This window comes from Citrobacter sp. Cu096 (genome assembly GCF_030332285.1).
GTDB lineage: Bacteria > Pseudomonadota > Gammaproteobacteria > Enterobacterales > Enterobacteriaceae > Citrobacter > Citrobacter meridianamericanus.
The window spans coordinates 230686-287361 of record NZ_JAOWID010000023.1 but is presented as its reverse complement, the minus strand read 5'-3'; the positions used below and the strand labels follow the sequence as shown (position 1 = coordinate 287361).

At 51.2% G+C, this 56676-nt stretch carries 56 protein-coding genes, 1 tRNA gene, 3 pseudogenes and 1 riboswitch (2 of these 61 cut by a window edge); of the genes and pseudogenes, 34 read left to right on the top strand and 26 right to left on the bottom strand.

Annotation, left to right across the window (positions count from 1 at the left end; genetic code table 11):
* The 3 genes in view from cpdA to nudF are tightly spaced (at most 24 nt apart) and all read right to left on the bottom strand, a layout consistent with a single transcriptional unit that may run on beyond the window.
* Window positions 1-621, bottom strand: the 5' portion of a protein-coding gene (gene cpdA / locus OGX99_RS10295; protein WP_286543440.1) for a 3',5'-cyclic-AMP phosphodiesterase. Its footprint begins 207 nt before the window's first position; 621 of the gene's 828 nt are visible here — the first part of the coding sequence; its start codon is at window positions 619-621; its stop codon lies beyond the left edge, outside the window.
* A 24-nt stretch (window positions 622-645) separates the two neighbouring features.
* Window positions 646-1068, bottom strand: a complete 423-nt coding sequence (locus tag OGX99_RS10290) for a DUF1249 family protein (RefSeq protein ID WP_151217734.1) — start codon at window positions 1066-1068, stop codon at window positions 646-648.
* Window positions 1065-1697, bottom strand: a complete 633-nt coding sequence (gene nudF, locus OGX99_RS10285) for an ADP-ribose diphosphatase (protein ID WP_151217735.1) — start codon at window positions 1695-1697, stop codon at window positions 1065-1067. Before nudF ends, OGX99_RS10290 begins: the two co-directional genes overlap by 4 nt.
* Before the next feature lie 205 nt (window positions 1698-1902).
* Between nudF and tolC the strand changes: the two genes are divergently transcribed.
* From tolC to OGX99_RS10270, 3 genes are all read left to right on the top strand, one after another.
* Entirely contained in the window at window positions 1903-3384 is a 1482-nt protein-coding gene (gene tolC / locus OGX99_RS10280) for an outer membrane channel protein TolC (RefSeq protein WP_151217736.1), read from the top strand.
* Window positions 3385-3541: 157 nt separating this feature from the next.
* Entirely contained in the window at window positions 3542-4219 is a 678-nt protein-coding gene (locus OGX99_RS10275; protein ID WP_003024591.1) for a DUF1190 family protein, read from the top strand.
* A gap of 5 nt (window positions 4220-4224) precedes the next feature.
* The gene (locus OGX99_RS10270; RefSeq protein WP_151217737.1) at window positions 4225-5385 is read left to right on the top strand and encodes a glutathionylspermidine synthase family protein; all 1161 of its coding nucleotides are present in this window, start codon (window positions 4225-4227) and stop codon (window positions 5383-5385) included.
* A 43-nt stretch (window positions 5386-5428) separates the two neighbouring features.
* Here OGX99_RS10270 and ygiD read toward each other — a convergent pair whose 3' ends face one another.
* Window positions 5429-6217, bottom strand: a complete 789-nt coding sequence (ygiD, locus tag OGX99_RS10265; RefSeq protein ID WP_151224358.1) for a 4,5-DOPA-extradiol-dioxygenase — start codon at window positions 6215-6217, stop codon at window positions 5429-5431.
* Window positions 6218-6364: 147 nt separating this feature from the next.
* Between ygiD and zupT the strand changes: the two genes are divergently transcribed.
* From zupT to OGX99_RS10225, 7 genes and pseudogenes are all read left to right on the top strand, one after another.
* Window positions 6365-7138, top strand: a complete 774-nt coding sequence (gene zupT / locus OGX99_RS10260) for a zinc transporter ZupT (protein ID WP_151217739.1) — start codon at window positions 6365-6367, stop codon at window positions 7136-7138.
* 639 nt (window positions 7139-7777) lie between these two features.
* A pseudogene (assT, locus tag OGX99_RS10250) lies at window positions 7778-9393 on the top strand (arylsulfate sulfotransferase AssT); the annotation flags it as partial.
* A 14-nt stretch (window positions 9394-9407) separates the two neighbouring features.
* Window positions 9408-9566 (top strand): annotated as a pseudogene (locus OGX99_RS10245) (protein-disulfide oxidoreductase DsbI); the annotation flags it as partial.
* Window positions 9567-10001: 435 nt separating this feature from the next.
* Window positions 10002-10565, top strand: a complete 564-nt coding sequence (locus tag OGX99_RS10240) for a fimbrial protein (protein ID WP_151217740.1) — start codon at window positions 10002-10004, stop codon at window positions 10563-10565.
* 67 nt (window positions 10566-10632) lie between these two features.
* A complete protein-coding gene (locus tag OGX99_RS10235; protein WP_151217741.1) occupies window positions 10633-13080 on the top strand; it encodes a fimbria/pilus outer membrane usher protein in 2448 nt (815 codons plus the stop codon).
* Window positions 13081-13093: 13 nt separating this feature from the next.
* Entirely contained in the window at window positions 13094-13825 is a 732-nt protein-coding gene (locus OGX99_RS10230) for a fimbrial biogenesis chaperone (RefSeq protein WP_278238324.1), read from the top strand.
* Window positions 13822-14895 (top strand): fimbrial protein, encoded by a 1074-nt coding sequence (locus tag OGX99_RS10225; protein WP_187259018.1) that lies wholly within the window; start codon window positions 13822-13824, stop codon window positions 14893-14895. Before OGX99_RS10230 ends, OGX99_RS10225 begins: the two co-directional genes overlap by 4 nt.
* A gap of 60 nt (window positions 14896-14955) precedes the next feature.
* On the opposite strand, the gene ribB is transcribed toward OGX99_RS10225, so the two are convergent.
* Entirely contained in the window at window positions 14956-15609 is a 654-nt protein-coding gene (ribB, locus tag OGX99_RS10220) for a 3,4-dihydroxy-2-butanone-4-phosphate synthase (protein WP_151224361.1), read from the bottom strand.
* Window positions 15610-15714: 105 nt separating this feature from the next.
* Window positions 15715-15864: riboswitch (FMN riboswitch) on the bottom strand.
* A gap of 132 nt (window positions 15865-15996) precedes the next feature.
* Between ribB and ubiK the strand changes: the two genes are divergently transcribed.
* Complete coding sequence (ubiK, locus tag OGX99_RS10215) at window positions 15997-16293, top strand: ubiquinone biosynthesis accessory factor UbiK (protein WP_151217743.1); 297 nt, start codon at window positions 15997-15999, stop codon at window positions 16291-16293.
* A gap of 33 nt (window positions 16294-16326) precedes the next feature.
* On the opposite strand, the gene glgS is transcribed toward ubiK, so the two are convergent.
* Window positions 16327-16533: a cell surface composition regulator GlgS gene (gene glgS / locus OGX99_RS10210; protein ID WP_086523459.1), complete on the bottom strand. Its 207-nt coding sequence runs from the start codon at window positions 16531-16533 to the stop codon at window positions 16327-16329.
* 261 nt (window positions 16534-16794) lie between these two features.
* On the opposite strand from glgS, the gene OGX99_RS10205 reads away from it, so the two are divergent.
* Both OGX99_RS10205 and OGX99_RS10200 read left to right on the top strand, forming a co-directional pair.
* Window positions 16795-17424: an OB-fold-containig protein gene (locus tag OGX99_RS10205; protein WP_151217744.1), complete on the top strand. Its 630-nt coding sequence runs from the start codon at window positions 16795-16797 to the stop codon at window positions 17422-17424.
* 24 nt (window positions 17425-17448) lie between these two features.
* On the top strand, window positions 17449-19110 hold the full coding sequence (locus OGX99_RS10200; RefSeq protein ID WP_151217745.1) for a flotillin family protein: 1662 nt from the start codon (window positions 17449-17451) through the stop codon (window positions 19108-19110).
* 48 nt (window positions 19111-19158) lie between these two features.
* On the opposite strand, the gene hldE is transcribed toward OGX99_RS10200, so the two are convergent.
* The 3 genes from hldE to OGX99_RS10185 are packed head-to-tail and all read right to left on the bottom strand — an operon-like array spanning window position 19159 to window position 24833.
* A complete protein-coding gene (gene hldE, locus OGX99_RS10195; protein ID WP_187259021.1) occupies window positions 19159-20592 on the bottom strand; it encodes a bifunctional D-glycero-beta-D-manno-heptose-7-phosphate kinase/D-glycero-beta-D-manno-heptose 1-phosphate adenylyltransferase HldE in 1434 nt (477 codons plus the stop codon).
* A 59-nt stretch (window positions 20593-20651) separates the two neighbouring features.
* On the bottom strand, window positions 20652-23492 hold the full coding sequence (gene glnE, locus OGX99_RS10190) for a bifunctional [glutamate--ammonia ligase]-adenylyl-L-tyrosine phosphorylase/[glutamate--ammonia-ligase] adenylyltransferase (protein WP_286538554.1): 2841 nt from the start codon (window positions 23490-23492) through the stop codon (window positions 20652-20654).
* 39 nt (window positions 23493-23531) lie between these two features.
* Entirely contained in the window at window positions 23532-24833 is a 1302-nt protein-coding gene (locus OGX99_RS10185; protein WP_151217748.1) for a CYTH domain-containing protein, read from the bottom strand.
* A 241-nt stretch (window positions 24834-25074) separates the two neighbouring features.
* On the opposite strand from OGX99_RS10185, the gene OGX99_RS10180 reads away from it, so the two are divergent.
* Complete coding sequence (locus OGX99_RS10180) at window positions 25075-25695, top strand: TIGR04211 family SH3 domain-containing protein (RefSeq protein WP_048232822.1); 621 nt, start codon at window positions 25075-25077, stop codon at window positions 25693-25695.
* 61 nt (window positions 25696-25756) lie between these two features.
* Window positions 25757-26998: a multifunctional CCA addition/repair protein gene (locus OGX99_RS10175; protein ID WP_252838744.1), complete on the top strand. Its 1242-nt coding sequence runs from the start codon at window positions 25757-25759 to the stop codon at window positions 26996-26998.
* 60 nt (window positions 26999-27058) lie between these two features.
* Here OGX99_RS10175 and bacA read toward each other — a convergent pair whose 3' ends face one another.
* Window positions 27059-27877 (bottom strand): undecaprenyl-diphosphate phosphatase, encoded by an 819-nt coding sequence (gene bacA, locus OGX99_RS10170; RefSeq protein WP_151224367.1) that lies wholly within the window; start codon window positions 27875-27877, stop codon window positions 27059-27061.
* Between the two features lie 86 nt (window positions 27878-27963).
* Window positions 27964-28332 (bottom strand): bifunctional dihydroneopterin aldolase/7,8-dihydroneopterin epimerase, encoded by a 369-nt coding sequence (folB, locus tag OGX99_RS10165; protein ID WP_151217750.1) that lies wholly within the window; start codon window positions 28330-28332, stop codon window positions 27964-27966.
* Window positions 28333-28438: 106 nt separating this feature from the next.
* Here folB and plsY point away from each other — a divergent pair, with 106 nt between their 5' ends.
* Entirely contained in the window at window positions 28439-29056 is a 618-nt protein-coding gene (gene plsY / locus OGX99_RS10160; RefSeq protein WP_151217751.1) for a glycerol-3-phosphate 1-O-acyltransferase PlsY, read from the top strand.
* 31 nt (window positions 29057-29087) lie between these two features.
* Here the strand turns inward: plsY and ttdR are convergent, their stop codons facing one another.
* Window positions 29088-30029: an L-tartrate utilization transcriptional activator TtdR gene (ttdR, locus tag OGX99_RS10155; protein ID WP_210905387.1), complete on the bottom strand. Its 942-nt coding sequence runs from the start codon at window positions 30027-30029 to the stop codon at window positions 29088-29090.
* A 212-nt stretch (window positions 30030-30241) separates the two neighbouring features.
* Here ttdR and ttdA point away from each other — a divergent pair, with 212 nt between their 5' ends.
* The 10 genes from ttdA to ureG all read left to right on the top strand — a co-directional run bounded on the left by ttdA (window position 30242) and on the right by ureG (window position 38317).
* Complete coding sequence (ttdA, locus tag OGX99_RS10150) at window positions 30242-31150, top strand: L(+)-tartrate dehydratase subunit alpha (RefSeq protein WP_016150995.1); 909 nt, start codon at window positions 30242-30244, stop codon at window positions 31148-31150.
* A complete protein-coding gene (gene ttdB / locus OGX99_RS10145; RefSeq protein ID WP_210905388.1) occupies window positions 31147-31752 on the top strand; it encodes a L(+)-tartrate dehydratase subunit beta in 606 nt (201 codons plus the stop codon). The genes ttdA and ttdB overlap by 4 nt, the downstream gene beginning before the upstream one ends.
* Before the next feature lie 48 nt (window positions 31753-31800).
* Window positions 31801-33264 (top strand): anion permease, encoded by a 1464-nt coding sequence (locus OGX99_RS10140; RefSeq protein WP_151217755.1) that lies wholly within the window; start codon window positions 31801-31803, stop codon window positions 33262-33264.
* 123 nt (window positions 33265-33387) lie between these two features.
* Entirely contained in the window at window positions 33388-34212 is an 825-nt protein-coding gene (locus OGX99_RS10135; protein WP_210905456.1) for an urease accessory protein UreD, read from the top strand.
* Window positions 34213-34222: 10 nt separating this feature from the next.
* The gene (locus tag OGX99_RS10130) at window positions 34223-34525 is read left to right on the top strand and encodes an urease subunit gamma (protein ID WP_003024678.1); all 303 of its coding nucleotides are present in this window, start codon (window positions 34223-34225) and stop codon (window positions 34523-34525) included.
* Between the two features lie 9 nt (window positions 34526-34534).
* Window positions 34535-34855: an urease subunit beta gene (locus tag OGX99_RS10125; RefSeq protein WP_187259027.1), complete on the top strand. Its 321-nt coding sequence runs from the start codon at window positions 34535-34537 to the stop codon at window positions 34853-34855.
* Window positions 34848-36551 (top strand): urease subunit alpha, encoded by a 1704-nt coding sequence (ureC, locus tag OGX99_RS10120; RefSeq protein ID WP_210905390.1) that lies wholly within the window; start codon window positions 34848-34850, stop codon window positions 36549-36551. The genes OGX99_RS10125 and ureC overlap by 8 nt, the downstream gene beginning before the upstream one ends.
* Window positions 36552-36560: 9 nt before the next feature.
* A complete protein-coding gene (gene ureE, locus OGX99_RS10115; RefSeq protein ID WP_187259029.1) occupies window positions 36561-37019 on the top strand; it encodes an urease accessory protein UreE in 459 nt (152 codons plus the stop codon).
* The gene (locus tag OGX99_RS10110) at window positions 37019-37690 is read left to right on the top strand and encodes an urease accessory protein UreF (protein ID WP_187253275.1); all 672 of its coding nucleotides are present in this window, start codon (window positions 37019-37021) and stop codon (window positions 37688-37690) included. The genes ureE and OGX99_RS10110 overlap by 1 nt, the downstream gene beginning before the upstream one ends.
* A 9-nt stretch (window positions 37691-37699) precedes the next feature.
* Entirely contained in the window at window positions 37700-38317 is a 618-nt protein-coding gene (gene ureG / locus OGX99_RS10105; RefSeq protein ID WP_151217758.1) for an urease accessory protein UreG, read from the top strand.
* A gap of 71 nt (window positions 38318-38388) precedes the next feature.
* Here ureG and tsaD read toward each other — a convergent pair whose 3' ends face one another.
* Window positions 38389-39402 carry a tRNA (adenosine(37)-N6)-threonylcarbamoyltransferase complex transferase subunit TsaD gene (gene tsaD, locus OGX99_RS10100; RefSeq protein ID WP_003024694.1) on the bottom strand — a complete coding sequence of 338 codons (1014 nt, stop codon included), beginning with the start codon at window positions 39400-39402 and terminating at the stop codon, window positions 38389-38391.
* Window positions 39403-39638: 236 nt separating this feature from the next.
* On the opposite strand from tsaD, the gene rpsU reads away from it, so the two are divergent.
* The 3 genes from rpsU (at window position 39639) to rpoD (ending at window position 43825) form a co-directional block, all read left to right on the top strand.
* Window positions 39639-39854, top strand: coding sequence for a 30S ribosomal protein S21 (gene rpsU / locus OGX99_RS10095; RefSeq protein ID WP_001144069.1), 216 nt, complete (start codon window positions 39639-39641; stop codon window positions 39852-39854).
* Window positions 39855-40088: 234 nt separating this feature from the next.
* A complete protein-coding gene (dnaG, locus tag OGX99_RS10090) occupies window positions 40089-41831 on the top strand; it encodes a DNA primase (protein ID WP_286543422.1) in 1743 nt (580 codons plus the stop codon).
* Between the two features lie 149 nt (window positions 41832-41980).
* Window positions 41981-43825 carry an RNA polymerase sigma factor RpoD gene (gene rpoD / locus OGX99_RS10085; RefSeq protein WP_151217760.1) on the top strand — a complete coding sequence of 615 codons (1845 nt, stop codon included), beginning with the start codon at window positions 41981-41983 and terminating at the stop codon, window positions 43823-43825.
* 45 nt (window positions 43826-43870) lie between these two features.
* Here rpoD and mug read toward each other — a convergent pair whose 3' ends face one another.
* Complete coding sequence (mug, locus tag OGX99_RS10080) at window positions 43871-44377, bottom strand: G/U mismatch-specific DNA glycosylase (RefSeq protein ID WP_187259032.1); 507 nt, start codon at window positions 44375-44377, stop codon at window positions 43871-43873.
* A 125-nt stretch (window positions 44378-44502) separates the two neighbouring features.
* Here mug and OGX99_RS10075 point away from each other — a divergent pair.
* The 3 genes from OGX99_RS10075 to OGX99_RS10065 all read left to right on the top strand — a co-directional run bounded on the left by OGX99_RS10075 (window position 44503) and on the right by OGX99_RS10065 (window position 45792).
* Window positions 44503-44578 (top strand) — tRNA-Ile (locus OGX99_RS10075).
* A gap of 188 nt (window positions 44579-44766) precedes the next feature.
* Window positions 44767-44913, top strand: coding sequence for a hypothetical protein (locus OGX99_RS10070; RefSeq protein ID WP_286543419.1), 147 nt, complete (start codon window positions 44767-44769; stop codon window positions 44911-44913).
* A gap of 90 nt (window positions 44914-45003) precedes the next feature.
* Complete coding sequence (locus OGX99_RS10065; RefSeq protein WP_286543416.1) at window positions 45004-45792, top strand: hypothetical protein; 789 nt, start codon at window positions 45004-45006, stop codon at window positions 45790-45792.
* 68 nt (window positions 45793-45860) lie between these two features.
* On the opposite strand, the gene OGX99_RS10060 is transcribed toward OGX99_RS10065, so the two are convergent.
* The 4 genes from OGX99_RS10060 to OGX99_RS10050 form a co-directional block, all read right to left on the bottom strand.
* Window positions 45861-46454: a tail assembly protein gene (locus tag OGX99_RS10060; protein ID WP_286543414.1), complete on the bottom strand. Its 594-nt coding sequence runs from the start codon at window positions 46452-46454 to the stop codon at window positions 45861-45863.
* Window positions 46441-46629 carry a DUF1441 family protein gene (locus tag OGX99_RS23790; RefSeq protein WP_353655337.1) on the bottom strand — a complete coding sequence of 63 codons (189 nt, stop codon included), beginning with the start codon at window positions 46627-46629 and terminating at the stop codon, window positions 46441-46443. The genes OGX99_RS10060 and OGX99_RS23790 overlap by 14 nt, the downstream gene beginning before the upstream one ends.
* A 215-nt stretch (window positions 46630-46844) precedes the next feature.
* Entirely contained in the window at window positions 46845-48758 is a 1914-nt protein-coding gene (locus OGX99_RS10055; RefSeq protein WP_286543491.1) for a ClpP-like prohead protease/major capsid protein fusion protein, read from the bottom strand.
* Window positions 48755-48949 carry a hypothetical protein gene (locus OGX99_RS10050; protein ID WP_044067013.1) on the bottom strand — a complete coding sequence of 65 codons (195 nt, stop codon included), beginning with the start codon at window positions 48947-48949 and terminating at the stop codon, window positions 48755-48757. The genes OGX99_RS10055 and OGX99_RS10050 overlap by 4 nt, the downstream gene beginning before the upstream one ends.
* A gap of 174 nt (window positions 48950-49123) precedes the next feature.
* Between OGX99_RS10050 and OGX99_RS10045 the strand changes: the two genes are divergently transcribed.
* Complete coding sequence (locus OGX99_RS10045) at window positions 49124-49720, top strand: hypothetical protein (protein WP_286543409.1); 597 nt, start codon at window positions 49124-49126, stop codon at window positions 49718-49720.
* A 209-nt stretch (window positions 49721-49929) separates the two neighbouring features.
* Here OGX99_RS10045 and OGX99_RS10040 read toward each other — a convergent pair whose 3' ends face one another.
* The 8 genes and pseudogenes from OGX99_RS10040 to OGX99_RS10005 form a co-directional block, all read right to left on the bottom strand.
* Complete coding sequence (locus OGX99_RS10040) at window positions 49930-51312, bottom strand: helicase RepA family protein (protein WP_286543403.1); 1383 nt, start codon at window positions 51310-51312, stop codon at window positions 49930-49932.
* Window positions 51309-51677: a hypothetical protein gene (locus OGX99_RS10035; RefSeq protein WP_087776627.1), complete on the bottom strand. Its 369-nt coding sequence runs from the start codon at window positions 51675-51677 to the stop codon at window positions 51309-51311. Before OGX99_RS10035 ends, OGX99_RS10040 begins: the two co-directional genes overlap by 4 nt.
* Window positions 51674-51898: a hypothetical protein gene (locus tag OGX99_RS10030; protein WP_024153894.1), complete on the bottom strand. Its 225-nt coding sequence runs from the start codon at window positions 51896-51898 to the stop codon at window positions 51674-51676. Before OGX99_RS10030 ends, OGX99_RS10035 begins: the two co-directional genes overlap by 4 nt.
* The gene (locus OGX99_RS10025) at window positions 51891-52163 is read right to left on the bottom strand and encodes a host cell division inhibitor Icd-like protein (protein WP_286543397.1); all 273 of its coding nucleotides are present in this window, start codon (window positions 52161-52163) and stop codon (window positions 51891-51893) included. Before OGX99_RS10025 ends, OGX99_RS10030 begins: the two co-directional genes overlap by 8 nt.
* Before the next feature lie 691 nt (window positions 52164-52854).
* On the bottom strand, window positions 52855-53061 hold the full coding sequence (locus tag OGX99_RS10020) for a helix-turn-helix domain-containing protein (RefSeq protein ID WP_001685168.1): 207 nt from the start codon (window positions 53059-53061) through the stop codon (window positions 52855-52857).
* A 141-nt stretch (window positions 53062-53202) separates the two neighbouring features.
* Window positions 53203-53886, bottom strand: coding sequence for a hypothetical protein (locus OGX99_RS10015; RefSeq protein ID WP_286543394.1), 684 nt, complete (start codon window positions 53884-53886; stop codon window positions 53203-53205).
* A complete protein-coding gene (locus tag OGX99_RS10010; protein WP_286543391.1) occupies window positions 53873-55306 on the bottom strand; it encodes a tyrosine-type recombinase/integrase in 1434 nt (477 codons plus the stop codon). Before OGX99_RS10010 ends, OGX99_RS10015 begins: the two co-directional genes overlap by 14 nt.
* 340 nt (window positions 55307-55646) lie before the next feature.
* Window positions 55647-55853, bottom strand: a pseudogene (locus tag OGX99_RS10005) (hypothetical protein); the annotation flags it as partial.
* Window positions 55854-56611: 758 nt separating this feature from the next.
* Here OGX99_RS10005 and OGX99_RS10000 point away from each other — a divergent pair.
* Window positions 56612-56676: the start of a metal-dependent hydrolase family protein gene (locus OGX99_RS10000; protein WP_151217782.1), read on the top strand. It continues 1387 nt past the right edge of the window; 65 of the gene's 1452 nt are visible here — the first part of the coding sequence; its start codon is at window positions 56612-56614; its stop codon lies off the right edge, out of view.

The window sequence follows — 56676 nt, the reverse complement described above, 5'->3', positions numbered from 1 at the left end:
TTCCTGATGAATATGCCCGCACAGCAGATATTTCACGCGCGGATAGTTCACCAGTACGTTATCCAGCTCCGCGGCATTGCGCAGGCTATGCTGATCGAGCCAGCTGCAGCCCGCGGGCAGAGGATGGTGATGCAGAAGCAGCAAGGTATTGCGCTCAGGCGCATCGGCAAGTTTACGTTCCAACCATTCGAGCTGAAATTCGCTTAATTCACCGTGGGGAACGCCGAACACCTGGCTGTCGAGCAATAATATTTGCCACTGTTCGCCGATGAAAACGCGCTTGGCCGGAGAAATGCCCGCGTCCTGAAGCGCGCTGTACATTGCCGGCTGAAAATCATGATTACCCGGTAACCAAACGCAGGGCGCACAAAAGCTTGCGATGCCCTCAGCAAAATGCTGATAAGCCGCAGCGGATTGATCCTGCGCCAAATCCCCCGTCGCGACGATCAGATCGTACTCAGGCGACTCTGCATGTATGGCATCCAGTACGGATTGATAGCTGTCCCAGGTGTTCACACCCAGCAGCGTTTCATGCTTTTCGGCAAACAGGTGAGTGTCTGTAATTTGTAAGATCCTGACTCTGGCCTCACCAGCCAAAGGAAGGGTTAACAGGCTTTCCAAATGGTGTCCTTAGGTTTCACGACGCTAATAAACCGGAATCGCCATCGCTCCATGTGCTAAACAGTACCGTAACCAGTCGGCCAGAAACTGATTAATTTGATGCTTTTCGTCGCGTTGATGCAACTTTTTATTTGGATAATCATACCGCGCTTTGAAGCGAAAGATCTGCTGACTTGAACACACTTCAGCCACCCTCGCGTCATGATACAGGCGCACGGTTAATGACGGCAGGCTCCAGTAAGTGACAGCCGGTGCCGTTTGTTCGATCGTGACAAGCGTAGTGTATCGGGTCGATTCCACGATCGTTAACCGATATTGTGCGTTTGCTACCTGATAGCTCACTGTTTCACCGGCTGCGTCATTACGCGGCAGCAGGCGGCGCAATTGCGAATAATTGGTTTCGCACAGGCGCATCATTTCAGGGAAGTCAGGTGTGTAACGCTTCATTTTTTCCACTCAGTTTTTAACTCTTGATAGTGCAGCTGTAACCATTGCAAGGCGATGACAGAAGCCGCGTTGTCGATTCTCCCCTCTTCTACCCATTGATAAGCCTGCTCCCGGCTCACCACATGAACACGAATATCTTCGTTTTCATCAGCCAGACCATGAATTCCGCTCGCGGTCGTGGCGTCCACTTCGCCAACTAAAATAGACAGGCGCTCACTGGTACCACCTGGGCTTGCCAGATAGCTCAGAACGGGTTTCGTGCGTTTAACTTCCAGCCCGGCTTCTTCCATCGCTTCACGACGGGCCACATCCTCAACGGTTTCGCCCTCTTCGATCATGCCGGCCACCATTTCCAGTAGCCACGGGCTTTCGCTGGTATCAAACGCCGCGATACGGATCTGCTCGACCAGTACAACTTCGTCCCGCTCAGGGTCAAAGGGTAGCAAGACTGCCGCGTGTCCGCGCTCAAAAATTTCGCGCTTTACTTCACCGCTCATACCGCCGTTAAACAGGCGATGACGGAACCGATAAAGATCCAGTGAAAAAAAACCGCGGTATAGCGTTTCTCGTGCAATAATTTCTACATCATTTTTAGTGAAAGTCATTGGCAAGTTGTCTGGTTTACGCATTGTTCTGTCCTGAAACCAATAGTGATTAAAATGTGAATTTCAAGGTAGTTTGACTGATGTTTGAACGCCCTTGTGTTAAATTGATGCAAATTAACGCCGTATGGCACGTAACGCCAACTTTTTGCAGTGGCAGATTCTGCTAGAATCAGCAAATATTTTTATAATTTGATCAGCGCTAAATACTGCTTCACAACAAGGAATGCAAATGAAGAAATTGCTCCCCATCCTTATCGGCCTGAGCCTGTCGGGGTTCAGTACTTTGAGCCAGGCAGAAAACCTGATGCAGGTTTATCAGCAAGCACGCCTGAGCAACCCGGAATTGCGTAAATCGGCCGCCGATCGCGATGCTGCATTCGAAAAAATTAACGAAGCGCGTAGCCCATTACTGCCGCAACTGGGTTTAGGTGCCGATTACACCTACAGCAATGGCTACCGTGATGCAAACGGCGTCAACTCCAACGCTACCAGCGCGTCATTACAATTGACTCAGACGCTGTTCGACATGTCTAAATGGCGTGCCCTGACGCTGCAAGAAAAATCAGCGGGCATCCAGGACGTGACGTACCAGACCGATCAGCAAACGCTGATCCTGAATACCGCCACCGCTTATTTTAACGTACTGAACGCGATTGACGTGCTGTCGTACACCCAGGCACAGAAAGATGCGGTTTATCGTCAGTTAGATCAGACCACTCAGCGTTTTAACGTTGGCCTGGTCGCCATCACTGACGTACAAAACGCCCGCTCACAATACGATACCGTATTAGCGAATGAAGTGACTGCACGTAACAATCTGGATAACGCGGTAGAACAGCTGCGTCAGGTGACCGGTAACTACTACCCGGAACTGGCTTCGCTGAACGTTGATGGCTTTAAAACCAACAAACCGCAGGCGGTGAATGCGCTACTGAAAGAAGCGGAAAACCGCAACCTGACCTTATTGCAGGCACGTTTGAGCCAGGATCTGGCGCGCGAACAGATTCGTCAGGCGCAGGACGGTCATTTACCAACGCTGGATTTAACCGCCTCTACCGGCGTGTCTGACACCTCTTATAGTGGATCTAAAACCCGTGGTGCAACCGGCTCCCAGTATGACGACAGCAACATGGGTCAGAACAAAATCGGCCTGAGCTTCTCGCTGCCACTGTACCAGGGCGGAATGGTTAACTCGCAGGTGAAACAAGCGCAGTACAACTTTGTTGGCGCGAGTGAACAACTGGAAAGCGCGCACCGTAGCGTGGTGCAGACCGTTCGTTCTTCATTCAACAACATTAATGCCTCCATTAGTAGCATTAACGCGTACAAACAAGCGGTTGTCTCTGCCCAAAGCTCATTGGATGCGATGGAAGCCGGTTATTCCGTAGGTACACGTACCATTGTAGATGTGTTGGATGCCACCACCACGCTGTACAACGCCAAACAACAATTGGCTAATGCGCGTTATACCTATCTTATCAACCAGCTAAACGTCAAATCTGCGCTCGGTACGCTGAACGAGCAGGATCTGGTGGCGCTGAACAATACGCTGGGTAAACCGGTATCCACAACGCCGGATACCGTGGCACCGCAAAATCCTCAACAAGATGCCGCCGTGAATGACTATAACGGCACTGGCAATCTGCCTGCGGCTCAGCCGACGGCTGCACGTTCAACCAGCAGCAACGGTAATAACCCGTTCCGTAATTGATGCTGAAGACGGGGCTTCGGCCCCGTCTGAACGTAAGGCAACGTAAAGATCCGCCTCTTCCTGCGCATTCTCGCCTCTTCCCGCTTCAATTTCGACCAGTCATCCTCTATCCTGAGCATTATTTACTGTGTTTACCACTGGGTCCTGGAAGACAAAAATGAAACGGACAAAATCGATACATCACGCCTCGTTCCGCAAAAGCTGGAGCGCGCGCCACCTGACTCCTGTCGCCCTGGCAGTTACCGCAGTGTTTATGCTCGCGGGCTGTGAAAAGAGTGACGAAACGGTTTCGCTTTATCAAAATGCGGACGACTGCTCTGCGGCTAATCCGGGTAAAAGCGCTGAATGTACCACCGCGTTTAACAACGCGCTGAAAGAAGCCGAACGCACCGCGCCAAAATACGCCACTCGCGAAGACTGTATTGCTGAATTCGGCGAAGGCCAGTGCCAGCAGGCACCTGCGCAAGCAGGCATGGCGCCGACCGGTGAAGGCCAGGCTCAGGCGCAGAACCAAAGCAGCGGCAGCTTCTGGATGCCGCTGATGGCCGGCTACATGATGGGCCGACTGATGGGCGGCGGAATGGGCGCTCAGCAACCGCTGTTCAGCTCGAAAAACCCAGCCAGCCCTGCATACGGCAAATATACTGACGCCAGCGGCAAAAACTACGGTGCAGCAACGCCGGGTCGCACCATGACCGTACCCAAAACTGCCATGGCGCCGAAACCAGCCACCACCTCTACCGTAACCCGCGGCGGATTTGGTGAATCAGTCGCTAAACAAAGCACCATGCAGCGTAGCGCAAGCGGTACTACCACACGTTCAATGGGTGGCTGATCGTCATGGAAAGAGTCAGTATTGTCGAGCGCCCGGACTGGCGCGATAAGGCCACCGAATACGGTTTCAACTTTCACACCATGTACGGCGAGCCGTACTGGTGTGAAGACGCATACTATAAGCTGACGCTTGCTCAGGTCGAAAAGCTGGAAGAGGTCACCGCTGAGCTGCATCAGATGTGCCTCAAGGTGGTTGAAAAGGTCATTGCCAGCGACGAGCTGATGACCAAATTTCGCATTCCGAAGCATACCTGGGGCTTTGTCCGTCAGTCCTGGCTGACACAGCAACCGTCGCTCTATTCCCGCCTCGATCTGGCGTGGGATGGAACCGGTGAACCTAAGCTTTTAGAAAACAACGCCGATACGCCCACCTCGCTGTACGAAGCTGCATTTTTCCAATGGATTTGGCTGGAAGATCAGCTCAATGCAGGCAATTTGCCGGAAGGCAGCGATCAGTTCAACAGTCTGCAGGAAAAGCTGATCGAGCGCTTCACCGCACTGCGTGAGCAATATGGTTTTCAGTTGCTACATCTGACCTGTTGTCGCGATACCGTTGAAGATCGCGGAACGATCCAGTATCTGCAGGATTGCGCTGCCGAAGCAGAAATCGCCACTGAATTCCTTTATGTTGAAGATATTGGTCTTGGTGAAAAAGGTCAGTTCACGGATTTAGAGGATCAGGTGATTGCCAACCTGTTTAAGCTCTATCCGTGGGAATTTATGCTGCGCGAGATGTTCTCCACTAAGCTGGAAGATGCCGGCGTCCGCTGGCTGGAACCGGCCTGGAAGAGCATTATCTCCAACAAAGCGTTGTTACCGCTGCTGTGGGAAATGTTCCCGAACCATCCGAATCTTCTGCCGGCGTACTTCGCCGAAGACGACTATCCGCAGATGGAGAAATTCGTCGTGAAACCGATCTTCTCGCGTGAAGGCGCTAACGTGTCGATCGTTGAGAACGGTAAAACGATCGAAGCGGTGGAAGGTCCGTACGGTGAAGAGGGAATGATCGTGCAGCAGTTCCATCAGCTACCGAAGTTCGGCGACAGCTACATGCTGATCGGCAGTTGGCTAATCAACGATCAACCTGCAGGTATCGGCATTCGCGAAGACCGCGCGCTGATCACACAGGATCTTTCCCGTTTCTATCCGCATATTTTTGTCGAGTAATTCGCTGTGCCCGGTATCGCTAATGCTTACCGGGCCTACGTTTTTATCCCACCTGCACTGACAACATACTCAGGCTACCCATCTCAATCCCATCAACAGGAATAGTCAGTGGCTCTTTGCCATCCCACGCGCCGAGTACATACAGCAGCGGCAGATAGTGGTCCGCCGTTGGATTCGACAGCGATCCACCTTCATGATCGAGATAGTTCACCAGCGGGTGCTGTTCAACCGGTCCCTGCCATGTCAGGTTTGCCTTAACATAATCGTTGAATGAGGTCGCCCACGGATACGGTGTATTCTCGCCGTGCCAGCGTGCTGTGCGCAGGTTATGCACCACGTTACCGCTGGCCACCAGCATAATACCTTCATCGCGCAGCGCTGCCAGCTTACGACCCATTTCGAAATGCCAGGCCGCCGGTTTTGTACTATCAATGCTTAACTGCACCATCGGGATGTCGGCATTCGGGTACATCTTGATCAGCACGCCCCATGAACCGTGGTCAAAACCCCACGCCTCTTTGTCTAACGCGACGGGCACAGGAGCAAGTAAATCAACCAGGTGCTGCGCAAGTTCTGGCGAGCCCGGTGCCGGGTAATGTGTGTCATACAGCGCCTGCGGAAAACCACCGAAATCGTGGATCGTTTTAGGTGCTTCCATCGCGGTTACACCAGTGCCGCGTGTAAACCAGTGCGCTGAGACTACCACGATGGCTTTCGGACGTGGCAACGTTTCCCCCAGTTGCTGCCAGGCACGGGTATAAACGTTATCTTCCAGAACATTCATCGGGCTGCCGTGGCCCAAAAACAATGCTGGCATACGAGTTGAAGACATGATGATATCCTTACTGAGGGAGTCATTTTGATACCATCACAATACGCTTATTCGGTTGATGAAGAACTCAGATAACCATGATGAAGATCATCAGTTATTTTGACGATCTGGCCCGAAAGGTAGATTGATAAGGAGTTTGATTTGTCGATGTCAGTACCTTTACTTCTGACTTTACTGGCAGGTGCCGCTACGTTTATTGGCGCATTTCTCGGTGTGTTAGGGCAAAAGCCCTCCAACCGCGTTCTCGCCTTTTCTTTAGGCTTCGCCGCCGGGATAATGTTACTGATCTCCCTGATGGAGATGCTACCCGCCGCTCTGGCTGCTGAAGGCATGTCGCCAGTTTTGGGCTACGGGATGTTTATCTTTGGCTTGCTGGGCTATTTTGGCCTGGATCGTCTATTGCCACACGCCCACCCTCAGGATCTGGTACAGAAAACAAAGCAACCTCTACCCAGCTCCATTAAACGTACCGCTATTTTACTTACGCTCGGCATTAGCCTGCACAATTTCCCGGAAGGGATTGCGACTTTTGTTACCGCCAGCAGCAACCTCGAACTGGGGTTTGGCATTGCGCTTGCTGTCGCATTACATAATATACCTGAAGGTTTAGCCGTTGCCGGGCCCGTTTATGCCGCCACGGGTTCAAAACGTACCGCGATATTCTGGGCTGGGATCTCGGGAATGGCGGAAATACTGGGCGGCGTGCTGGCGTGGTTAATTCTTGGTAGTCTGATTTCACCGGTGGTAATGGCGGCAATAATGGCGGCGGTCGCCGGAATCATGGTGGCGCTGTCAGTCGATGAATTGATGCCACTGGCAAAAGAGATCGACCCAAATAATAATCCCAGCTATGGGGTCCTGTGCGGAATGTCGGTGATGGGGTTAAGTCTCGTCATCCTCCAGTCCATGGGAATCGGATAATCCAGAGGGCGGATGCCACCCTGCTATTTTACAGCATCCGCTCATCCATAGCAGAACGTGAAGGACTATTCCTGTTCCTTAATCACGCTGTTATCTTCTCCAGAACGACGGAAGAGTTTGTTTCGTGCCTCAAGCAATGCGTCTCTGTCCTGTCGGAATGCCCGACAATAACGCTTCATATGGCAATAATAACCCAATGCAACGAGTGCAATTAATACGATCCAATACCAGGCAATAAACATTCTTTTACCCTTAACATTTAACATCATTAAACATTTAACGTTAAAATTTTACATAAGCTTATTCTGACATACCCCTATAGTGGCATATTTCAGAAACAAATATATGATTTCGATCATATAAACCAGCAGCTATGCCAATAGCGAAAACAGTTATAAAAAATAAAACTATGTCGACGAGATCACACTAAGCAATAATAAACATTGTCCTTAAAATACCTCACTCATACTATCCAGAAAACAATAAAAATTAGATCTTGTAAAATAATACACTTCATCAATATTTATATACCCACAATAAAAGTGACATCAGTAGTACCTTTTTCATTTTTAGCCATACCTTAAAAACATAATATATTCATTGAGATTATTTTTATAGGTAATATAAGGAGATATATCCATGTTTAGGCAATATCGAAAAACACTTCTCGCAGGCACTCTGGCACTGACGTTTGGATTAACAGTTGGAAATTCCTTTGCCGCGGGTTTTCAATCCGCCAACCCACAGGGAATCTGGGCGCAATAGTCGTTGTTCTTTATGGAAACGCCCCACTTACCGCACTGGTTGAATTAGACAGTCACGTTATTTCAGATGTTAAAGTCACCGTTCATGGCAAAGGCGAGAAAGGAGTTCCTGTTACTTATACTGTTGGCAAAGAATCATTAGCAACCTATGACGGCGTGCCTATTTTTGGTCTTTATCAAAAGTTTGCTAATAATGTCACCGTTGAATATAAAGAAAATGGCAAAGCCATGAAGGATGATTATGTGGTGCAAACGTCCGCCATCGTTAATCACTACATGGATAATCGTTCTGTTTCCGATTTACAGCAAACGAAAGTTATTAAGGTAGCGCCTGGTTTTGAAGATCGTCTCTATCTGGTGAATACCCATATCTTCAAGGCACAAGGGGCGGAATTCCACTGGCATGGCGAAAAAGATAAAAATGCCGGCATTCTGGATGCGGGTCCTGCGGGCGGGCATTACCCTTTGACATTGCCCCCTTCACCTTTATCGTCGATACGGAAGGTGAATATCGTTGGTGGCTGGATCAAGATACCTTTTACAATGGCCATGACATGGATATCAATAAGCGCGGTTACTTGATGGGTATCCGGGAAACGCCGCGCGGCACCTTCACAGCCGTTCAGGGTCAGCATTGGTACGAATTCGATATGATGGGGCAGATTCTGGCCGATCATAAGCTACCGCGCGGCTTCCTCGGCGCGTCGCATGAATCGCTCGAAACAATCAACGACACCATGTTGCTTCGCGCGGGCAAACGCGATTATCGCAAAGAAGATGGCATCCATGTGCAAACTATCCGCGATCAGATAATTGAAGTAGACAAGTCAGGTCGTGTGGTTGACGTATGGGATCTGACAAAAATACTCGATCCGATGCGTGATGCGCTTCTGGGTGCACTGGACGCAAGCGCGGTAGCGTCAACGTTGACCTCGCTCATGCCGGTCAACAGGCGAAACTGGAGCCAGATACTCCTTACGGTGACGCCCTCGGAGTGGGTGCGGGTCGTAACTGGCGCACGTTAACTCCATTGCCTATGATGCCAAAGATGACTCCATTATTATCTCTTCCCGCCATCAGGGCGTCGTCAAAATCGGTCGCGATAAACAGGTGAAATGGATCCTCGCTCCGTCGAAAGGCTGGAATAAGGCGCTGGCAAGCAAGCTGTCAAAACCGATTGATAGTAAAGGCAATGCGCTAAAATGTGACGAAAACGGCAAGTGTGAAAACACCGATTTCGATTTTACTTATACACAGCACACCGCATGGCTCTCGAGCAAAGGAACATTAACCATCTTTGACAACGGCGATGGTCGTGGGCTCGAACAACCGGCATTGCCGACGATGAAATACTCTCGTTTCGTCGAATATAAAGTTGACGAGAAAAAAGGTACCGTTCAGCAAATCTGGGAATACGGCAAAGAGCGCAGTTACGATTTCTATAGTCCCATCACCTCGGTTATCGAATATCAGAAAGACCGTGACACTATGGTACGCAAACGTGATTTATCGATCTATACCAACAGTCTGAAGGCTGGTATCTGCTTCCACCGTGGCATTTTATGAACATGGCACAGGCTTGCTTACTGGCCTTTGGCCTATGTTTGCTGCTGTTGGTGATAATGAGCTGTGCCTGGACTTTAAAAATGACCAGAATCAAATAATTAGAATGCTAATACTAAAGCAGAGGTCTGCATCCAGACTTCTGCTTTTCTCACATTAGCTATACAATTCAATTGGTATACCCCTTTCGAATTAAAAACATTCCAAATTTATCTTCTCTTAACATCAATGATAATTTTTCCATATTGATATATTCTGATTTTAAGAAAAATAGTGCATTCAGCTCACAGTTTTAAAGAAATATCTTTCTGCTTCTGGTACAAGAAAACATAATAAAACCTCACACATTCCGATTTTTAGCACTAAAGCAAATATAATATTAAATTTATATATATTTAAATTTAATTAGTGGCGGGGCAAATTCTGAATTCAGTGCAAGCACGAACATCCAGGGAATACCTGATGATATAATTTTAAAAAAGGCGGCGTGCTTTGACTTGTATATCAAGGATATTTTCACCACTAAAGGAATGTATATGAAATCAGTAAATAAGGCGTTATTGGCTCTTACTATTGCCACATTAACCTCCAGCTATGCCTTCGCCGATGTTGACGGCGGTAGCGGCAAAATCACCTTCACCGGTACCGTTATCAACGCGCCATGCGCTATTCAACCTGACGATATTGATAAGCAGGTCGAATTGGGTGAAGTGCCTGCCTCCTACATTAATACTAACGGGCATTCTGATGCGGTAGATTCAAGCCTGCATTTGATCAATTGCAATCTGCCAAACTCGAACAATGGCAGCGACGTACCCGTGAGTAAAGTCGAAGTCACCTTCAACAGCGACAGCGTTACAACGGAAGACACCAGCCTGTTGAGCAATACCTTCGCCAGCGGCGCGCAGAATGTTGGCGTACGTCTGTTGGACAAATCAAGTACAAATATTACTCTGGGAACAGCCAAAAGCATTGATTTAATCTCCACCTCCGCAACCCAAATCCTTCCCTTTATGGCCTATATGCAAAAAATTGGCTCAACGGATGTCACCGTAGGTGCTGTCGCCGCAACGGCAACCTACAGACTCACTTATAAGTAGTCACGCAATGGTGGCCGGATGGCCACCATTTAACACTTGTAACGCTTGGGTATAGGTAAGGATTGCCATGAATACCTGCAAGATTGCGGCCTGCGGATGTGGGTTGCTGTTGTCATTTTCAGCTATGGCCGTCGAATTCAACCTGAACGTGCTGGATAAATCCATGCGTAACAGTGTTGATCTCTCGCTATTAAAAGATGATTCCGCAATAGCGCCAGGGAGCTACTTTGTTACCGTCGCTGTGAATAAAAACCAAATATCATCAGGCCGCCAGTTGACCTGGAAAAAACATGGCGAGAGCGTTGCCGTCTGTATTCCTTCTGACCTCGCCAGGCAACTGGGGTTGAAAGAAAAGATTTTAAATTCACTGCCAGTACACCACGATTGCATAGATTTTGCCGAATACAACGATATTGCCTTCAACTTAGATATGGCAAATCAACGCCTGGATATCAGTGTCCCCCAGGTTTTATTGGCATGGAAGTCAGAAAGCTGGATGCCCCCCTCAAGCTGGGATCATGGTGTGAACGGTCTGCTGTTCGACTACAACCTATTCGCCAGCACCTATCGCCCCGACACAGGTGGAAGCACAGAAAATCTAAACTCCTATGGCACCGCGGGCCTGAACATGGGTGCCTGGCGCTTACGCAGCGATTATCAGGTCAGCCAAAATCGCAGCGACGAAAATATCCAAACGACGCGAAGTATTTCGCGTACCTATCTTTTTCGCCCCCTCCCTACAATAGGAGCGAAACTCACGCTGGGCGAGACAGATTTAAGCTCCAATATCTTTGATGGCTTTTCCTATAATGGCGCATCTCTGGCCAGCGACGACCGTATGCTGCCGTGGGAATTACGTGGTTATGCCCCACAAATCAGCGGCATCGCGCAAACCAATGCCACAGTCACCGTTAGCCATTCCGGTCGCGTAATTTATCAAACCAAAGTTGCCCCTGGTCCCTTTGTTATTACCGATCTCAATCAATCGGTACAGGGAACGCTGGACGTGAAAATCACCGAAGAAGACGGCCGAACCAATACATTTCAGGTTTCTGCAGCCTCCACACCTTTCCTGACCCGCGAAGGGCAAGTTCGCTACAAAATCGCCGCGGGTCGTGCACGCCCGGACATCTCGCATCACGTGATTGATGACTCCTTCGTGAGTAGCGAAGCTTCATGGGGAATGCTGTCGAACACATCTCTCTATGGCGGGATCCTCGCTGCGGGCAACGATTATCGCTCAGCGGCAGTGGGTATTGGACAAAACATGCTTTGGCTGGGCGCGCTCTCATTTGACGTTACGCACTCCCGCAGTACTTTCGAGGACGGTCATGAAGAAAGTGGTCTCAGCTATCGTCTGAACTACAGTAAACGTTTTGATGCAACGAACAGCCAGATCTCACTCGCCGCCTACCGTTTTTCCGAACGTGAATTTCATAGTTATGCCAACTTTGTCGCCCATCAGTACAATGAAGCTGATACTCAGGACGAAAAGCAGACCGTAAGCATCGCCTTCAATCAGCCAATTGATCCTCTGCGGATGAATCTGTACGTCAGCGCACTGCGTCAGCAATGGTGGGATGGCGACAGCTCCACTACCGCATCGGTTACCGCCGGGTTTAATTTCGATATTGGCGACTGGAAAGGTTTATCACTGTCAACATCCTTCAGCACAACGCACTACGAGGAGAGTGATAACGATAAGCAAGTTTACGTTTCGCTCTCAGCTCCCTTCGACTTTGGTCGACGGTTGAATTATGACATGCGTAACAGTAGCAATACGACTAACACGCTCTCATGGAATGATTCATCCGATCCGTATAACACCTGGGGCGTATCCGCAGGAACCGCAACCGACAGGCCACATAACGGCGCGCAATTCAGAGGCAACTACCAGCATGTCACCCCCGCTGGCGAACTACAGTTCTCCGGAAGCTACGCGGCCAGCGACTATACTTCCGCCAGCGCAAGCTGGAGCGGTTCAATGACCGCAACAGGCAGCGGCATCGCGTTGCATCGTCGTAGCTTTGGCAATGAGCCCAGGGTCATGGTCGGAGCCGATGGCGTGGCCGACATTCCTGTACAGGGAGATAGCAACCGCACCAACAGTTTGGGCTATGCGGTGGTGCCAATGGTTTCCAGCTACCAGCCCTCAACCATCGCGGTCAATATGAACGATCTGCCTGACGGCGTGACCGTTGATGAAACGATCACCCGCCAAACCTGGACCGAAGGTGCCATTGGCTACAAAGGGCTGATATCCCGCGCTGGCAAAAATATTACCGTCGGCATCAGAATGGAAAATGGCGACTTCCCGCCGCTCGGCGCGATCGTGCGGCAGATTGAAAGCAATACCGAAGTGGGAATGGTCAGCGAAGATGGCCATGCGTGGCTTGGTGGTGTCGACAGTAGGCAGCAATTTACCGTGCAGTGGGGTGACAAACAGACCTGCACCATCGCATTACCGGACTCGCTGGATATCTCCATGCAAGGTCTGATTTTACCTTGTCATTAATTAAGGATGAAAAATGACATTATTCAAAGGATTAACAATAGTACTACTCGCCTTATCACTCACCTGCCAGGCGGCAATTCAGCCCGACAGAACGCGGATAATATTTAACGGCAACGAAAAAGCCAGCAGCCTGAAGCTCGAAAATCAGAGCAAGCAGTTGCCTTATCTGGCTTACTCATGGATTGAAGATGAAAAAGGAAATAAAGATGACACCTTTTTAGTTGCTCTACCACCAATCCAGCGGTTAAATCCCGGCGCAATTTCACAAGTGAGGATCGTTAAGCAGGATAAAGCGCGTTCACTGCCTCAGGATCGGGAATCGTTGTTTTATTTTAATGTCCGGGAAATTCCACCTGAGCCAGAAAATAAAGGTAGCAATGCCGTAGTACAAATGGCATTGCAATCCCGCATGAAATTGTTCTGGCGACCCGCCGCATTAAAGAAAAAACCGGGAGTCGAAGTCGAACATCAGCTTAAAATAAGTCAGCAGGGAAATACGCTGTTGGTCAATAATCCTACCGCCTACTACATTACGTTGGCTTTTTTTGGCAAAGACAGCAAAAGCCAATTGTCGGGCTTTAGCAGTAAGATGATTCCCCCTTTTTCCTCTGCCACATTAAATGCCGGCGGTTATAACGGAAATACATTCGCACTGGGATATATGGATGATTATGGCGGACTGCGCATGCTGAACGTGAAATGCTATGGTCAGTGCGATCTTATCGTGCCGGAGGCCAGAAAATGATCCGCACGCTACGGTTATTTCTGTTGTTAATATTCATCGCTATCCCTTTTCGTTCCGCGCTGGCGGTTCACTGCTATCTGGGAGCCTCCGGTGGTCCTGTTGAAGGTTATACCGCTATCGAGCCGTTTGCAGTCCCTAACAACGCTAAACCCGGGGACAAAATCTGGGAAAGCAACGATATAAAAATCCCCGTCTACTGCGATAACGCAACCTCCGAAAATGCTTATAGCAGCGAAAACGTCTACGCATGGGTAAACCCCTACACCTCAGTCAACGATACCTATTATCAACTGGGCGTCACCTATGAAGGCATTGATTATGACGCCACGCAAGGTGCGGTCAGCATTGATACGCACCAGTGCATTGATAATCAGAAGCTTAAGATCTATACCCCAGCGCAAATCAGAGCCAGTGGTTGGGAGCACTACCTTTGCTCAGGAAACGCGGACGATACGCACTACTCGAGAACGTTTGTGGCCCGTATGCGTCTGTACGTAAAAATCATATCCATGCCTCCCCACGACTACACCAGCAGTATCGGCGATTATATTCTGGTGCAGTTTGATGGCGTTGGCGGTATTAACGTTAGCCCGGATGCTGCCAATCTCAAATATCATGTTACGGGATTAGATCAAATCCGCGTACTGGACTGCAGCGTAAAATTCAACATTTTTCCGGAAAACCAAACCATCGATTTTGGCACCTTTAATAATATGGAAATTAACGCCAAAACCTTGACCAAAAGCTTTTCCATTAAGACAACCAAGAATCAGGGTGCAGAAAGCGGGTGTACCGACACGTTTAAAGTTTCGTCCTCATTTTATACGACAGAAGAATTGGCTGAGGATGATAAATCGTTAAGAATCGGTAATGGTTTGCAGTTAAAAATACGCAATATGGAAGATAATACCTTATCCACCTTTAACGCATACTCTGAATATGCCGAGTTTGACACAGAATTACTGACCAGAGAGAAAAGCTATCAGGCTGAATTAAGTCAGGTCACCGGCGACACCGTGAAGACTGGGCCATTTGAAACAGTAGTTTTATTTAAAATTAACTACAACTAAGCGTAAAAAAGCCGATGGCGTTGCATCGGCTTTTTGCTATTTCACCAGTTCGTCTTACAATTAGCTGGCTTTACGCTCGTGCGCTTGACGATAAGCCACTAAATCTTCGATAGTGACTACAGCCATATTGTGCTTGCCGGCAAACTCAATGCACTGTGGCGCACGCGCCATGGTGCCATCATCATTAGTCAATTCGCACAGCACACCTGCCGGTTTAAACCCTGCCAGCGTCATCAGGTCGATGGTCGCTTCAGTATGACCACCGCGGGTTAACACGCCACCAGCCTGAGCACGCAGCGGGAACACGTGCCCCGGACGGTTCAGGTCGGACGGTTTTGCACCCTCTTTAACTGCCGCGCGAACCGTTGTAACACGGTCTGCAGCGGAAACGCCGGTGGTCACGCCTTCAGCGGCTTCAATGGTCACGGTAAAGCCGGTACCGTAAGCACTGGTGTTATTTTCAACCATCATTGGCAGATCGAGCTGTTTACGGCGGTCTTCGGTGATGCACAGGCAAACAATACCGCTTCCGTGACGGATGGTCAGCGCCATCTGTTCAACGGTCATGGTCTCTGCCGGGAAAATCATATCGCCTTCGTTTTCACGATCTTCGTCGTCAAGCACCATCACACCGCGTCCTTCACGCAGCGCAGACAGCGCATGTTCAACACGTTCGAAAGGCGTACCAAAAGAGGAAAGTAGCGTCTGATTCATGGTAAAAAAACCTCACTAAAATTATGGTTACCAGAATCAGGGCAGTCTTAGGAGTACCGTCTAAGCGGCAAAAAATAACGTGAGCGGGTCCATGCCCGACTGGATCGTTACTCTCTCCCATCCGGACTTTAACCGTCGGCCCCGGAATTACACCGGATCTGCTGACCTTTGAGTTTGCACTCAAAGCGCTCGCGGGCTTTCAACATCAGTTGATTTACCGCCGGTGGGGAATTTCGCCCCGCCCTGAGAATAAGCGCGTTAACTATAACGCTATTGATTACCTTCATCAACGCCTTTGCTCGGCTTAGCTTCACACAATTCTGGTTTATGCTTGTGCCAGTTCGCACTACAATATGCAGCAACACGTACCAGTTCAGGGAAACCACAATGATTGACCCGAAAAAAATTGAGCAGATTGCTCGTCAGGTTCATGAGTCGATGCCGAAAGGGATCCGCGAGTTTGGCGAAGACGTTGAGAAGAAAATTCGTCAAACGCTTCAGTCACAGCTGACCCGTCTGGATCTGGTAAGCCGTGAAGAGTTTGATGTACAGACTCAGGTTTTGCTGCGTACCCGTGAAAAGCTGGCGCTGCTTGAGCAACGTCTGACCGAGCTGGAATCGCGTGAAACAACGGCAGAAACTAAGCCTGCCCCCGCGATCCCGTCAGTCGATCCGCAAGAGTAAAAACGACAACGGGCCGCAAGGCCCGTTTTTCTGTTAGTGTTCCAGTTCCAGCTTCCTGGCCTCCGTCGCCTGCTGGCAGTACAGCGCATAGCGTTTGCAAAACCAGCTACGGTGTTCTTCATCCATATTCCCAGTTATCGCCTGGATATCAACGGGATGGCCCTCAGCCTGCATCCTGGCAAAACTGCGGGCCAGGAAATCGAAATTGTTCATTGAATACATACTACTGTTCATGAGCATACCCTCCAGTTATTGAATATCTGCTAAGGCCATATGCTTTTTCTGATTTCAGTATTTCCCTGGATGCGAAGTTATTCTGCACATATTGTGCGCAAAAAAACCACCAGCTTCACAGTTTCCTACGAAATCTAAGAGGGGGGATGTGCCTCTTTTCGGATTCAAGACAAGGAGAACGCATGTTATTGTAACGTCATGTAAAAGTAAGAGGTAAAACCATTACTTTTGACACTATCAGGGAACGCGGTCGCAGGAGGAAGAAAGTTGGTTTTATTCACGGATTATAACGCCCCCTACCTGTTTGCTATTTCATTTGTCCTGCTGATTGGCTTACTGGAAGTCATCTCTCTTATTTTCGGGCATTTCCTTTCGGGTGCGCTTGATGCGCATCTTGAACATTACGATGCCCTGACTTCCGGCAATATCGGCCAGGCGCTGCACTATTTGAATATTGGACGTATTCCCGCACTTATCGTGCTGTGTTTACTCGCAGGGTTCTTCGGACTCTTCGGCATCCTTCTTCAACATGCTTCGATCACGCTATGGCAAGTACCGCTCAGCAACCTACTGCTTGCTCCGGTGAGTTTTATTCTTGCCGTCTTTGCCGTGCATTACAGCGGAAAAATCATTGCTCCCTGGCTGCCGCGGGATGAAACCACCGCCCTCGCAGAAGATGAGTTTATCGGCTGCATGGCGATTATTACCGGACATTCCGCAAGTGCAGGAACCCCCTGCGAAGGCAAATTTACCGATAAGTTCGGGCAGACTCACTATGTGCTGCTGGAGCCTGAAGCAGGCCAAGAATTCAAAAAAGGAGACAAGGTGCTGATTATCTGCCGACTCTCCGCAACGCGTTACCTGGCCGAGCTAAACCCCTGGCCAAATGTTTTGTAATTTTTACTTTAAGGGAATAACACAATGGATGATGTTTTTGGCATGTTACCTTCATGGATGTTTACCGCCATTGTGGCGGTGGTCGTCTTATTAATTATCGGGATTATCTTTGCCCGCCTGTATCGCCGCGCGTCTGCTGAACAGGCATTTGTACGTACCGGACTTGGCGGGCAAAAAGTGGTGATGAGCGGCGGCGCAATTGTCATGCCCATCTTCCACGAAATTATTCCTATCAACATGAACACCCTCAAACTTGAGGTGAGCCGTTCGACTGTCGACAGCCTCATCACCAAAGACCGTATGCGCGTGGATGTCGTCGTCGCCTTTTTCGTGCGTGTAAAACCGTCTGTTGAAGGGATTGCTACCGCCGCACAGACGCTGGGACAGCGAACGCTGTCACCAGAGGATTTACGTGTGCTAATAGAAGATAAGTTTGTCGATGCCCTGCGTGCCACTGCGTCGCAGATGACCATGCATGAACTGCAGGATACGCGTGAAAACTTCGTTCAGGGCGTACAAAATACCGTCGCGGAAGACCTGTCCAAAAACGGCCTGGAACTCGAGAGCGTTTCACTCACCAACTTTAACCAGACCGAAAAAGTCCATTTCAACCCGAATAACGCCTTTGATGCCGAGGGTCTGACCAAGCTGACCCAGGAAACAGAACGCCGTCGCCGCGAACGTAACGAAGTCGAGCAGGACGTTGAAGTTGCGGTGCGCGAGAAAAACCGTGATGCGCTGGCGCGCAAGCTGGAGATCGAGCAGCAGGAAGCCTTCATGACGCTTGAGCAGGAGCAGCAGGTGAAGACCCGCACGGCCGAGCAAAACGCCAAAATTGCCGCATTCGAAGCTGAACGTCATCGTGAAGCTGAGCAGACACGCATTCTTGCCGAACGCCAGATTCAGGAAACGGAAATCGAGCGCGAACAGGCGGTGCGATCAAGAAAAGTCGAGGCCGAGCGTGAAGTTCGCATCAAAGAGATCGAACAGCAGCAGGCAACGGAGATCGCCAACCAAACCAAGTCCATCGCCATTGCCGCCAAGTCCGAACAGCAGTCTCAGGCCGAAGCGCGTGCTAACGATGCCCTGGCCGAAGCGGTTCGCGCCCAGCAGAACGTAGAAACCACCCGCCAGACCGCAGAAGCGGATCGAGCCAAACAGGTTGCGCTGATCGCCGCTGCGCAGGATGCAGAAACCCAGGCGGTTGAACTGACCGTCCGGGCAAAAGCCGAAAAAGAAGCCGCAGAATTGCAGGCGGCAGCAATTGTTGAACTGGCCGAAGCGACGCGGAAAAAAGGTCTGGCGGAAGCCGAAGCCCAGCGTGCGCTCAACGATGCCATCAACGTGCTTTCCGACGAACAGACCAGCCTGAAATTTAAGCTGGCTCTGCTGCAGTCTCTGCCAGCGGTTATTGAGAAATCCGTTGAGCCAATGAAGTCTATCGACGGAATCAAGATTATTCAGGTTGATGGCCTGAATCGTGGCGGCGCCGTCGGTGAAGTAAGCGCAGGTAACGTAAGCAGTGGAAATTTGGCTGAGCAGGCATTATCAGCAGCTCTTGCCTATCGTACACAAGCGCCGCTGATTGATTCGCTGTTAAATGAAATTGGCTTATCCGGCGGTTCACTGTCGGCACTGGCCGAGCCGCTGAAATCTGTGGAAAGCAACGCTGTGACTCAGGAATAAACCGTAATAATGCCGGATAGTGTCGCTATCCGGCTATCAGGTCAGAGCTCACTTATCGCTGTCTTTCTGGATCTTCTTGATGATATTGGTCGTTGAGCAGCCATCTTCGAAGTTCAGCACCAGCACTTCACCGCCGTTTGCCCATACCTCTTTGCTACCCGCAATATCTTCCGGCTTATAGTCGCCGCCTTTAACCAGCAGATCCGGCAGGATGCCGGCGATCAGACGCTGCGGTGTATCTTCTTCAAACGAGACCACCCAGTCGACGGATTCCAGCGCGCCCAACACGATCATGCGCTGTTCCAGCGGGTTGACTGGACGCGTTTCGCCTTTCAGACGTTTGGTCGATGCATCGCTGTTTACCGCCACGATCAGGCGATCGCCCAGCTTGCGCGCATTCGCCAGATAAGAAACGTGGCCCGCATGCAGGATGTCGAACACGCCGTTGGTCATCACCACTTTCTCACCACGCTTGCGCGCGCTGGCAACGGCCTGTTTCAGCTCAGATTCGTTCATCACGCCAAAACCAGTATCAGCCCGGCCACGCACAGCGTTTTCGAGTTCAATCGGAGAAACGGTGGAGGTTCCCAGTTTACCGACCACAACACCGGCTGCAGCGTTAGCAAAATAGCACGCCTCTTCCAGTGAATTACCCGCCGCCAGCGTCGCCGCCAGCACACCGATTACCGTATCGCCCGCACCGGTCACGTCATACACTTCCTGCGCCTGCGTCGGCATATGCAGTGGCGATTTGCCCGGTTGCAGCAACGTCATACCCTGTTCTGAACGGGTAATCAGCAGTGCGGAAAGGTCGAAATCAGCAATCAATTTCATGCCGCGCTCAACCAGTTCATCTTCGCTTTTGCATTTACCGACTACCGCTTCAAACTCAGACAGGTTGGGCGTCAGCAGCGTTGCGCCGCGGTAACGTTCAAAATCGGTCCCTTTCGGATCGATAAGTACCGGCACGCCAGCCTTACGCGCCAGCGCAATCATCTGCTGCACGCTTGCCAGCGCGCCTTTGGCGTAATCGGAAAGCACCAGAGCGCCAATAGAGCCCAGCGCCTGATTAATACGCTCGTGCAGCGGTTGCGGATCCACGCCTTCAAAACCCTCTTCGAAATCCAGGCGAATCAACTGCTGGTTGCGGGAGAGCACGCGCAGTTTGGTGATTGTCGGATGCGTCGGCACGGAAACGAAATCGCATTTTACGTTCACATCCGCCAGTGTTTTGCTCAGCGCCCGCGCCGCGTCGTCAATACCGGTCAAACCCACCAGACGGGAATTTGCACCCAGAGAGGCAATGTTCATCGCCACGTTTGCTGCGCCACCGGGACGTTCTTCGATGGTATCGACCTTCACCACCGGAACCGGCGCTTCAGGTGAAATACGGTTGGTAGGACCGTACCAGTAGCGATCCAGCATCACATCACCGACAACCATGACTCCTGCACGTTCAAACTCTGGCAGCGTTACTTTCATTCCTGTCTCCTGAGAGATTCTCTGAGGGTCTTAAAATTTGCGCGCGATAATAGCACACTTCACTCGGCAACCAGCCACTTCTGCCAGCTGTCATGCACCAGCGTACGTTCAGCGTTGAAGTGTTCCGGCGCTACATGGCCTGGAAGTTCCTGCAACGCAAGATGGTGCAGTTCGTCGCGCAGCGTTGTATAAGCGCGGGTAAGTGCCAGCGCTTCCTGCTCATCCATAATGTCGTTTTGTGCCAGTAATTCCAGAATGCGCACGTTATCCGACCAGCGCGTCAGCTTCGGTTTTTCATGCGCATAGCGCAGCACTAAATATTGCGTAATAAACTCAATGTCGGTAATGCCACCTTCGTCAGCTTTAATATCAAAGCGATCGCGATGCTTATTGCCCAAATGGGCGCGCATTTTCTCACGCATTTCACGCACGTCGGTCTGCAAGGTTTTTCCATCACGGACGAGGGTCATGATATCGCGACGAATCGCATCAAACTGAGAGGTCAACTGCGGGTCGCCGTATACCACGCGAGCACGCACCAGCGCCTGATGCTCCCACGTCCACGCTTCGTTGCGTTGGTAATCGGCGAAAGCGTCGATTGATGTCACCAGCATTCCCGCCGCGCCGGATGGACGCAGCCGCGCATCCACTTCGTACAAAATACCAGACGAGGTGCGGGTGCTGAAAAGGTGCATAATGCGCTGCGACAAACGCAGATAGAACTGTCGCCCGTCAATCTCACGCTCACCGTCCGTCATTACGTCCATCGGACAATCATGCAGGAAGATCAAATCAAGATCCGAACTGTAGCCCAGTTCCCAGCCGCCCAGTTTGCCATAGCCAACGACGGCAAAACCGCGCCCCTCACGCTCGTCAAGATGGGTAGGTTGCCCGTAGCGGGCGACCATTTGCGTCCACGCCTGCTGGACTACCGCATCGATCATGGCTTCCGCCAGCCAGGTTAAGTGGTCGCTCACCTTCATCACTGGCAGCGTACCGGCAATATCAGCCGCGGCAATTCGCAAAAGCTGCGTTTGCTTAAACTGTCGCAGCGCTTCCAGTTGCTGTTCTTCGTCATCTTCCGGTACGCGCAGCAAATACTGGCGCAGCTCATCACGGTAAGCATCCGTCGCGGTGGGTTGATACAGGGTGTTCGGATCCAGCAGTTCATCGAGCAACAGCGGATACCGCGCCAGCTGGCTGGCAATCATCGGCGAGGCGGCACAGAGTGAAATCAGGTGCTTAAGCGCTCCCGGGAATTCGCTCAGCAGCTCCAGATAGGTGGTGCGGGTCACAATGCCGACCAGCAGCGGAGTGATGCGCGACAGCGGTATTGAGGCGTCGTCACGCGTACAGACATCGCTCAACAGATGCGGCATTAAATGATCCAGCACCTGGCGTCCACGTGGGCCAATAGTGCGTTTATCCAGCTCTTTGCGGAAATCAGCAATCAGAGACAGCACGCGCCGGCGATCGTCATCTGCCAGATGCGTCAGCACCGGCGTGGTATCATCTTCCTGTAATGCGTCCTGCCACAGTTCGCGCCACTGCTCAGAGAGCGACTCTTCCTGGGTTTCAGCTTCGTCATCGCCAATCAGCTCGTTGAATACCCGGCGCACATTGTCCATATGATTGACCAGCACATCGGTTAACTGCTGCCAGTCATCAACGTTCATCCCCCACGCCAGTCGCGCGCGATTCAGTTCATCGCCCGGCAGCGTCTGGGTCTGCTCATCATTGATACTTTGCAGCAGATTTTCCAGGCGGCGCAAATAGAGATAGGCTGCGCGCAGTTGTTCCGCGTCGGTATCAGACAGCAGGTGCAATTCATTGATGGCGCTGAGCGTCGGTAACAGCGATCGGGATTGCAGAGACGGCTCGCGCCCACCGCGAATAAGCTGGAATACCTGCACGATAAATTCGATTTCACGAATACCGCCCGCCCCCAGCTTAATGTTGTCTTTCAGGCCTCGGCGGCGCACTTCACGGGCAATCATCCCTTTCATGTTTCGCAGAGACTGGATCACGCTGAAATCAATATAGCGGCGGAAGACAAATGGCCGCAGCATCGCGCGAAGTTCACTGACGTAGGTACCGTCGGAATCGCCCATAATGCGGGCTTTGACCATCGCATAACGTTCCCAGTCGCGCCCTTGTTCCTGGTAATAATCTTCCAGCGCAGAGAAACTCAGCACCAGCGGGCCGCTGTCGCCAAACGGGCGTAAACGCATGTCCACCCGATAGACAAAACCATCCATTGTGGGCTGATCCAACACCTTGATGAGCCGCTGCCCCATGCGAGTAAAGAACTGCGCGTTCTCCAGCTCGCGACGCCCGCCCTGCGTACTGCCGTGCTCCGGCCAGGCAAAAATCAGGTCAATATCAGAGGAAAAATTCAGCTCGCCGCCGCCGAGTTTTCCCATACCTAAAATCAGCAGCGGCTGCGCAACACCTTCAGGATTACAGGGCGTTCCCCACTCGCGACAGCAGGCGGCGTATAACCAGTCACGCGCGGCGACGATCAACGTTTCAGCCAGATGACTTAGCTGCTGCAAAATACTCTCTTCGGTCACCAGCGACAGTGTCTGCGCCCAGGCGATACGCACCATGATACGACGGCGAAACAAGCGCAGCTCACGCATCAGCGTGTTTTCGTCGCTGACATCGACCAATGCTTGCTGTAACCACTCGGCATAATGTTGCCATTCATCCGCCTGAGGTGGCGTACTTTCCAGCTCAGACAGCCATTCGGGATGGGCAATCATGCTGTCGCGGACAAAATCACTGAATGTAAGCACTGACTTCGCCTGCACGCTAAGCGAGGACTCAGAGATTGCTGCTGGCAGCCGCTCAACAACGGTCGGCCAGTACTGCTGTAACGGTGAAGAGAGCTGCTTCATGTATGGGACATCCTTTGCGTATTGAGGCCTCAACCCTAATTATCGTTTTCCGCTGTGCAGCCAGAACGGTTCCAGCGCGATCGCCTCGTTGCGGAAGTGTTCAATTTCAATATATTGGTTGGCCGCAATGGCGTGACGTAAGCCCTGCCAGTTGGCGATCCATACCGATGCGACATTTTCGTCGTAGTATCCCGCCAGCATCAGCATGCTATCAATATTGCGCGTCAGGCGCGGCAGCTGATCGACGTACTTATCGCCCAACGGCTGAGCGAAAGTGGTTTTCAGTTCAGCGGCATGGCGTGAGAGATGCGTATCCGAGAAACGCTTAAAGGAGTCGGCAATTTTACCCTGCGCCTTCGCATCAAGGAACGGCTGCCACCCTTTGGTCACCAGCCATTCGGTTAACGCCAGTTTGGCCATCGCCGTTTGGGTGCTGTAAACCGCCGAAACGGCAGACACATCAGACGCGATGATCGCTTCCGACTGGGTCAACAAATCACGTAAGTGAGCGCTCGCTTTTCGTGGCACGCAGCCACCAAACAGCATCAGAATGTGGCGTACCAGCCCCATTGCAGCCAAAACCTCGGCTTTCGCCCCTTTGACGCCGCGTACCCACAACTCTTCATGGTACTGCCACTGTGATAATGCCAGCTCCAGCGCCGCTTCCATCCCCTGCTCAATACTCGCCTTCGCCGGAACCTGCAAAATGCGCGTCGGTTTGAGTTCACGCGGCGCATTCCCCTGAGCCAGATGATAGCCGCGCGCCGCTTTGCTCAGGCTGCCCTGGCGTAGACCGGCTTGCGAAACCAGCTGGTTTGCCAGCTTCAGTACCGCCCGGGTATCGCCGCTTAGCAGCTCAAGTTCAAGCTCACAGAGAGGTTCAGCACATTCGCCCGCTTTTACTTCCCCGAGATCGAGGGCGATTTCAATACGGCTGCCGTCAACATCCAGGCACCATTTCTCACGGTAAAAATCGGTGCTGAACAGTGGTTGCACCTGAGAGGCAAGTTCAGCAGGCAGTTCGCCATCTGGCCAGACTTCCGTTGGGAACAAGGCGAGATCCAGCTCAGGCGCGCTCAGCGCAACGTTAAATTCCGGTCGCTGATGCAGGCCGCCCGTTACGCGTCCGGCAATTTTCATGGTCATTTCGTAATGACCGTTTTCACCGCGAATACGCAGCCCCATATCGTGATTACGCAACCACGCATCCGGCGTTTCGTAGTAAATATTCAGCAACTGGCTGGGCGCATGATGCTCTCCCCCCAGCGTATTCAGACATTCACGCAGCGCATCAACAGCGTCACTATTGACGATAAATTTTAATTCGATTTCCTGGGCCATGGTCTTGTACTTATGGGTTATGTCACAGTTGAGAAAACTGACTGCGAACTAAGTTCGTTCTTTATGGTCAGTAGATAGTATTTTGCGCCAAATTGCCATGCAACGAGCAATTTGACGGGCGTAAAAGTTTCGGGTGGTGGCAAAAAGGACACAGATGATTCCGATTGATGTCGAATGCTTTGCGTAGAGACACTGATGCCACTACTATCGTTCCACTTTCTATGACAATAACGACAGCCTGATGCCAAAATTACGCCTGATTGGATTAACTTTACTCGCACTTAGCGCCACTGCAGTCTCTCATGCCGAAGAAAAGCGCTATGTCTCTGACGAACTGAACACCTGGGTCCGCAGCGGTCCGGGAGATAATTATCGCCTCGTGGGTACGGTTAACGCCGGCGAGGAAGTCACGCTATTACAGACCGATGCCAACACCAACTACGCCCAGGTGAAAGACAGCACCGGACGTACCGCCTGGATCCCACTGAAAGAGCTGAACAGTACGCCGAGCCTGCGTACCCGCGTTCCCGACCTGGAAAACCAGGTTAAGACCTTGACCGATAAGCTCAATAATATCGATACCACATGGAATCAGCGTACCGCCGACATGCAGCAAAAGGTAGCACAAAGCGACAGCGTGATTGACGGGCTGAAACAAGAAAACCAGAAGCTGAAGAACGAACTTATCGTGGCGCAAAAGAAGGTGAGCGCAGCCAACCTTCAGCTTGATGACAAGCAGCGTACTATCATCATGCAATGGTTTATGTATGGCGGCGGCGTGCTGGGTCTTGGTCTGCTGCTCGGTCTGGTTCTGCCACACATGATCCCAAGCCGTAAACGCAAAGATCGCTGGATGAACTGAATCGCCTTCTCCGCCACACTGACATATGATTAAGGAATGTTTTTTTCAAAAGGAAAGTGGCGTGAAGATTTATCTGGTCGGTGGTGCAGTTCGGGATGCGTTATTAGGGCTACCGATTAAAGATAAAGATTGGGTCGTAGTCGGCGCCACGCCGCAAGGAATGCTCAACGCGGGTTACCAGCAGGTAGGTCGCGATTTTCCCGTGTTTCTGCACCCGCAAACCCGGGAAGAGTATGCGCTGGCACGTACTGAACGTAAATCAGGCTCAGGATATACCGGATTCACCTGCTACGCCGCGCCAGATGTGACGCTGGAGGCCGATCTTCAGCGTCGCGACCTGACCATCAACGCAATGGCCCGCGATGACGACGGGGAGATTATCGACCCGTATAATGGACTCGACGATCTGGAAAACCGCCTGCTGCGCCATGTTTCCCCTGCTTTTAGCGAAGATCCGCTACGCGTGTTGCGCGTGGCGCGCTTTGCTGCCCGTTATGCACACCTCGGCTTTCGTATTGCCGACGAAACCATGACGCTGATGCGCGAGATGAACGCCGCTGGCGAGCTGGAACACCTGACGCCAGAGCGCGTGTGGAAAGAAACGGAAGGCGCCTTAACCACCCGTAATCCACACGTTTTTTTTCAGGTCCTGCGCGACTGTGGCGCACTGCGCGTTCTGTTTCCTGAAGTGGATGCCCTGTTCGGCGTCCCTGCGCCCGCGCAATGGCACCCGGAAATTGATACCGGCATTCACACGCTGATGACGCTGTCGATGGCAGCCATGTTAAGCCCGGAGGTCGACGTGCGTTTCGCCACGCTGTGCCACGATCTTGGCAAAGCTTTAACGCCTAAAGCGCTATGGCCGCGCCATCACGGCCACGGTCCGGCGGGCGTTAAGCTGGTCGAGCAACTGTGTCAGCGCCTGCGCGTGCCGAATGACATCCGTGATTTAGCCAAACTGGTGGCCGAGTTCCACGACCTGATTCATACCTTCCCGATCCTGCAGCCGAAAACCATCGTTAAGCTGTTTGATTCCATCGATGCCTGGCGTAAACCGCAGCGCGTGGAGCAAATCGCCCTGACCAGCGAGGCCGACGTGCGTGGGCGAACCGGTTTTGAAGCGGCGGATTACCCGCAAGGCAGGTTGTTGCGCGAGGCCTGGCAGGTTGCGCAGGCGGTACCCACGAAAGATGTCGTGGAAGCGGGATTCAAAGGTCAGGCAATTCGTGAAGAACTGACCCGACGTCGCATCGCAGCGGTGGCTAACTGGAAGGAGAAGCGGTGTCCTAAACCCACCGCCTGAACGGATATCACCCCCAGGCCGGATAAGGCGGAACGCCGCCATCCGGCACCAGGTTAGTCATCAGAAGAACACGACGTAAACGGCAGCGGCCACAATAAAGCGGTAAATCGCAAACGGAATGAACGAAATGCGCTTAATCAGCTGCAGGAAGGTTTTGATCGCGACCAGCGCCACAATAAATGCCGTCACGAAGCCAACTGCAAACATCGGTATATCTGATGCGCTGAGGAACGACCAGCTTTTGTAAAGATCCAGCGCCGTGGCGCCCATCATCATCGGTACCGCCAGCAGGAATGAAAACTCAGAAGCCGCGTAACGGCTCACCCCCATCAGCATACCGCCAGAAATCGTCGCACCGGAACGAGAAAAGCCCGGCCACAGCGCCAGACACTGAAAACAGCCAATCATAAACGCCTGGCGATAGGTCATATCATCCAGACCCGGCGCGCGCGGCTCTTTCGGCTTCAGGCATTCTGCGGCAATCAGCAGCACGCCCCCAACCACCAGCGCATACATCACGTTGATCGGGTTAAACAGCGACTTGATGGTGTCGTGGAACACCAGTCCCAGTACAACGGCCGGAATCATCCCCAACAGAATATGTCCCAGCGTCAGCCGACCTTTGCCTGTCCCTTCATGTGGGTCCTTGCCGAAGTGAATGCCGATCAGGCCAAACAAACGTCGCCAGAACATCACCACCACTGCCAGAATAGACCCCAACTGGATCACCACCTCGAATGTTTTTGCGGTATCACCCTCAAAACCCAACAGGTGGCCAACAATAATCATATGGCCGGTACTGGAAACGGGTAAAAATTCCGTCAATCCTTCGACCACACCCAAAATTGCCGCCACCAGCAGCGAGTGCATATCACTCATTAATAAACCCCTAGATAGAGAAACCACGGCAAAAAAGAGCCGACGAAAGGACTCTTTTATACCCGTTTGATTTAGAAATTATTAAATTAATTATTTTCTTTCAGATTATTGCCACGCTCAATGACGACCCCGACGTTTGCCGCACGGGCTACCGCACCAGGTTTACTGAGTTTGATCCGCACCCATGGTGAATTAAAGCGGCTAAGTAGCATATCCGCCACCTCTTCCGCCACACGTTCTACCAGCGCAAAACGCCCACCTTCCACATGGTTAACAACCGTTTGTGCAATATCAGCATAGCTCAGGCAATCAGCCACATCATCGCTTTTAGCCGCTTTGCGGTTATCCCACGCCATTTCGATATCGAACACCAACTGCTGTTCAATCGTTTGTTCCCAGTCGTAAACACCGATAGTGGTGATTACGGAAAGTTGCTCTATAAATACAATATCCATCACGACCTGCCTGCTTTTTGGCTAACCCGGATACCACTTCCGGCGAAATATGCGTATTATCCACAGAAGTAGCGTTTTACACGACATTTTCAAAACGGAACAGCTTATGAGTGCAATCGCGCCTGGAATGATTATCTTCGCGTACCTCTGTGGCTCAATTTCCAGTGCTATTCTGGTATGCCGCCTTGCTGGATTGCCGGACCCGCGGGACAGTGGTTCTGGGAATCCGGGCGCGACGAATGTATTGCGAATCGGTGGCAAGGGAGCCGCCGTCGCGGTGCTGATTTTCGACGTCCTGAAAGGTATGTTACCCGTCTGGGGTGCCTATGCGCTAGGCATCAGCCCCTTCTGGCTGGGATTGATCGCAATCGCCGCCTGTCTGGGACACATTTGGCCGGTATTCTTCGGTTTTAAAGGTGGGAAAGGCGTTGCCACCGCCTTTGGCGCAATTGCGCCGATTGGCTGGGATTTAACCGGCGTGATGGCCGGAACCTGGCTGTTAACCGTCCTGTTAAGCGGCTATTCGTCGTTAGGCGCTATTGTCAGCGCGCTGATTGCCCCTTTTTACGTCTGGTGGTTCAATCCCCAGTTCACTTTCCCGGTGTCCATGTTGTCGTGCTTAATTCTGCTTCGTCACCATGACAACATTCAGCGCCTGTGGCGTCGTCAGGAACCGAAGATCTGGACCAAGTTGAAGAAAAAACGCGAAAAAGACCCCGAGTGATTTTATTGTCGGATAGTGACGCGTCGGCGTCTTATCCGGCCTCGGGGATGTGATACCCTTCCACCGGCTTGCCTAATCGACGCTGACACCACGTCGCCAGAAACTCCACGCACACGCGAAGCTTCACGCTGCGATACAGCGGCTCCTGATAAACCGCCCAGATATTGGCGCTTTGCGCATAGTCCGGCAGCACCCGCACCAGTTCCCCGCTAGCCAGAAATGGCTGCAGGTCCCATTCGGAACGCAACATAATCCCTTTTCCCTGCAGCGCCCACTGCAGCACAATCTCACCACTGTTAGAAGAAAGATGTCCCGCCACCTTAACCGACTTTTTCTCCTGACCGTTATCCAGTTCCCACACCCCGTGAGTCATATCCCGTTCTTTGGTGACCAGGCAATCATGTCGAATTAATTCTGGTAACGTCGTCGGCTCACCGTATTTCTGTAAATACGTCGGTGCCGCGCATAATATCCTTTTGTTTTTCGTTAACAAATGCGCAATATAATAATCAGGAATCTCATCATTGATGCGAATATCCAAATCGATATTATCCTGCGCCAAATCAATTTGCCGATCGTAAAGTTCGAAATGTACCTGTAATTCAGGATAGCTGTGCATCAATTCTGTAATTGCCGGTGCAATATAACTGCGCCCAAAACCAAAGCTACAGCCGATACGAATCATCCCTGCCGGACGCGTTTTGAGTTGCGTAACGTCATCGACCAAATGCTGATAGCTTGCGAGGATCGCCTGCGCGTGTTCATAGCAACGTTGACCACTCTCCGTTAGCGCCACGCCGCGTGCCGAGCGGCTTAGCAACGTAGCCCCTAGCGTGGACTCAAGGATCTGAATGCGCTTCGTCACAAACGCAGGCGTCTGGCCCAGCGTCGCGGCGGCGGCGCTAAAGCTGCCGCTATGAACAATTTCAACCAGCACCTGCAGGTCTTTCGCCAGGGGATACGTGTTCAGCATGATCGGTAATCCGTAATGTGATTAACCGCAGTGTAATTCTCTCATGCGTATTAAACCCTGCTCTGCCGCAATTTTTATTGCCTTATCTGGACATCATTCACGAACTGTTAATTGGATATTCACAGTGCCAAATAATATAAATCCACATTTTTAGTGTTAGTTTTTGGCGGAGAGTTTATTTCCAGATAAATAAAAGAACTGGAGTTAATAAGATGAGCAATCAAAATAACCAACATGCGATAACTACGCTGACGAACATTGTCGCCGACTTTACCGCCATGATTTCTACCCGCATGCCTGACGATGTTGTGGATAAATTAAAACAGCTGCGTGAAGGCGAAACCTCGCCGATGGGTAAAATCATCTACCACACCATGTTTGACAACATGCAGAAGGCAATCGACCTGAATCGTCCAGCCTGCCAGGACACCGGTGAGATCATGTTTTTTGTGAAGGTTGGTTCCCGTTTTCCGCTCCTCGGCGAACTGCAAAGCATTCTGAAACAGGCCGTTGAAGACGCTACGGTAAAAGCGCCGCTGCGCCATAACGCGGTTGAGATTTTTGACGAAGTGAATACCGGAAAAAATACCGGTACGGGCGTGCCGTGGGTCACCTGGGACATCATCCCTGATAATGATGACGCGGAAATCGAAGTCTACATGGCAGGCGGCGGCTGTACGCTGCCAGGGCGCTCAAAAGTGTTAATGCCTTCTGAAGGCTATGAAGGCGTGGTGAAATTTGTCTTCGAAAATATCTCCACGCTGGCTGTTAACGCCTGTCCGCCGGTATTGGTAGGTGTGGGTATAGCCACCTCTGTAGAAACTGCTGCCGTGCTTTCTCGTAAAGCGGTGCTACGCCCTATCGGATCACGCCATCCAAACCCAAAAGCGGCTGAGCTGGAGCTGCGTCTGGAAGAAGGGCTTAACCGTCTGGGCATTGGGCCGCAAGGGTTGACCGGGAATAGCTCAGTGATGGGCGTGCATATCGAATCCGCCGCACGCCACCCGTCGACTATAGGCGTTGCCGTCTCTACCGGCTGCTGGGCGCATCGTCGCGGCACGCTGTTGGTTCATGCCGACCTCTCCTTCGAAAACCTGTCTCACACCCGGAGCGCGTTATGAAAAAGATCCTCACAACCCCGATCAAAGCCGAAGATCTGGCAGACATTCGCGTTGGCGATGTCATTTACCTGAGCGGCACGCTGGTGACCTGCCGTGACGTTTGCCACCGCCGACTGATCGAACTGAAGCGCCCGATTCCTTATGACCTGAACGGCAAAGCCATTTTCCATGCGGGCCCGATCGTCCGTAAGAACTGTGATAAATGGGAGATGGTCTCCGTTGGCCCAACTACCAGCATGCGTATGGAAGCGTTTGAGAAAGACTTTATCGAGCAGACGGGCGTCAAGCTGGTGGTCGGCAAGGGCGGCATGGGACCGCTGACGGAAGAAGGCTGTAAGCAGTTCAAAGCGCTGCACGTCATCTTCCCGGCAGGCTGTGCGGTCGTGGCGGCAACTCAGGTTGAAGAAATTGAAGAGGTACACTGGACCGAACTCGGCATGCCGGAATCTCTGTGGGTATGCCGGGTAAAAGAGTTTGGCCCGCTGATCGTTTCCATCGATACCCACGGCAATAACCTGATTGCCGAAAACAAAAAGCAGTTCGCTGAACGTCGCGATCCTATCGTCGATGAAATCTGCGAGCACGTGCACTACATCAAATAACCCTCCCGGAGGGGCGTAATGCCTCTCCCTCTTCGCAGGGGTACAACAATGGCACCTTTAGCTGGTTGGTGGCGATACCTGACTCCGCTGGTGGTCATCGCCATTATTGCTGTTCTTCCCGTCCCCACCGGTCTTGAGAGTCATACATGGCTCTATTTTGCCGTCTTTACCGGTGTGATTGTCGGGCTTATTCTGGAACCTGTACCGGGCGCGGTAGTGGCGATGATTGGCATTTCGATCATCGCCGTCCTTTCACCGTGGCTGCTGTTCAGCCCGGAGCAACTCGCGCAGGACGGTTTTAAATTTACCGCCAAATCACTGTCGTGGGCGGTATCTGGCTTTTCAAACTCGGTTATCTGGCTGATCTTCGCGGCCTTTATGTTTGGTACCGGCTATGAGAAAACCGGACTCGGTCGGCGTATCGCGCTGATGCTGGTGAAAAAGATGGGGCACCGGACGCTGTTTCTCGGCTATGCGGTGATGTTCTCTGAGCTTATCCTCGCCCCCGTCACACCTTCCAACTCCGCGCGCGGAGCCGGAATAATCTACCCGATTATCCGCAACCTGCCGCCGCTGTATAACTCACAGCCCAATAGTACCAGTTCACGCTCCATTGGCTCATACATCATGTGGATGGGCATTGTCGCCGACTGCGTCACCAGCGCCATTTTCTTAACGGCGATGGCACCGAACCTGCTGTTGATCGGCCTGATGAAAGGTGCGTCCCACACGGCGCTGAGCTGGGGCGACTGGTTCTTAGGCATGCTGCCGCTGAGCATTTTGCTGGTGTTGACCGTGCCGTGGTTGGCGTATGTGTTGTACCCACCGGTACTGAAATCCGGCGATCAGGTTCCACGCTGGGCGGATACAGAGCTAAAAGCGATGGGACCGCTCTGCGCTCGCGAGAAAAAGATGCTGGTGCTGATGGTCGGCGCGCTGGTACTGTGGATCTTCGGCGGCGATTTTATTGACGCCGCGATGGTCGGATACAGCGTAGTGGCCTTGATGCTGGTTTTGCGCATCATCAGTTGGGATGACATCGTCAGTAATAAAGCCGCGTGGAACGTCTTTTTCTGGCTGGCCTCGCTGATCACGCTCGCCACCGGACTGAACAACACCGGCTTTATCTCCTGGTTTGGCAAACTGCTGGCGGGAGGACTGAGCGGCTATTCGCCGATGATGGTGATGGTGGCGCTCATCGTGGTGTTCTACCTGCTACGCTACTTCTTTGCCAGCGCCACGGCGTATACCTCTGCCCTGGCGCCAATGATGATTGCCGCCGCGCTGGCGATGCCGGAAATCCCATTACCGGTCTTCTGCCTGATGGTTGGTGCCGCCATTGGTCTGGGCAGCATTCTGACCCCTTACGCCACCGGTCCTAGCCCTATCTACTACGGCAGCGGCTATTTGCCGACGGTGGATTACTGGCGGCTCGGCGCTATTTTTGGCCTGATTTTTCTCGTTCTGCTGGTGATCACCGGTCTGGTCTGGATGCCCCTCGTTTTACTGTAAAACCCTGGTGGGGCGGCGTATTGTCGCCCCTTAATCCATAAGCTTCTCATATGATCGATTTCCCGATGCGCTGAGGCATACTTTTTTGTATGCAAACACCCTCATGCTGATAAGAGAAACGCTCTGGACACGGTTGCGCACGAGACACTCACAAGGGGCTGGCAGGCCGAACTGGATCTGCATTTTACCCGCACTGGGCACAAAACGGTGCTCGCCTCGGCGCGTCATCATGGTCCATTGACGGTTCAGCGTCCGTTTTACCCGGAAGAGGACGTCTGTCACCTCTATTTGCTTCATCCACCGGCGGGGATCGTTGGCGGAGATGAGCTTCATATTGCCGTCACACTCGACGAAAACAGCCATGCGTTAATCACCCAGCCCGGCGCGGGCAAGTTTTATCGCAGTCGTGGGCCACAAGCGTTGCTGCACCAGCATTTCACGCTCGCTTCGAATGCCACGCTGGAGTGGCTGCCGCAGGATACGATCCTCTTTCCCGGCGCCAACGCTGTTATTCAGTCCGTCTTTCACATCGCATCAGAGAGTCGCTTGCTGGCCTGGGATCTACTGTGTCTCGGGCGACCGGTTATGCAAGAAATCTTCAGCCACGGCGTGCTGCAAAACCGTCTGGAAGTGTGGCGGGATGGCCAGCCGCTGCTGATAGAACGCTTGCAGTTGCAGGAGGGAGACCTGAGTGGCGTTGCGCATCATCCCTGGGTCGGCACGTTGCTGTGTTATCCGGCCAGCGAACACATGCTGGAGGGCACGCGCGAACGGCTTACATCACTTGGCGATTACGCCGGAGCAACGCTTAATGACTCGCTGCTGACAATCCGCTTTCTTGCCGACGACAACCTGATTGTACAGCGCGTTATGCGTGACATCTGGCAATTCCTGCGCCCGCTGCTGACACATAAAACGCCTGTACTACCGCGAATCTGGCAAACCTAAGAGAACCCTTATGGAACTGACTCCCAGAGAAAAAGATAAGTTGTTGCTGTTTACCGCCGCACTGGTAGCGGAACGTCGTCTGGCCCGCGGGCTGAAGCTGAACTACCCGGAATCGGTGGCGCTGATTAGCGCTTTCATCATGGAAGGCGCGCGCGACGGGCAAACCGTGGCCGCACTGATGGAAGACGGACGTCACGTGCTGCGTCGCGATCAGGTGATGGAAGGCGTACCGGAAATGATCCCGGATATTCAGGTTGAAGCCACGTTTCCGGACGGCTCGAAGCTGGTCACCGTCCACAACCCGATCGTCTAAGGAGCGGTAATGATCCCAGGTGAATATCAAATCGTAAAAGGCAATATCACGCTCAACCAAGGGCGGGAGACCTGCACGATCGTGGTGGAAAATCATGGCGACAGACCCATCCAGGTGGGATCGCACTATCACTTTTCTGAAGTGAACCCGGCGCTGCGCTTTGACAGACTGGCCGCTCGCGGCTTTCGTCTGAACATTGCGGCGGGCACGGCGGTACGTTTTGAGCCGGGACAAAAACGCGAAGTCGAACTGGTGCGCGTCGCTGGCGCACAAAGGATCGTCGGGTTTCGCAGCGAAGTGATGGGCGCGCTGGAGGCAGATAATGAGTGAAATTTCCCGGCAGGCGTACGCCGACATGTTTGGCCCAACCACCGGCGATAAGGTGCGACTGGCGGATACTGACCTGTGGATCGAGGTGGAAAAAGACTTCACCACCTACGGCGAAGAGGTCAAATTCGGCGGCGGCAAAGTGATCCGCGACGGTATGGGTCAGGGACAAATGTGCGCGCAAGCGTGTGTGGATCTGGTAATAACCAACGCGTTGATCGTCGATCACTGGGGGATCGTGAAAGCGGATATCGGCATCAAAGCTGGCAGGATCTTCGCCATCGGCAAAGCGGGCAACCCTGATATTCAGCCCAACGTCACGATCCCGATAGGTGTGGGAACTGAAGTCATCGCCGGGGAGGGTAAGATCGTCACCGCGGGCGGCGTGGATACGCATATTCACTGGATCTGCCCGCAGCAGGCGCAAGAAGCGCTGGTTTCCGGCGTGACGACGATGGTAGGCGGCGGCACCGGACCGGCCGCCGGAACTCACGCCACCACCTGTACGCCGGGTCCGTGGTACATCGCGCGCATGCTGCAGGCGGCAGACGCGTTGCCGGTTAATATTGGTTTGCTGGGCAAGGGTAACGGCTCAAACCCTGACGCTCTGCGCGAGCAAATCACGGCCGGTGCCATTGGCCTGAAGATCCACGAAGACTGGGGCGCCACACCTGCCGCTATCGACTGCGCGCTGACCGTGGCCGACGAGATGGACATCCAGGTGGCACTCCACAGCGACACGCTCAATGAATCCGGTTTCGTGGAAGATACGCTGGCGGCGATTGGCGATCGTACCATTCATACCTTCCATACCGAAGGCGCGGGCGGCGGTCATGCGCCGGATATCATTACCGCCTGCGCACATCCGAATATCCTGCCCTCCTCCACGAATCCGACATTGCCTTATACCATCAACACCATCGACGAGCATCTCGATATGCTGATGGTTTGTCACCATCTCGATCCGGATATCGCCGAAGACGTGGCCTTTGCCGAATCACGCATTCGCCGGGAAACGATCGCTGCCGAAGATGTGCTGCATGACATTGGCGCGTTTTCCCTGACCTCGTCCGATTCACAGGCAATGGGGCGCGTGGGCGAAGTGATCCTGCGCACCTGGCAGGTGGCACACCGTATGAAGGCGCAGCGTGGCCCACTGGCTGAAGAAACCGGCGACAACGACAACCTGCGCGTTAAACGCTACGTCGCCAAATACACCATCAATCCGGCGCTAACCCACGGTATCGCCCATGAAGTCGGCTCCGTTGAACCTGGCAAACTGGCCGATCTGGTGCTGTGGTCACCGGCATTCTTTGGCGTAAAACCGGCGACGATCGTTAAAGGCGGGATGATCGCCTGTGCGCCGATGGGCGACATCAATGCCTCGATTCCCACCCCGCAGCCGGTACATTACCGCATGATGTTTGGCGCACTTGGTGCGGCGCGGCATCACACCCGGTTGACCTTTATTTCTCAGGCCGCTGACGCGCAAAACATCCCGCAGCAGCTCAACCTGCAAAGCGCCATCGCCGTTGTCAAAGGGTGCAGAACGGTGAAAAAGGCCGACATGATCCACAACGACCTGCAACCCAATATCACTGTCGATGCTCAGACCTACGAGGTGCGTATTGATGGCGAACTGATTACCAGCGAACCGGCAAACGTTTTGCCGATGGCGCAACGCTATTTTCTGTTTTGAGGAGTGACGATGATCTACCTGACCCAACGCCTTGACCACGCCCACCGCGTCACCGCAAGCGTCACGCTACCCATTGATATGCGCGTAAAAAGTCGCGCCAGAGTAGCGCTGAACGACGGTCGCGAAGCCGGGCTGATGCTACCGCGCGGTTTGCTGTTACGCGGTGGCGACCTGCTGGCCACCGAAGATGGCAGCGAGGTGATCGAAGTGATCGCCGCGCCGGAGTCGGTTTCCGTGGTGCACTGCGTCGATCCTTTCCTGCTCGCCAAAGCCTGTTATCACCTCGGCAATCGCCACGTTCCGCTGCAAATTCTGCCCGATGAGCTGCGCTACCACCACGATCACGTGCTGGACGCCATGCTGCGCCAGTTCAACCTCGAGGTGACGTTCGCTCAGCTACCGTTTGAACCGGAAGCAGGCGCTTATGCCAGTGAATCCCACGGGCATCATCACGGGCATGCACACTGATGCATAACACCCAACAGCTACGTCTGATGCAGCTCGCCAGCAGCGCGCTCCCGGTGGGGTCGTTTACCTGGTCCCAGGGCCTGGAATGGGCGGTGGAAATCGGCTGGGTGAAAAGCGTCGATGACTTCTCTGACTGGCAAATTCAGCAGATGGAGCAGAACTTTTTTACCGTCGACCTACCGCTGCTGGCGAGGCTGTATCGCGCCTGCGAGCAGGGCGATCTCACCGCAGCGCGCCGCTGGACCGCTTACCTGTTGGCCTGCCGGGAAACCCGCGAACTGCGGGATGAAGAACGCTGTCGGGGCGCAGCGTTTACGCGACTGGTCACCGATTGGGAAGCAGATTGCTCGCGGGAGTGGCGAACGCTCTTTGTCGACAGCCAGCTTTGCGGCATGGCCTGGCTGGGTGTGCGCTGGAAAATCCCCCTGACCGAACTGGCGTTAAGCCTCGGCTACAGCTGGATTGAGAGCGCAGTGATGGCTGGCGTCAAACTGGTTCCCTTTGGTCAACAGGCAGCCCAGCGTTTGATTATTGCGCTATGCGATCGCTATGCGCAGGGCCTGGCACAGGCGCTGGCGTGTCCTGATGCCAGTCTCGGCTCCGCAACGCCGCTGGCTGCAATCGCATCTGCCCGGCATGAAACGCAATATTCCCGATTATTCCGCTCCTGAGGAGAAAAAATGAGTAACAGCAAGCATCCCCTGCGCGTAGGCGTTGGCGGCCCGGTCGGTTCGGGCAAAACGGCGCTGCTGGAAGCGTTATGTAAAACCATGCGCAGCAGCTATCAACTGGCAGTAGTCACCAACGATATCTACACCAAAGAAGATCAGCGCATTCTCACCGAAGCGGGCGCACTGGAGCCAGACAGGATCGTCGGTGTGGAAACCGGCGGCTGCCCGCATACCGCTATCCGCGAAGATGCATCGATGAATCTGGCTGCCGTAGAGGCATTAAGCGAGAAATTCGGCAATCTGGATCTGATTTTTGTAGAAAGCGGCGGCGATAACCTGAGCGCCACCTTCAGTCCGGAATTAGCAGATCTGACGATCTATGTGATCGACGTTGCCGAAGGCGAGAAGATCCCACGCAAAGGTGGTCCGGGGATCACTAAATCCGATTTTCTGGTGATCAATAAAACCGATTTGGCCCCATACGTCGGTGCCTCGCTGGAGGTGATGGAACGCGATACCTTGCGTATGCGCGGCGAGCGTCCGTGGACGTTCAGTAATTTAAAATCCGGAGAGGGTCTGGAAAAAATTATCGCGTTTCTTGAAGAGAAAGGGATGCTGCGGATGTAGTGCAGTTTATCACCGGGGGGCAGCCCACGGTTTTGTCTGCCCGGTAAGCGAAGCCGCCACCGGGCAAAAAATCACGCCGCCGGTAATTCCGCCAGCGGCCAGCGTGGACGCACGGTCACGCCAAGATCTGCCGTTGCGCCCGCTTTAAAACGCACCATGCCCGCGTAGGCGATCATCGCCCCGTTATCAGTACAAAATTCCGGACGCGCGTAAAATACTTCACCACGACGTTTTTGCATCATCTCGGCCAATTTTGCGCGTAGCGTACGGTTTGCGCTCACGCCCCCTGCCATCACCAGACGTTTAAAACCGGTTTGATCCAGCGCGCGTTTGCACTTGATCATCAGCGTATCAACTACCGCATCTTCAAACGCACGAGCGATATCTGCGCGCGTCTGATCGTCATTTTCGTTATTACGAATGGTATTCGCGGCAAAGGTTTTCAGGCCGGAGAAGCTGAAATCCAGCCCCGGACGGTCGGTCATCGGGCGCGGAAAGACAAAACGTTTTTCAACGCCTTGCGAGGCAAGCTTTGACAGCATTGGGCCGCCTGGATAATCCAGCCCCAGTAGCTTGGCCGTTTTATCGAACGCTTCGCCAGCGGCATCATCAATTGATTCGCCCAGCAATTCATACTGACCGATACCGGTGACGCTAATCAGTTGCGTGTGCCCGCCGGAAACCAGCAGTGCGACGAACGGAAAAGCAGGAGGATTATCTTCCAGCATCGGTGCCAGCAGATGCCCTTCCATATGATGTACAGGAATTGCCGGCACGCCCCAGGCGAACGCCAGGGAGCGTCCTACGGTAGCGCCGACCAACAGCGCGCCAACCAGACCAGGACCTGCGGTATACGCCACCGCATCAATCTCTTTTGCCGTCAGTCCCGCCTCTTTCAGCGCGGCCTGGATCAGTGGTACGGTTTTACGTACGTGATCGCGCGAGGCCAGTTCTGGCACTACGCCGCCGTAGTCAGCGTGTAATTTCACCTGACTATACAATTGGTTGGCTAAAAGACCTTTTTCATCGTCGTAAATGGCGATGCCGGTTTCATCGCAGGATGTTTCAATACCCAGTACACGCATGACTTGTTTTACCTCGCTTTATTACCGCGCAGTGTAGGACCAATGCGGGTTGATGTAAAACTTTGTTCGCCCCAGGTGTTTCGCTCGTGTATACTCCTTGTCCTTATAAAAGTCCCTTTCAAAATCGCGTCGGTGCTTTACAAAGCAGCAGCAATTGCAGTAAAATTCCGCACCATTTTGAAATAAGCTGGCGTTGATGCCAGCGGCAAACCGAATTTATTAAAGGTGAGAGTTACATGCCGGTAATTAAAGTACGTGAAAACGAGCCGTTCGACGTAGCACTGCGTCGCTTCAAGCGTTCATGCGAAAAAGCAGGTGTTCTGGCGGAAGTTCGTCGTCGTGAGTTCTATGAAAAACCGACTACCGAACGTAAGCGCGCTAAAGCTTCTGCTGTGAAACGTCACGCGAAGAAACTGGCTCGCGAAAACGCACGCCGTACTCGTCTGTACTAATCTATTGAGAGCCAAAGCTCTCAATTCAGACTGAGTTGTAGTTGTAAGGCCGTGCTTCCGGAAGGAATGCGCGGCTTGTTTTCGTTTATACATCAGCAATTACACAAAATCATTCACACTGTATCAAGGCGGCAAGCGAGTGAATCCCCGGAGCTTACTTAAGTAAGTGACAGGGGTGAGCGAGTGCAGTCAACGCAGAGACAGTTTGAAGGATGAAGTGTAATAACGGGGCATATGGCTGGACGAATCCCACGTGTATTTATCAATGACCTGCTGGCAAGAACCGACATCGTCGATCTCATCGACGCGCGGGTAAAGCTGAAAAAGCAGGGCAAAAATTATCACGCGTGCTGTCCGTTCCATAACGAAAAAACCCCCTCTTTCACTGTAAACGGTGAAAAACAGTTTTATCACTGCTTTGGGTGTGGCGCGCATGGCAACGCCGTCGACTTTCTCATGAACTATGACAAGCTCGAGTTTGTGGAAACCGTCGAAGAACTGGCCGCAATGCACAACCTTGAAGTGCCTTATGAAGCCGGAACAGGTCTTAGCCAGATAGAGCGTCACCAGCGTCAGAATCTCTATCAGCTAATGGAAGGGTTAAATGATTTTTATCAGCAATCCTTCGCCCAACCCATCGCCGAGCCAGCACGCCAGTATCTGGAGCAACGCGGTCTGAGTGCCGAGATTGTCCAGCAGTTTGCTATTGGTTTTGCGCCGCCGGGATGGGATAACGCCTTAAAACGTTTCGGCGGAAATGTCGACAACAGGAAGCTGCTGCTCGATGCCGGAATGCTGGTCAATAACGACCAGGGAAGAACCTACGACCGTTTCCGCAATCGCGTGATGTTCCCGATTCGCGATAAACGAGGCCGGGTGATTGGTTTTGGTGGCCGCGTACTCGGTAACGATACGCCAAAATACCTCAACTCCCCGGAAACCGATATTTTCCATAAAGGCCGTCAGTTGTATGGCCTTTATGAAGCCCAGCAGCACAACGCTGAACCACCGCGTCTGCTGGTTGTCGAAGGGTATATGGATGTTGTCGCGCTGGCGCAATACGGTATCAACTACGCCGTCGCCTCGCTGGGTACGTCGACCACGGCGGACCACATTCATATGTTATTCCGTGCGACAAACAACGTGATTTGCTGTTACGACGGTGACCGCGCCGGCCGCGACGCCGCATGGCGTGCGCTGGAAACCGCGATGCCGTACATGACCGACGGTCGTCAGCTACGCTTTATGTTCCTGCCCGAAGGTGAAGATCCGGACACGCTGGTACGTAAAGAGGGTAAAGAGGCCTTTGAAGCACGGATGGAGCACGCACAACCGCTCTCCGTCTTCTTATTTAACAGTCTCTTACCGCAGGTTGATCTCAGTTCACCGGACGGCAGCACGCAGCTCGCCGCGCTGGCCCTGCCGCTGATAAGCCAGGTGCCAGGTGACGCGCACCGGATTCAGCTGCGCCAGACGCTGGGACTGAAGCTGGGCATCTTTGACGATGCGGCGCTTGATCGTTTAATGCCAAAACAGGCAGAAAGTGGCGTGGTACGCCCGCCTCAGCAGATAAAACAGACGCCTATGCGTATACTTATAGGACTACTGGTGCAAAACCCAAATCTGGCACCACTTGTACCACCTATGCATGGGCTGGCTCAGGCAAAGCTACCGGGGCTCAACCTGTTCAGCGAACTGGTCAACCAGTGTGTGGCGCAACCCGGCCTGACAACGGGTCAACTGTTAGAGAATTATCGCGGAGCAAGTGAATACGCAACACTTGAAAAACTCTCAACCTGGAACGATATAAAGGATGAGAATGTTGAAAAAATGTTCACCGACACGCTAAACCGAATTTTTGATTCAATGCTTGAACAGCGACAGGAAGAGTTGATAGCTCGCGATCGCACGCACGGTTTGAGCAGTGAAGAGCGCAGGGAGTTCTGGGAAATCAGACAGGCCCTGGAAAAAAAATGAATTTAACGGCTTAACTGCCGAATACCTATCGGGAAGCCCCCGACAGCCGCACGGAGAGGCAGCGGCAAAATATAAGTATGCCCTCGTTTTGCCGTTGGCGGTTTTACCGCCTAACACCAATCAAACGAATTAAGTGTGGATACCGTCTTATGGAGCAAAACCCGCAGTCACAGCTGAAGCTTCTTGTCCAACGTGGTAAGGAGCAAGGCTATCTGACCTATGCCGAGGTCAATGACCATCTGCCGGAAGATATCGTCGATTCAGATCAAATCGAAGACATCATCCAAATGATCAATGACATGGGTATTCAGGTGATGGAAGAAGCACCTGATGCCGATGATCTGCTGCTTGCTGAAACCTCCAACAGCACCGATGAAGACGCAGAAGAAGCGGCTGCCCAGGTTCTGTCCAGCGTTGAGTCTGAAATAGGTCGTACAACGGACCCGGTCCGTATGTACATGCGTGAAATGGGTACCGTTGAACTGTTAACCCGTGAAGGCGAAATCGACATCGCTAAACGCATCGAAGACGGGATTAACCAGGTTCAATGCTCTGTTGCCGAATACCCGGAAGCCATCACCTACCTGCTTGAGCAATACGATCGCGTAGAAGCTGAAGAAGCACGTCTTTCCGATCTGATCACCGGCTTTGTCGATCCGAACGCGGAAGAAGACATGGCGCCAACGGCGACACACGTCGGTTCTGAACTCTCTCAGGAAGAGATGGACGACGATGAAGACGAAGATGAAGAAGAGGACGACGACAGCAGCGATGATGACAACAGCATCGACCCTGAATTAGCGCGTGAAAAATTCGGTGAACTGCGTACTCAGTACGAAATCACTCGCGACACTATCAAAGCGAAAGGCCGCAGCCATGCAGCCGCGCAGGAAGAAATTCAGAAGCTGTCTGAAGTGTTCAAACAGTTCCGCCTGGTGCCGAAGCAGTTCGACTACCTGGTAAACAGCATGCGCGTCATGATGGACCGCGTGCGTACTCAGGAACGTCTGATCATGAAGCTCTGCGTTGAGCAGTGCAAAATGCCGAAGAAAAACTTCATCACTCTGTTCACTGGCAATGAAACCAGCGAAACCTGGTTCAACGCAGCAATCGCGATGAACAAGCCGTGGTCTGAAAAACTGCACGATGTGGCAGATGACGTTCAGCGCGGCCTGCAGAAACTGCAGCAGATTGAAGAAGAAACTGGCCTGACCATCGAGCAGGTTAAAGATATCAACCGTCGTATGTCCATCGGTGAAGCGAAAGCCCGCCGTGCGAAAAAAGAGATGGTTGAAGCGAACTTACGTCTGGTTATCTCTATCGCCAAGAAATACACCAACCGTGGTCTGCAGTTCCTGGATCTGATTCAGGAAGGCAACATCGGTCTGATGAAAGCGGTTGATAAGTTTGAATACCGTCGTGGTTATAAGTTCTCCACCTATGCAACCTGGTGGATCCGTCAGGCGATCACCCGTTCTATCGCGGATCAGGCGCGTACCATTCGTATCCCGGTGCATATGATTGAGACCATTAACAAGCTCAACCGTATTTCCCGTCAGATGCTGCAAGAGATGGGCCGCGAGCCGACGCCGGAAGAGCTGGCTGAACGCATGCTGATGCCGGAAGACAAGATCCGTAAAGTGCTGAAGATCGCTAAAGAGCCTATCTCCATGGAAACGCCGATCGGCGATGATGAAGATTCGCATCTGGGTGATTTCATCGAGGATACCACCCTCGAGCTGCCGCTGGACTCTGCGACTACCGAGAGCCTGCGTGCCGCAACGCACGACGTTCTGGCTGGCCTGACCGCTCGTGAAGCGAAAGTTCTGCGTATGCGTTTTGGTATCGATATGAACACCGACCACACGCTGGAAGAAGTCGGTAAACAGTTCGACGTTACCCGCGAACGTATCCGTCAGATCGAAGCGAAAGCGCTGCGTAAACTTCGCCACCCGAGCCGCTCTGAAGTACTGCGTAGCTTCCTCGACGATTAATCTCGCCGCTTAAGCATAAACGCCACCGCAAGGTGGCGTTTTTCTTTATAGTCCCCGCCTGAGCAGGGCGTCGTTCACTTCCCGATACGCTTCCACCAGTTTATCCAGCGTGATCCGGCTTAAACCGCTGGGATTCGGCAATACCCATATTTGCGTCGCGCCAATGGTCAACGTCTGTTTCCCCCACTGTGCCCCACGCTGGCTAAGGCCCTGCTCAAATGCCTGCTTACCGAGGATTGCGAGTGCGGCGGGCTGATACTCTTCTATTTTCTCAATGAGCAGACGACCGCCGTTACGCATCTCCAGGAGCTTGACTTCATTTGCTTGCACCGTCGGCCTGTCGACAAATTTCGTCACGCCGCAGCGGAAGTCCAGCAGGTGTTGCGCCTCTTCTGGCTTAAGCTGACGATCGGTAAATCCCGCCTGATGAATGACTTTCCAGAAGCGATTCGCGGGATGCGCAAAGGGAAATCCTGTACCCGCAGAAGAGAGCCCCGGATTGATGCCACAAAATACCACCCGCAGCCCCGGTGCCAGTATGTCCTTAACCATAATTACTCCGAACAATACATCAGAGGAACAAGTATAACGGACTGAAAATACATTGTTTATAAAAACAGCATCCGTACGCTTATGTCTGGATTGCAACGCGGAGTTACTTTATAATCCATCGCCACGGCCCCTTAGCTCAGTGGTTAGAGCAGGCGACTCATAATCGCTTGGTCGCTGGTTCAAGTCCAGCAGGGGCCACCAATTTTCAAGGACTTACATCAACCATCGAGTCCTCTTGCTTTTCTAGGATACCCATAGGATACCGCAAACAGGTATATCCGAGTATTCCTCAGTGTTCCACAGTTGGGTCGTAGCAGCCGTTCAACTGCAATTTAAGAAAGTGCTACGGGTTTGAGTGCCCCTCATAGGCAACCTTCAGGAGTATTTTTATGGATACTGTCGAAAAGGGCTCAGACCTGCTGTCAAAACGTATCTGTGCTATGAGTGGTCTTATCTTGGCTCTGGCAAGTGTCGGGCTTCACGCCTATCTTGTTATTCCTGTAAGCATTGCTCTAGTTTTAATGCTGCGTAGATGATAGCGTAACAAGCCCGGCCTAACGAAAGTTAGGCCACCCCTTCCTATCTTTTCAAGTTAACCAGTGTCTACTTTATGCAGAGGGAGTGCGATGGCTACACAATTTGAAAAACTCAAAAAAGAACTAACTGATTTAGATATCATGGGCCACCAGCTTTATTTCTCCATGGCTAAAGAATGTGAACAACTTAATGAGAACGCCATAAAGAACATTCAAGATGCTGGTTGGATATTTGTTAATTTTCGCGACGAATATCAAAATTGGTATACGAAGGCCTATCGAGTAATTTCACAGATAATTCCTGAGCGCTTAGCTGAATTCGAAACAATTTACAAAGGCGACCCAAAGAGAAAAGATGTCACATACATGAACTATTCTGTAAGCGACTATCTGGTAGGTCTGCAGCAAACTAATGGCATGGGAAAAATTATTCGCAGCCGTAAAGATGCAATTAGGAAAATGGAAATTCAATATAAGATACTATCATCAGCAAAAGAGCGCTTCAATAGTACCTTATTCGATATAAAAGACATTGTTCAAGCAGACATTTTTGACTCTGAGTTGGAAACCGCCAAAGAGCTGAATAAAAAAGGATTTATTCGCGCTGCGGGTGCTGTTACTGGTGTGGTTCTGGAAAAGCATTTGGCACATGTCTGTTCTCTACACACATTAAAGTCAAGAAAAGCACACCCTTCTATAGCTGAATTTAATCAACTATTAAAAGATAATGATATTATTGATACCCCAGCATGGAGATTCATTCAACATTTAGGCGATATACGCAATCTCTGTGATCATGGTAAAGAAAGAGAACCAACAAAAGAAGAAGTATCCGAGTTCATAATCGGAGTTGATAAGATAACGAAAACAGTTTTCTGAGCTATTGCCTCCGAATAAGATCATATGGTCTAAATAGGACCATATGATTTACTCAATTAGTTAATTGATCACATTTTATCTTCGACGTAGATCCCCGCCGAAATGATGGCGCCACCGATACGGCGTTTTCCATAACCCAGCGGAACGGGGTTACCCTGGGCGGTTGTGTTCGTTACGCCACCGAACGCATAGGATGCTTTGTTATCCGCATCCTGCTTACTCGCCAGCCCACCGGGTTGCGGGGATAGCATTTGAGCAATACCGCCCAGCGCCATCGATGCACCTGCAGCGAACATCATGTTACTGGCTGCTATGCTCACCCCCGGCATCCATATAGACACTGCAACCAGCGCAGCACCCAAGATCGTTTGCAGTATCCCCGACCTTTTACTACCCATAATAACTGGAACAATGCGGATTTCCCGGCCACCAGCAGGAAACGCAAGGTCGTCCTCCCCAATATTCTGTTTCCCACGAAAAATACTGAATGTCAGCCCGCGTGATTTACTCGTATTCAGATACCTCTCGAATCCGGGCAGCGTTGCACACAAAGCCCGGATAGCTTCATGCGTCGTAGTGATCAGGCGCTTATGTTCCCTTCCAAAAATTTTTGCTAATGAACCGCTCAGTTTAATCGTCGTCATTACCTCAGTGCTCTGCATTCTGGCTTCCCCTTGTGGAATAGATCGCCGATAAGGCTGATTTCAGGTCGTATAGTTTTCTCTTACAGCTACTGCCCTGAGCGGGTGGAATATCCCGCAGACGCTTTGAAACTGTCTGCCTGTGTATCCCCGTAACATCCGCCAGTTCGGTAATCGTTAACCGTATTTGTTTCATCATTCCTCCCAAAGAGGATGAACAAAAAACACACAATCCATCATCTTTTCTATATTTCATCATTTTCATGGCTGTAAAATCATACAGTTAGCACATGATGATGATGACCATAGAACTCAAAAACGAGCCGTTTTCCGCGCGTACGCCGCCCCGTGGAAGGCCGGCCCGCCAGGAGGACCCGCGAGAAATGGGCAGCCGTGGCCGCCCCTCTGCTCTTATGCCCCACTCGACTTGACCAGACCGCGGTAATCCAGCGCGGCCACACCTGCATCAATGCGCACCTTCCATGCGATACCATCAACGGTGAAGCCCTCCTGCTGTTCCAGATACGGCACGTCCATACCGTCAAGGTAAGCCACCTCGATGGTGTCTGTGCCCTGCGCCGCTGCAACATACCACTGCTTGTTGTCCGCCTTATCCAGCCGCGGTTCAACAACAACCTGAGCCATATCTTTAACCACGTTAATAATGCCGGGGTTCTGGTTCAGTGTGCCGTCCTGGTCCACCGGGAACAGAGAGGAAGATGAGAGCACCGCGCGATTGGCTGCCCCTTCCAGAGCAGCGGGAACAAGGATATAGGCCGGGATGACATTGATCGGGTCGCCGTTTGCATCCTCCTGCAGGCGCATAACCTTACGGGCCTCATTGAGTCCGTCTGTATCCATCCCTTTAGCGATGAGGTTTTTATGGTCGGCGTGGAACAGCGCTTTACCATCGGTGAACTTACTGTTCGCTGTCAGGTTTAGATAGACCAGATTCCCTACGGTACGCGCCGCAGCGCGGCCCATTGCCTGGGGAATAGTCGTCAACTGGCTCAGATCGTCATTGATGATGGCCTGCCGGGTAATCGAGAAAATATTGCCATACGTAGCCAGGGCGATAGGTACGCCGCTGTCACTGGTTGTGACATATTTATATTCTGCCCCTTCCGGTACTTTATCCAGATCAGAGAAACCATTCAGACCAACCCGCTTGGCTTCATGGAAGTTGGATAGAGAGCCGGTTTTAGTCCACTGCTGGAATGTCTCACCGCTGTTCTGCCATCCTGTCAGCACCGACTTTTCAGCGCCACCAGCCAGGATATGAGAGAAATCACTGCTACTGTGTGTAAATGCCAGGTTCACAATCTGCGAGCGGCTACCAAAAGCACTAATGCTGATCCCGCGATCCACCAGCGAGGCCTGGGCCATTTCAAAAAGGCTCATCATGGCATAAGGATTACCGCGTTCGGCGCGTTCATGGCCTAAGCGGGCATATAGCCCCTGGCGAATACCATCACCGGTGATGTTGCCGTTACCCGCGTAAATGTGCTCATGGATGGTTTTATCTGACGGAGTAGTGTTTTTGCCCAGCGCCGCCAGAAGCATGTCTTTCGCTTTTTCCGGCGTACAGCCCACATCCTCCAGGCACTGCATCTTCAATGAATCATGCTTACCGCCAAACATCGCAAACAGGTCTTTAATCCCGTTAATACGATTCTGTTCAGGTACTGCGCTGCTGGTAGAGCCTTTAGGGTTAGTAATCATCCCTTTAATATCTTTCGGCATATGCTCAAAATCCTCAATTCGTTTCGATTCAATACAGACCATTGCGCTGACCGCCGGCAACAGCTCATCTGCGAAGCCCTGCGCCACACATTCACGCCCATCCATCCAGGTCTCACTCTCCAGCATGGCCCCCAGCACTTCGGCAGACTTACCCGTTTTGCGGGCATAAGCCGGGATAAGAACGCTTTCCACCTTGTCCAGTAACTCGGCATAGTCGCGCATATCATTGGCATTACCGCCAGATATGCCCCACGGCTTGTGGATCATCATGAGCGCATTTTCTGGCATAACGATGCGGTCGCCAGCCATCGCTATAACTGACGCCATAGAAGCGGCCAGGCCATCGATATGCACTGTGACTTTTGCCGGGTGCTTATTCAGGAGGTTGTAGATAGCGATCCCGTCGAATACGTCACCGCCGGGTGAGTGAATGTGAAGGCTGATATGGGAAATATCGCCCAGGGCTTTCAGATCCTCAGAGAATTGCTGAGCAGTGATACCCCAGCCGCCGATCTCTTCGTAAATACTGATATTGGCGCTGGTGGCGTCATTGGATGCTTTAATGGTGTACCAGCCTTTCATAGCCATGCCCCCAGCGTATGGTGATGCCAGTAGTTCACACTGCTACGCACAATCTGGCCTTTAGTGGGTACAGGCATTTCCGGGTGATTCTTGCGGATGAATGCCTGGTACTCTTCGATCTTCTTCATGGTTTCAGCATCGATATGGACCGTACCGCCTTTATCGTGCTGCTTATTGTTCCGTTCTGCCATCTTATTACCCTTATCGTGATTGATGGTACATGAGCAATCATTGATCAATAAAAGTGGTAAGTAAAATAATTTTAACCAGAAAAACAGATTTATGAGAATCCATAGGTACAGTTACATTGCTTAAAGACCACTAAAAACCAGCGGAAAATCGTGTTACCTAAAGAGGAGGATATCTTGACAAATCTGTTTACTTTTTTTATTACAATTTTTGGGGCAATAATTGGTGGGTTAATTGCAGGTACATACTCACTAATAGCAACTCAAAGAGCACATGAAAATCAGAAAAGAATCGCAGAAGAAAATGAAGCAGCAATAATAAAAAGTCTTTTGCAGGCAATATATGATGAATTAGAAACTATTTATGACAGATATCAAGAAACAATGGGTAGTAGAATCGAATCCCTTGATAAAGGAATGCCTTTAAATTTTTACTATCCTATAATTAGTGATTTTTTTACTGTTTATCATGGAAATAGTTTTCTGATTGGAAGAATAAAAGATCATGATCTCCGAAAAGGAATTATAAAAACATATACATTAGCTAAAGGTCTAATGGACTCTTACAGACTAAATAATGATATTGTTCAAAAATACGAGCACTGGTGTTTAGTATCGGCAGAAACGCAATTGGAAGTTCATAGAACTCAGGCTGCTGCCTATTATCAATCATTAGTTGCCTATGCGGAAGTGCTTAAGAAACTGCATGAGGACCTCAAAATAGATTTAAAAAGTACAACAAGAATGCTGAATAAAGCGGGCGTACTTTCCTGAAACCAAGGATAGGCATGATTCACGGTAATCTGTTATTCATGCCTCCCACTTATTCCCCACTTTAGCACTCCCCACTTGCTCCTCACTCACAATTTGCAAGAATTGCCTTAAGAACCAGTAATGACGCGGGCTTATGACAAATTCCCCCACTTCCCCTGTGTATACAGTGGGAATGTGGGGAATTTAGGTCCACCTCCCCACCGTCCCCGCTATCTCCCCACTTGCTCGCCCACTTCCCGCAGGTTTTGAATATGGATCTGCTCGCCATCAAGATTCACGAGACCAGACTCAACTAGCTTTTGTAGCCATCGAGAAAAATGCTTACTGGCATCTAGGCCCATAGCTTTTAGATCATCACGAATAACCGTCCTGGTGCATACATCCCCCCGTGCCGTTCTGCTTCTGATGGCCTGCCATAATGCTGTATGGTTATCGCTTAGCCGCGACACGCTAGCCAATTCGGGAGCAATCTCTTTTGCTTCCCTCGGTTCATCATGTACCACCAGAGAGCACAAAAGCTCACCGTCTTCATCTGTGTATAGCTCTGCCGTTCTCAGGTCATATGCTTTACGTTCCGGTTCCTCGGCGTCTTTCATCTTGGTACAGGTCAGAATAAGCGCCTTTCCATCCCCTTCACGCTTAACGTTAAACTCAGTATCAAGCGCTGCCCGGAAAGAACTGGATCCGCGAGCACCTTTCGCTTCATCCTTGCCAGAGTGGTGAACGACCAGTACCGTTGCGCCCGTTTTCTGTTTGATAACATCGCAGCCCTCAATAAACGCCCCCATATCGCGGGCGTCGTTCTCGTCATTACCGCCAAAGCAACGGGCCAGCGTATCGATCACCACCATGCGAACTGGGACTCCACACTCGGCTTCTATCTGCCTGGCTGCAAGGAGGACTTCCGTAACCTCTGACTCACGCACAGGAAACACTGGACGGTTAACCAGCCACAAGTTTTCTGCCTGCTTACCGTGTACCTGTTCCCACGCACGTATACGACGGGGAACACCCACGCCACCTTCACCAACCACATAAAGCACCGCGCCGGGCGTAACCTTCTTACCCGCCCACGATTTCCCGGCGGCAATATGACAGGCCCACGAAACAGCGAGAAAACTCTTATATGAACCACTGGGGCCATAAATGCTGCACAGTGACTGCGCTGGCAAAAAGTGTTTGAGGATATAGTCCTGACGAACATCAAAGCCCTCTGAACCACGGGAGAGCGGTAGCTTTGTCCTGAACTTTGCGACCGCATCAGGAAATACGCGGTGAATACGCTGCACATCAGAAAGCCAGGCATTCATTTCCTCTTCGCCGATCTCCTCCACCAGCACCGAACGCCGCGCAACTGTCATTTGCTTACGGTCTGTATCGAGATAACCGGCTTCACACAATTCCTCATAAGGCATAGCCGATATCTGATTGAGGCGAGCCACCAGCTTTCCGTAACGGGTGGTGGGATCCTTATGCTGGTGGAGTGCTTTATCCAAATCGCTACGACTGTACTGTTTGCCATGCGCCCACAAATAAGAGCAGGTAAAGAGAGCATCAGATACGGTTTCTACGGCTGTCAGTTGTACCGTCATTTTGGGATCCCTCCGCTCATCTGAAATTTACCTATCAACGGGTGATACCAGTACGCCGATCCGTATTTTCGTTTTGCACTACGCAGCACCAACCGCGCCGCCTCTCTGAACTTCTCATCAGGAGCCACAAACCCGCCTGATTTTAACCGTACCAGCATTACCCCCGTGTTTTTCGCCAGTTCTTCGGCTTTCTTGGTTGAAATGCCAAACTCCGCCGCCAGCGTAGTAACCGGACTCATACCCGGGGGGATTTCGCCACCCTGGCTATCTGTGAGTGATTTGATCTGCAGCTCGAGGTTCAGTACCTTCTCCACCAGCAAATCGAGGCGCTTTTCCAGATCGTTAAATTTTACGTTACTGATCATTGGCCGCCATCCTTGCAAGACTTAATCTGGTCGAGATTCGAGATATCCAATTCATTTGCCAGTTCATCAGCAAGGCGGTAAGCAAGGCCAGTTAAACTCATTACATGGAGACGCTCTTCATCCCCTCTGATCGTTGCCAAATAAGAAGCGCATGACAGAAGCGCGGCGACCTCTTGAGCCAATGTCAGAAGATCACTTTTAGTGCGGTATGTATTAATCATGGCCCACCACCTCCCTATCTGAGGCGCTATCAAAAGCCCAACCGCGGCGGGTGTTGTAATCAAAGAACGCGACCCGGCATGGTGCTTCTGCCCGAATTTTAGCGGCGAATACCATTTCCCAGCCCGGGAAAGCAGCGCGGGCATTATCTTCAGTATCAGTATCAAAACGCAGAACTACCGGCGAACATTCTGGATGGCTCTTAGGGGTTGCCAGAAAGAGCCATGTAAATTTTGGGTGAGTTTGGGTATGCTGTTTATCAGCCATAACTGTTACTCCAATTAACGGTTTGGTAAGAGGCCCTGTCAGTGTTCGAGCACTACAGGGCTTCGTCATATTTAGCAGTTGCAAAACCATTTTGGTTACGTTGTAATTACAACCACCAGCCGATAATATGGATTTTGTAATTACAATGTCAAGCACTAAAACCAAAACTGACCAGTACCAGATCCGTCTCCAGCATGAGTTACGCGCACAACTTGAAGCTGAAATGAAAAAAGACGGAGACTCTTCTCTTGCCACTTGGATAAAGCGAGTTTTGCGGAAAGAGCTACAATCACGCGGCATCGAGCCAAAAGGCTGATACCAAGCATCTAAGTTTCCCCAGAGTTGGGGAGATGTACCGAGTTGCATTTGTGCAACTCTAAACGAGGTGTGCAAAATCAGTGTACCCGCTACCGGCTCACACTCCCCCCATTGGGGGAAGTATTGGGTATGCTGCAATGCAGTACCCCCTACTCTGAGAACACAACCAACTATCTTTAAGATTGTCGCTCCCGAAATCTGGTGATTCAGCGCTAACTGCGCCGTTGGCGCGGTTCCCAGAATGCAAAAATGCACTGTGCTCATGCTTTGACCACCAGCGGCAAGCCTGGTATGCTGGTTCTGTTGTTTGTTTTCGGTACTACACTGGCGGCCCGGCATGGTCGCCTTTGTTTTTTGTGCCATATCCCGCCCCCTATGCCGTCTGCGTTCTGCGAGTTGACGCCAGAAAGGTATCAAGATCGGACTTTAGATAAATGACTTTGCGGCCAACTTTATGAAATGGAATTTTTACCCGGCCAGTGTGAGCCCAATTAGCTAAGGTCTGAGTGGTTACACCAAGTTCAGCAGCAGCTTCACTGCGAGTATATTTTTCTTTATGGCAGGAATTAGATAAATGCATAAGTATCACCGTGTATTATCAGTTAACAACGGCGCTACTCTATTATTGATAAATATACTTAGGCAGACAGTAGAACCAGATACACATTGCTATATCTGGTTCACTATGGAGGTATCGAGTTAAGGGGGTGTTTATCGGGATTTACTCCCCCTCTGTGGTAACGATTTTGAATGCTCTATTTTTAGGTTTCACATCAGGATTTCGCCCTGACTCCTTCAGCCACTTCTCGATAGTTCCGACGACAGGAACATCATTCCATTTAATTCGAAGGTGTGTGTATATTTCCTGAGATAAGCCCGCCAAGCTTGCATTTGGATATTTCTCCCACGTTCGAGTGGCAATTTCTAAGGCTACAGATTGATGCCTATTAGTCTTCCCTTTTTTAGCCTTGCTTCTATCAGCGCTTATAATTTTTTTAGCTTTAGCCTCTTCTCTGACTTCTTTCATCATTGTTTCAATCAGAATTTCTGAATAAAAACGGCGCATGTTTTTAGCCAATTGCTCAAAACCAAGCACTTCAAATATGCATGAAGCTTTAATTAGTTCACTTGATTCCTCAGTCTGTAACAACACAGGATCACCAGGATAAACAGTTTCATTTTCAAATTGAGAACCAAATTTCAGCTCATTAATATAATTTAGAAGAGAAAGTTTTGTCGCAGGATCTAGGCCATTAGCTGATTTATCAAAATCTATACCTAACATTTCACACATACTTCTTTCTTGGAATAATGACGATACTCCACTTCTAATCCTATCAACCAAAGCATCGAGATCATTATAATCTTCATCACTAATAGAAAATTCAGCCCTAATTCCCGACATTAACGCCCCCAGTATTGTTAGAATTCAGTAGTTCAAATAAAAGTTTACGTTTCTCTTCATCACTTAAATTATCCATAATGGACAGTAACTGAGCATCAATCCCTCTTTTACTTTCCACTAATCCCGCATATTCAAGAACAGCCCGTTCTATTTGGGTTGCAGGCTCAAGCAGTTCATCAGCGCCAAAATGAAGATAACCCTGCGTAACATCGGCACTCCTCATCGTTCGGTGGTTCATTAGCCGTTTGAGGATATAACTACCGACGCCCACCAGCTCGGCAACTGTACCGAACGTACGACGGGCATCGTGCCATTTGAATGGGATTGGCTGGAGCATATCAGGATTAGGAGCAGGGACGGTGGCGGCACTGATTCGATCAATAATATGGCGATATTCTTTAATGATTCCTTTAGCGCCAGGAAACACTAAAACCTCGTTTCCGGTTTTCATTTTCAGCCGGCGCCGAAACAGACTCAGCAGAGTTTCAGTGATTGGCAACTCAAGCGGATCGCCGTTCTTGGTAGTATCTATCCAGAAATAACGACCGCCAATATTCACCCGATCCCATGTTAGCTCGAATATTTCAGATTTCCGAAGCCCGGTGAACATCGACATTTCTACAGCGTCGCATATTGCAGCCGCTACATCGTCCCGTCCTTCTTCGGCCTTATCACGAACCACAGCGACGGCATTTAACCAACGAGCAAAATCATGGGTGCGGATGCGCTCAGTCTTTCTGACCGTGCCATGCCACTGACGTTTTGTGCTCAGCACCAGTGTTGGCGGGTCAGGTAACAGCGTTATCCCTTCTTCGTCACGATAATGATCATGTGCAAAACGATAAACGGCGCGGAGTGCTCTGGCCCACAGGTCTGCCTGGGCTTTACTACCGGTTCCTACCCCTGCTCTGAGCGTTTCTTTATCAGCGCCAAACCAGACAGAGCCATCAGTCACCGCTTTATGCCTATGTTCAACACGTTCACGCGAAATGGTAGTGAGGGACTGTTTCATCCAGTCGCCGGAGTAATTTTGCAAGATAGCGCGATATTGCTTTTCGGTTGTGGGTTTCAGGCGGTGGCCACGGTTTTTAATATAGGCATCCAGCGCATCGGCAAGCGTGACAGATGCCTTCTCATTGACACGCTTTTCCACATTAGGATTTCTCCCGGTGAGCGCTACGTCGCCCAACATTTCGAGTGCCTTTGCCCTGGCATTATCAACTGTAAGATCCGGGAAACGGCCCAGCGTGGCGCGGATGAATTTTCCATTTCTCTTACGAGAGATACAGAAGCTTTTCACACCACTGGTGCCAATACGGATGCGCAGGCCATTAACGATCGTATCGCCGTACTCAACCTGTCCACGTTCGGCTGGTGGGAGGCTTTCGAGCTTAGTTTTAGTAAATTTGAATGTTTCCACAAACACTCCACACCAAGCGATCGGGGTATCCTGCAAATCGCTTGTTTTGCTCTAGGATACCTATAGGATACCGCAAAGGAGTATTTTAGAGTATTTCTGGTTATTTATACAGTATTTTTGTTTCAGTTAAGTTATTGAAAACCATATATAAGTATTTTCAGGTAAGGGATTACACTTTAACTCATAATCGCTTGGTCGCTGGTTCAAGTCCAGCAGGGGCCACCAAATATCAAGGACTTAGATAAGTGATTATCTAAGTCCTTTTTCTTTGGGTCGAATTTTGGTCAGGTAATGAATTAGCGTCCCTGCCGTCTTCATCTCTCTGCAACATCCCCAGATATTAATGTAAGCCATTAATTCCGGTCGCAATATTACAATGCAGCGTATCGCGACTTCGTCGCAGCAAGCCCGTTGCTTGTCGTGCCCACAGGATATCGACCGTGCGAAGATAAGGTGATTGCTCCTGCCAACCAGACCCTCTGTGAGCGAAACGAACCAGTTAGTACTTATCGGCTTGGGTAATCCCGGTATCAATATGTGAACTAACTCCGTCCCGCCAGGCGATTCTGGCCATTCGCCACTTCAACAAATGCATGCAGATTAGCGTTAACCTCTGTCACAACAGTATGATATACAAAAACGATGATCTCGTTTATTGCTCTCACCTGCGACAGGTGTACAGAAATACCCAACAACAGGGAACGTATTCTTTTCAACGATGCAGCAAAAAAGACCGACGCATAAATATCATCATTTTCACTACTCCCATCAGACGGAACTTTACTGGATATAACCCCTGTCATAAATGGTAATATATTTCCACCATAGCGAAAAAAACATAATTATCAACAATAATATCTAATCTCAAAAATAACAATACAGATATCACAATCATCCACTGAAAAATGTATGGGCATACAAGAAATGTGTCTCCACTTTTAACAATCACCACAAAACCAGGAATAAAGATGCAATTAAAACGCCAGTAATAAAGCACTCATCGACATCTCGCTTTCTTAATACGACAATCATTCTCCCTCATAAGAATTGTCAATGTCATCTTTTAATAACATAGACGCAGCTCAAATAAATCGCATAAAAATTTCATTCAGAATATCCAGCCTGCCGATTAATTAGCAATTAAACCATTTTAATTGTAAAAGCATTAATTTTTTAAATTTTAAAAGCAAATAAAACACCTTCGTTAGATTTTTATATTGTATTCAATTACACCTACTTGACTGTTTTTTTTAACACGAAGATTATAAAACCATATTCCCCTACCTTTACCGAGAGATTCAGTTCATGGCACTCAAACGCTTGCTTAAGACAGAGCCTATGCATGATGAAGCCTGTCTGTGTCACAGCCC

Excerpts from the sequence above, each read along its gene's own strand:
- ttdA (WP_016150995.1), top strand. The coding sequence starts at position 30,242 with ATGAGCAATCAAAATAACCAACATGCGATAACTACGCTGACGAACATT.
- OGX99_RS10130 (WP_003024678.1), top strand. The coding sequence starts at position 34,223 with ATGGAACTGACTCCCAGAGAAAAAGATAAGTTGTTGCTGTTTACCGCC.
- rpsU (WP_001144069.1), top strand. The coding sequence starts at position 39,639 with ATGCCGGTAATTAAAGTACGTGAAAACGAGCCGTTCGACGTAGCACTG.
- OGX99_RS10125 (WP_187259027.1), top strand. The coding sequence starts at position 34,535 with ATGATCCCAGGTGAATATCAAATCGTAAAAGGCAATATCACGCTCAAC.
- OGX99_RS10040 (WP_286543403.1), bottom strand. The coding sequence starts at position 51,312 with ATGACGGTACAACTGACAGCCGTAGAAACCGTATCTGATGCTCTCTTT.
- OGX99_RS10060 (WP_286543414.1), bottom strand. The coding sequence starts at position 46,454 with ATGCAGAGCACTGAGGTAATGACGACGATTAAACTGAGCGGTTCATTA.
- OGX99_RS10235 (WP_151217741.1), top strand. The coding sequence starts at position 10,633 with ATGAATACCTGCAAGATTGCGGCCTGCGGATGTGGGTTGCTGTTGTCA.
- OGX99_RS10020 (WP_001685168.1), bottom strand. The coding sequence starts at position 53,061 with ATGCATTTATCTAATTCCTGCCATAAAGAAAAATATACTCGCAGTGAA.
- OGX99_RS10275 (WP_003024591.1), top strand. The coding sequence starts at position 3,542 with ATGAAACGGACAAAATCGATACATCACGCCTCGTTCCGCAAAAGCTGG.
- ureG (WP_151217758.1), top strand. The coding sequence starts at position 37,700 with ATGAGTAACAGCAAGCATCCCCTGCGCGTAGGCGTTGGCGGCCCGGTC.
- ubiK (WP_151217743.1), top strand. The coding sequence starts at position 15,997 with ATGATTGACCCGAAAAAAATTGAGCAGATTGCTCGTCAGGTTCATGAG.
- ureE (WP_187259029.1), top strand. The coding sequence starts at position 36,561 with ATGATCTACCTGACCCAACGCCTTGACCACGCCCACCGCGTCACCGCA.
- OGX99_RS10200 (WP_151217745.1), top strand. The coding sequence starts at position 17,449 with ATGGATGATGTTTTTGGCATGTTACCTTCATGGATGTTTACCGCCATT.
- OGX99_RS10015 (WP_286543394.1), bottom strand. The coding sequence starts at position 53,886 with ATGTCGGGAATTAGGGCTGAATTTTCTATTAGTGATGAAGATTATAAT.
- OGX99_RS10225 (WP_187259018.1), top strand. The coding sequence starts at position 13,822 with ATGATCCGCACGCTACGGTTATTTCTGTTGTTAATATTCATCGCTATC.
- OGX99_RS10025 (WP_286543397.1), bottom strand. The coding sequence starts at position 52,163 with ATGGCTGATAAACAGCATACCCAAACTCACCCAAAATTTACATGGCTC.
- OGX99_RS10030 (WP_024153894.1), bottom strand. The coding sequence starts at position 51,898 with ATGATTAATACATACCGCACTAAAAGTGATCTTCTGACATTGGCTCAA.
- OGX99_RS10240 (WP_151217740.1), top strand. The coding sequence starts at position 10,002 with ATGAAATCAGTAAATAAGGCGTTATTGGCTCTTACTATTGCCACATTA.
- OGX99_RS10070 (WP_286543419.1), top strand. The coding sequence starts at position 44,767 with ATGGATACTGTCGAAAAGGGCTCAGACCTGCTGTCAAAACGTATCTGT.
- ygiD (WP_151224358.1), bottom strand. The coding sequence starts at position 6,217 with ATGTCTTCAACTCGTATGCCAGCATTGTTTTTGGGCCACGGCAGCCCG.
- zupT (WP_151217739.1), top strand. The coding sequence starts at position 6,365 with ATGTCAGTACCTTTACTTCTGACTTTACTGGCAGGTGCCGCTACGTTT.
- OGX99_RS10140 (WP_151217755.1), top strand. The coding sequence starts at position 31,801 with ATGGCACCTTTAGCTGGTTGGTGGCGATACCTGACTCCGCTGGTGGTC.
- OGX99_RS23790 (WP_353655337.1), bottom strand. The coding sequence starts at position 46,629 with ATGAAACAAATACGGTTAACGATTACCGAACTGGCGGATGTTACGGGG.
- OGX99_RS10110 (WP_187253275.1), top strand. The coding sequence starts at position 37,019 with ATGCATAACACCCAACAGCTACGTCTGATGCAGCTCGCCAGCAGCGCG.
- ttdB (WP_210905388.1), top strand. The coding sequence starts at position 31,147 with ATGAAAAAGATCCTCACAACCCCGATCAAAGCCGAAGATCTGGCAGAC.
- nudF (WP_151217735.1), bottom strand. The coding sequence starts at position 1,697 with ATGCGTAAACCAGACAACTTGCCAATGACTTTCACTAAAAATGATGTA.
- tsaD (WP_003024694.1), bottom strand. The coding sequence starts at position 39,402 with ATGCGTGTACTGGGTATTGAAACATCCTGCGATGAAACCGGCATCGCC.
- glnE (WP_286538554.1), bottom strand. The coding sequence starts at position 23,492 with ATGAAGCAGCTCTCTTCACCGTTACAGCAGTACTGGCCGACCGTTGTT.
- OGX99_RS10050 (WP_044067013.1), bottom strand. The coding sequence starts at position 48,949 with ATGGCAGAACGGAACAATAAGCAGCACGATAAAGGCGGTACGGTCCAT.
- ureC (WP_210905390.1), top strand. The coding sequence starts at position 34,848 with ATGAGTGAAATTTCCCGGCAGGCGTACGCCGACATGTTTGGCCCAACC.
- glgS (WP_086523459.1), bottom strand. The coding sequence starts at position 16,533 with ATGCTCATGAACAGTAGTATGTATTCAATGAACAATTTCGATTTCCTG.
- dnaG (WP_286543422.1), top strand. The coding sequence starts at position 40,089 with ATGGCTGGACGAATCCCACGTGTATTTATCAATGACCTGCTGGCAAGA.
- OGX99_RS10185 (WP_151217748.1), bottom strand. The coding sequence starts at position 24,833 with ATGGCCCAGGAAATCGAATTAAAATTTATCGTCAATAGTGACGCTGTT.
- mug (WP_187259032.1), bottom strand. The coding sequence starts at position 44,377 with ATGGTTAAGGACATACTGGCACCGGGGCTGCGGGTGGTATTTTGTGGC.
- OGX99_RS10270 (WP_151217737.1), top strand. The coding sequence starts at position 4,225 with ATGGAAAGAGTCAGTATTGTCGAGCGCCCGGACTGGCGCGATAAGGCC.
- tolC (WP_151217736.1), top strand. The coding sequence starts at position 1,903 with ATGAAGAAATTGCTCCCCATCCTTATCGGCCTGAGCCTGTCGGGGTTC.
- bacA (WP_151224367.1), bottom strand. The coding sequence starts at position 27,877 with ATGAGTGATATGCACTCGCTGCTGGTGGCGGCAATTTTGGGTGTGGTC.
- plsY (WP_151217751.1), top strand. The coding sequence starts at position 28,439 with ATGAGTGCAATCGCGCCTGGAATGATTATCTTCGCGTACCTCTGTGGC.
- OGX99_RS10055 (WP_286543491.1), bottom strand. The coding sequence starts at position 48,758 with ATGAAAGGCTGGTACACCATTAAAGCATCCAATGACGCCACCAGCGCC.
- OGX99_RS10035 (WP_087776627.1), bottom strand. The coding sequence starts at position 51,677 with ATGATCAGTAACGTAAAATTTAACGATCTGGAAAAGCGCCTCGATTTG.
- ribB (WP_151224361.1), bottom strand. The coding sequence starts at position 15,609 with ATGAATCAGACGCTACTTTCCTCTTTTGGTACGCCTTTCGAACGTGTT.
- OGX99_RS10065 (WP_286543416.1), top strand. The coding sequence starts at position 45,004 with ATGGCTACACAATTTGAAAAACTCAAAAAAGAACTAACTGATTTAGAT.
- ttdR (WP_210905387.1), bottom strand. The coding sequence starts at position 30,029 with ATGCTGAACACGTATCCCCTGGCGAAAGACCTGCAGGTGCTGGTTGAA.
- OGX99_RS10230 (WP_278238324.1), top strand. The coding sequence starts at position 13,094 with ATGACATTATTCAAAGGATTAACAATAGTACTACTCGCCTTATCACTC.
- hldE (WP_187259021.1), bottom strand. The coding sequence starts at position 20,592 with ATGAAAGTAACGCTGCCAGAGTTTGAACGTGCAGGAGTCATGGTTGTC.
- folB (WP_151217750.1), bottom strand. The coding sequence starts at position 28,332 with ATGGATATTGTATTTATAGAGCAACTTTCCGTAATCACCACTATCGGT.
- rpoD (WP_151217760.1), top strand. The coding sequence starts at position 41,981 with ATGGAGCAAAACCCGCAGTCACAGCTGAAGCTTCTTGTCCAACGTGGT.
- OGX99_RS10290 (WP_151217734.1), bottom strand. The coding sequence starts at position 1,068 with ATGAAGCGTTACACACCTGACTTCCCTGAAATGATGCGCCTGTGCGAA.
- OGX99_RS10180 (WP_048232822.1), top strand. The coding sequence starts at position 25,075 with ATGCCAAAATTACGCCTGATTGGATTAACTTTACTCGCACTTAGCGCC.